At 59.7% G+C, this 53,467-nt stretch carries 67 protein-coding genes (2 of these 67 cut by a window edge); 43 read left to right on the plus strand and 24 right to left on the minus strand.

Annotated elements, in window-relative coordinates:
• The 6 genes from ACR0E2_RS18235 to ACR0E2_RS18260 all read left to right on the plus strand — a co-directional run.
• Positions 1-322, plus strand: the 3' portion of a protein-coding gene (locus ACR0E2_RS18235; protein ID WP_152457046.1) for an AtpZ/AtpI family protein. 11 nt of this gene lie to the left of the window's left edge; only the last 322 of its 333 coding nucleotides appear in the window; the start codon falls outside the window, past its left edge; the stop codon is at positions 320-322.
• 2 nt (positions 323-324) lie between these two features.
• Positions 325-1,083: a F0F1 ATP synthase subunit A gene (locus tag ACR0E2_RS18240; protein ID WP_152457047.1), complete on the plus strand. Its 759-nt coding sequence runs from the start codon at positions 325-327 to the stop codon at positions 1,081-1,083.
• Between the two features lie 48 nt (positions 1,084-1,131).
• The gene (locus ACR0E2_RS18245; protein ID WP_005981269.1) at positions 1,132-1,356 is read left to right on the plus strand and encodes a F0F1 ATP synthase subunit C; all 225 of its coding nucleotides are present in this window, start codon (positions 1,132-1,134) and stop codon (positions 1,354-1,356) included.
• Between the two features lie 86 nt (positions 1,357-1,442).
• Entirely contained in the window at positions 1,443-1,994 is a 552-nt protein-coding gene (locus ACR0E2_RS18250) for a F0F1 ATP synthase subunit B' (RefSeq protein ID WP_171169212.1), read from the plus strand.
• A 5-nt stretch (positions 1,995-1,999) separates the two neighbouring features.
• Positions 2,000-2,560 (plus strand): F0F1 ATP synthase subunit B, encoded by a 561-nt coding sequence (locus ACR0E2_RS18255; RefSeq protein WP_480447451.1) that lies wholly within the window; start codon positions 2,000-2,002, stop codon positions 2,558-2,560.
• A 201-nt stretch (positions 2,561-2,761) separates the two neighbouring features.
• Positions 2,762-3,595, plus strand: a complete 834-nt coding sequence (locus ACR0E2_RS18260) for a hypothetical protein (protein WP_480447452.1) — start codon at positions 2,762-2,764, stop codon at positions 3,593-3,595.
• A 42-nt stretch (positions 3,596-3,637) separates the two neighbouring features.
• On the opposite strand, the gene ACR0E2_RS18265 is transcribed toward ACR0E2_RS18260, so the two are convergent.
• Positions 3,638-4,408 (minus strand): FadR/GntR family transcriptional regulator, encoded by a 771-nt coding sequence (locus ACR0E2_RS18265; protein WP_152457051.1) that lies wholly within the window; start codon positions 4,406-4,408, stop codon positions 3,638-3,640.
• A 150-nt stretch (positions 4,409-4,558) separates the two neighbouring features.
• On the opposite strand from ACR0E2_RS18265, the gene ACR0E2_RS18270 reads away from it, so the two are divergent.
• The 5 genes from ACR0E2_RS18270 to ACR0E2_RS18290 all read left to right on the plus strand — a co-directional run bounded on the left by ACR0E2_RS18270 (position 4,559) and on the right by ACR0E2_RS18290 (position 11,137).
• Positions 4,559-5,752 (plus strand): aminotransferase-like domain-containing protein, encoded by a 1,194-nt coding sequence (locus ACR0E2_RS18270; RefSeq protein ID WP_480447453.1) that lies wholly within the window; start codon positions 4,559-4,561, stop codon positions 5,750-5,752.
• Between the two features lie 26 nt (positions 5,753-5,778).
• On the plus strand, positions 5,779-6,204 hold the full coding sequence (locus ACR0E2_RS18275; protein ID WP_480447455.1) for a hypothetical protein: 426 nt from the start codon (positions 5,779-5,781) through the stop codon (positions 6,202-6,204).
• Positions 6,205-6,344: 140 nt separating this feature from the next.
• On the plus strand, positions 6,345-9,800 hold the full coding sequence (locus ACR0E2_RS18280) for a chromosome segregation SMC family protein (RefSeq protein ID WP_480447456.1): 3,456 nt from the start codon (positions 6,345-6,347) through the stop codon (positions 9,798-9,800).
• A gap of 53 nt (positions 9,801-9,853) precedes the next feature.
• Positions 9,854-10,204 (plus strand): hypothetical protein, encoded by a 351-nt coding sequence (locus ACR0E2_RS18285; protein ID WP_152457055.1) that lies wholly within the window; start codon positions 9,854-9,856, stop codon positions 10,202-10,204.
• Positions 10,205-10,339: 135 nt separating this feature from the next.
• Positions 10,340-11,137 carry a class II glutamine amidotransferase gene (locus ACR0E2_RS18290; protein ID WP_152457056.1) on the plus strand — a complete coding sequence of 266 codons (798 nt, stop codon included), beginning with the start codon at positions 10,340-10,342 and terminating at the stop codon, positions 11,135-11,137.
• Positions 11,138-11,150: 13 nt separating this feature from the next.
• Here the strand turns inward: ACR0E2_RS18290 and ACR0E2_RS18295 are convergent, their stop codons facing one another.
• From ACR0E2_RS18295 to cobD, 3 genes are read right to left on the minus strand one after another with little or no spacing between them, the layout of a single operon-like run.
• Positions 11,151-12,314 carry a lytic murein transglycosylase gene (locus ACR0E2_RS18295; RefSeq protein ID WP_480447457.1) on the minus strand — a complete coding sequence of 388 codons (1,164 nt, stop codon included), beginning with the start codon at positions 12,312-12,314 and terminating at the stop codon, positions 11,151-11,153.
• Positions 12,315-12,326: 12 nt separating this feature from the next.
• Positions 12,327-13,247 carry an adenosylcobinamide-phosphate synthase CbiB gene (gene cbiB / locus ACR0E2_RS18300; RefSeq protein WP_480447458.1) on the minus strand — a complete coding sequence of 307 codons (921 nt, stop codon included), beginning with the start codon at positions 13,245-13,247 and terminating at the stop codon, positions 12,327-12,329.
• Positions 13,244-14,209 carry a threonine-phosphate decarboxylase CobD gene (cobD, locus tag ACR0E2_RS18305; RefSeq protein ID WP_152457059.1) on the minus strand — a complete coding sequence of 322 codons (966 nt, stop codon included), beginning with the start codon at positions 14,207-14,209 and terminating at the stop codon, positions 13,244-13,246. Before cobD ends, cbiB begins: the two co-directional genes overlap by 4 nt.
• A 185-nt stretch (positions 14,210-14,394) precedes the next feature.
• Between cobD and ACR0E2_RS18310 the strand changes: the two genes are divergently transcribed.
• On the plus strand, positions 14,395-14,757 hold the full coding sequence (locus ACR0E2_RS18310) for a response regulator transcription factor (protein ID WP_117869888.1): 363 nt from the start codon (positions 14,395-14,397) through the stop codon (positions 14,755-14,757).
• Here the strand turns inward: ACR0E2_RS18310 and ACR0E2_RS18315 are convergent.
• Positions 14,739-15,728, minus strand: a complete 990-nt coding sequence (locus ACR0E2_RS18315) for a glutathione S-transferase family protein (protein ID WP_480447459.1) — start codon at positions 15,726-15,728, stop codon at positions 14,739-14,741. The genes ACR0E2_RS18310 and ACR0E2_RS18315 overlap by 19 nt on opposite strands.
• Positions 15,729-15,941: 213 nt before the next feature.
• Between ACR0E2_RS18315 and ACR0E2_RS18320 the strand changes: the two genes are divergently transcribed.
• The gene (locus ACR0E2_RS18320; protein WP_170344817.1) at positions 15,942-16,295 is read left to right on the plus strand and encodes a hypothetical protein; all 354 of its coding nucleotides are present in this window, start codon (positions 15,942-15,944) and stop codon (positions 16,293-16,295) included.
• Between the two features lie 165 nt (positions 16,296-16,460).
• Here the strand turns inward: ACR0E2_RS18320 and ACR0E2_RS18325 are convergent, their stop codons facing one another.
• The gene (locus ACR0E2_RS18325; protein WP_171120287.1) at positions 16,461-17,633 is read right to left on the minus strand and encodes a MalY/PatB family protein; all 1,173 of its coding nucleotides are present in this window, start codon (positions 17,631-17,633) and stop codon (positions 16,461-16,463) included.
• Between the two features lie 94 nt (positions 17,634-17,727).
• Between ACR0E2_RS18325 and def (ACR0E2_RS18330) the strand changes: the two genes are divergently transcribed.
• The 6 genes from def (ACR0E2_RS18330) to speB are packed head-to-tail and all read left to right on the plus strand — an operon-like array spanning position 17,728 to position 21,017.
• Positions 17,728-18,246 (plus strand): peptide deformylase, encoded by a 519-nt coding sequence (gene def / locus ACR0E2_RS18330; RefSeq protein WP_480447460.1) that lies wholly within the window; start codon positions 17,728-17,730, stop codon positions 18,244-18,246.
• Positions 18,243-18,737, plus strand: a complete 495-nt coding sequence (gene def / locus ACR0E2_RS18335) for a peptide deformylase (protein WP_152457064.1) — start codon at positions 18,243-18,245, stop codon at positions 18,735-18,737. The genes def (ACR0E2_RS18330) and def (ACR0E2_RS18335) overlap by 4 nt, the downstream gene beginning before the upstream one ends.
• A gap of 2 nt (positions 18,738-18,739) precedes the next feature.
• Entirely contained in the window at positions 18,740-19,654 is a 915-nt protein-coding gene (fmt, locus tag ACR0E2_RS18340; RefSeq protein WP_480447462.1) for a methionyl-tRNA formyltransferase, read from the plus strand.
• Between the two features lie 6 nt (positions 19,655-19,660).
• Positions 19,661-19,897 (plus strand): hypothetical protein, encoded by a 237-nt coding sequence (locus tag ACR0E2_RS18345; RefSeq protein WP_170344822.1) that lies wholly within the window; start codon positions 19,661-19,663, stop codon positions 19,895-19,897.
• Position 19,898: 1 nt separating this feature from the next.
• Positions 19,899-20,135 carry a GlsB/YeaQ/YmgE family stress response membrane protein gene (locus tag ACR0E2_RS18350; protein ID WP_171120279.1) on the plus strand — a complete coding sequence of 79 codons (237 nt, stop codon included), beginning with the start codon at positions 19,899-19,901 and terminating at the stop codon, positions 20,133-20,135.
• A gap of 60 nt (positions 20,136-20,195) precedes the next feature.
• Entirely contained in the window at positions 20,196-21,017 is an 822-nt protein-coding gene (gene speB, locus ACR0E2_RS18355) for an agmatinase (RefSeq protein ID WP_480447463.1), read from the plus strand.
• 1 nt (position 21,018) lies between these two features.
• Here speB and ACR0E2_RS18360 read toward each other — a convergent pair whose 3' ends face one another.
• The 7 genes from ACR0E2_RS18360 to ACR0E2_RS18390 form a co-directional block, all read right to left on the minus strand.
• Positions 21,019-21,621: a COG3904 family protein gene (locus ACR0E2_RS18360; RefSeq protein WP_152457069.1), complete on the minus strand. Its 603-nt coding sequence runs from the start codon at positions 21,619-21,621 to the stop codon at positions 21,019-21,021.
• 65 nt (positions 21,622-21,686) lie between these two features.
• Entirely contained in the window at positions 21,687-22,310 is a 624-nt protein-coding gene (locus tag ACR0E2_RS18365; protein WP_152457070.1) for a trimeric intracellular cation channel family protein, read from the minus strand.
• Positions 22,307-22,774: a ribonuclease HI gene (gene rnhA / locus ACR0E2_RS18370; RefSeq protein ID WP_152457071.1), complete on the minus strand. Its 468-nt coding sequence runs from the start codon at positions 22,772-22,774 to the stop codon at positions 22,307-22,309. Before rnhA ends, ACR0E2_RS18365 begins: the two co-directional genes overlap by 4 nt.
• The gene (locus ACR0E2_RS18375) at positions 22,767-23,354 is read right to left on the minus strand and encodes a class I SAM-dependent methyltransferase (RefSeq protein ID WP_480447464.1); all 588 of its coding nucleotides are present in this window, start codon (positions 23,352-23,354) and stop codon (positions 22,767-22,769) included. Before ACR0E2_RS18375 ends, rnhA begins: the two co-directional genes overlap by 8 nt.
• Positions 23,351-23,803, minus strand: a complete 453-nt coding sequence (locus ACR0E2_RS18380; protein WP_152457073.1) for a DUF3429 domain-containing protein — start codon at positions 23,801-23,803, stop codon at positions 23,351-23,353. Before ACR0E2_RS18380 ends, ACR0E2_RS18375 begins: the two co-directional genes overlap by 4 nt.
• On the minus strand, positions 23,800-24,750 hold the full coding sequence (gene ispH, locus ACR0E2_RS18385) for a 4-hydroxy-3-methylbut-2-enyl diphosphate reductase (RefSeq protein WP_480447465.1): 951 nt from the start codon (positions 24,748-24,750) through the stop codon (positions 23,800-23,802). Before ispH ends, ACR0E2_RS18380 begins: the two co-directional genes overlap by 4 nt.
• Before the next feature lie 190 nt (positions 24,751-24,940).
• Positions 24,941-25,516: a LabA-like NYN domain-containing protein gene (locus ACR0E2_RS18390; protein ID WP_117869875.1), complete on the minus strand. Its 576-nt coding sequence runs from the start codon at positions 25,514-25,516 to the stop codon at positions 24,941-24,943.
• Positions 25,517-25,657: 141 nt separating this feature from the next.
• Between ACR0E2_RS18390 and folK the strand changes: the two genes are divergently transcribed.
• The 10 genes from folK to ACR0E2_RS18440 all read left to right on the plus strand — a co-directional run bounded on the left by folK (position 25,658) and on the right by ACR0E2_RS18440 (position 33,436).
• Complete coding sequence (gene folK / locus ACR0E2_RS18395) at positions 25,658-26,227, plus strand: 2-amino-4-hydroxy-6-hydroxymethyldihydropteridine diphosphokinase (protein ID WP_480447466.1); 570 nt, start codon at positions 25,658-25,660, stop codon at positions 26,225-26,227.
• 94 nt (positions 26,228-26,321) lie between these two features.
• Positions 26,322-26,675 (plus strand): DNA-directed RNA polymerase subunit omega, encoded by a 354-nt coding sequence (gene rpoZ, locus ACR0E2_RS18400; protein ID WP_117869873.1) that lies wholly within the window; start codon positions 26,322-26,324, stop codon positions 26,673-26,675.
• Between the two features lie 26 nt (positions 26,676-26,701).
• Positions 26,702-28,834, plus strand: a complete 2,133-nt coding sequence (locus ACR0E2_RS18405) for a RelA/SpoT family protein (protein WP_480447467.1) — start codon at positions 26,702-26,704, stop codon at positions 28,832-28,834.
• Positions 28,835-28,850: 16 nt separating this feature from the next.
• Complete coding sequence (locus ACR0E2_RS18410; protein WP_152457077.1) at positions 28,851-29,549, plus strand: DUF2062 domain-containing protein; 699 nt, start codon at positions 28,851-28,853, stop codon at positions 29,547-29,549.
• A complete protein-coding gene (locus ACR0E2_RS18415) occupies positions 29,542-30,288 on the plus strand; it encodes a pyridoxine 5'-phosphate synthase (protein WP_480447468.1) in 747 nt (248 codons plus the stop codon). Before ACR0E2_RS18410 ends, ACR0E2_RS18415 begins: the two co-directional genes overlap by 8 nt.
• Positions 30,285-30,908, plus strand: a complete 624-nt coding sequence (locus ACR0E2_RS18420) for a LysE family translocator (protein WP_480447469.1) — start codon at positions 30,285-30,287, stop codon at positions 30,906-30,908. The genes ACR0E2_RS18415 and ACR0E2_RS18420 overlap by 4 nt, the downstream gene beginning before the upstream one ends.
• Positions 30,905-31,324 carry a holo-ACP synthase gene (gene acpS, locus ACR0E2_RS18425; protein WP_171642249.1) on the plus strand — a complete coding sequence of 140 codons (420 nt, stop codon included), beginning with the start codon at positions 30,905-30,907 and terminating at the stop codon, positions 31,322-31,324. The genes ACR0E2_RS18420 and acpS overlap by 4 nt, the downstream gene beginning before the upstream one ends.
• 60 nt (positions 31,325-31,384) lie before the next feature.
• Complete coding sequence (lepB, locus tag ACR0E2_RS18430; RefSeq protein WP_171229134.1) at positions 31,385-32,224, plus strand: signal peptidase I; 840 nt, start codon at positions 31,385-31,387, stop codon at positions 32,222-32,224.
• A complete protein-coding gene (gene rnc, locus ACR0E2_RS18435; protein ID WP_152457083.1) occupies positions 32,221-32,913 on the plus strand; it encodes a ribonuclease III in 693 nt (230 codons plus the stop codon). Before lepB ends, rnc begins: the two co-directional genes overlap by 4 nt.
• Positions 32,914-32,917: 4 nt before the next feature.
• Entirely contained in the window at positions 32,918-33,436 is a 519-nt protein-coding gene (locus ACR0E2_RS18440) for a GNAT family N-acetyltransferase (protein WP_171229133.1), read from the plus strand.
• Positions 33,437-33,438: 2 nt separating this feature from the next.
• On the opposite strand, the gene ACR0E2_RS18445 is transcribed toward ACR0E2_RS18440, so the two are convergent.
• Complete coding sequence (locus tag ACR0E2_RS18445; RefSeq protein ID WP_480447470.1) at positions 33,439-34,821, minus strand: multicopper oxidase family protein; 1,383 nt, start codon at positions 34,819-34,821, stop codon at positions 33,439-33,441.
• Between the two features lie 159 nt (positions 34,822-34,980).
• On the opposite strand from ACR0E2_RS18445, the gene era reads away from it, so the two are divergent.
• The 3 genes from era (at position 34,981) to ACR0E2_RS18460 (ending at position 36,649) form a co-directional block, all read left to right on the plus strand.
• Entirely contained in the window at positions 34,981-35,889 is a 909-nt protein-coding gene (gene era, locus ACR0E2_RS18450; protein ID WP_171229131.1) for a GTPase Era, read from the plus strand.
• Positions 35,886-36,215, plus strand: a complete 330-nt coding sequence (locus tag ACR0E2_RS18455; protein WP_152457087.1) for a DUF1491 family protein — start codon at positions 35,886-35,888, stop codon at positions 36,213-36,215. Before era ends, ACR0E2_RS18455 begins: the two co-directional genes overlap by 4 nt.
• 110 nt (positions 36,216-36,325) lie before the next feature.
• Positions 36,326-36,649: a SemiSWEET transporter gene (locus ACR0E2_RS18460; protein WP_152457088.1), complete on the plus strand. Its 324-nt coding sequence runs from the start codon at positions 36,326-36,328 to the stop codon at positions 36,647-36,649.
• Between the two features lie 56 nt (positions 36,650-36,705).
• On the opposite strand, the gene ACR0E2_RS18465 is transcribed toward ACR0E2_RS18460, so the two are convergent.
• Positions 36,706-37,095, minus strand: a complete 390-nt coding sequence (locus tag ACR0E2_RS18465; RefSeq protein WP_152457089.1) for a VOC family protein — start codon at positions 37,093-37,095, stop codon at positions 36,706-36,708.
• A 290-nt stretch (positions 37,096-37,385) separates the two neighbouring features.
• A complete protein-coding gene (locus ACR0E2_RS18470) occupies positions 37,386-37,637 on the minus strand; it encodes a hypothetical protein (RefSeq protein WP_224858912.1) in 252 nt (83 codons plus the stop codon).
• Between the two features lie 194 nt (positions 37,638-37,831).
• On the opposite strand from ACR0E2_RS18470, the gene recO reads away from it, so the two are divergent.
• Positions 37,832-38,557, plus strand: coding sequence for a DNA repair protein RecO (recO, locus tag ACR0E2_RS18475; protein WP_480447486.1), 726 nt, complete (start codon positions 37,832-37,834; stop codon positions 38,555-38,557).
• Here the strand turns inward: recO and ACR0E2_RS18480 are convergent.
• The 3 genes from ACR0E2_RS18480 to ACR0E2_RS18490 form a co-directional block, all read right to left on the minus strand.
• Positions 38,541-38,933, minus strand: coding sequence for an META domain-containing protein (locus ACR0E2_RS18480; protein WP_480447471.1), 393 nt, complete (start codon positions 38,931-38,933; stop codon positions 38,541-38,543). The two genes, recO and ACR0E2_RS18480, sit on opposite strands and share 17 nt — an antisense overlap.
• 40 nt (positions 38,934-38,973) lie before the next feature.
• Complete coding sequence (locus tag ACR0E2_RS18485) at positions 38,974-39,528, minus strand: hypothetical protein (protein ID WP_480447472.1); 555 nt, start codon at positions 39,526-39,528, stop codon at positions 38,974-38,976.
• Between the two features lie 249 nt (positions 39,529-39,777).
• Entirely contained in the window at positions 39,778-41,469 is a 1,692-nt protein-coding gene (locus ACR0E2_RS18490) for an acyl-CoA dehydrogenase family protein (RefSeq protein WP_171232676.1), read from the minus strand.
• 144 nt (positions 41,470-41,613) lie between these two features.
• Here ACR0E2_RS18490 and ACR0E2_RS18495 point away from each other — a divergent pair, with 144 nt between their 5' ends.
• The gene (locus ACR0E2_RS18495) at positions 41,614-42,378 is read left to right on the plus strand and encodes a sulfite exporter TauE/SafE family protein (protein WP_480447473.1); all 765 of its coding nucleotides are present in this window, start codon (positions 41,614-41,616) and stop codon (positions 42,376-42,378) included.
• Between the two features lie 4 nt (positions 42,379-42,382).
• On the opposite strand, the gene ACR0E2_RS18500 is transcribed toward ACR0E2_RS18495, so the two are convergent.
• The 3 genes from ACR0E2_RS18500 to ACR0E2_RS18510 form a co-directional block, all read right to left on the minus strand.
• Positions 42,383-42,937, minus strand: coding sequence for a hypothetical protein (locus ACR0E2_RS18500; RefSeq protein WP_480447474.1), 555 nt, complete (start codon positions 42,935-42,937; stop codon positions 42,383-42,385).
• Positions 42,938-42,961: 24 nt separating this feature from the next.
• A complete protein-coding gene (locus ACR0E2_RS18505; RefSeq protein ID WP_152457096.1) occupies positions 42,962-43,252 on the minus strand; it encodes a hypothetical protein in 291 nt (96 codons plus the stop codon).
• Positions 43,253-43,610: 358 nt separating this feature from the next.
• Positions 43,611-45,209: a phosphoenolpyruvate carboxykinase gene (locus ACR0E2_RS18510; protein WP_171205751.1), complete on the minus strand. Its 1,599-nt coding sequence runs from the start codon at positions 45,207-45,209 to the stop codon at positions 43,611-43,613.
• Here ACR0E2_RS18510 and ACR0E2_RS18515 point away from each other — a divergent pair.
• The 8 genes from ACR0E2_RS18515 to ACR0E2_RS18550 are packed head-to-tail and all read left to right on the plus strand — an operon-like array spanning position 45,208 to position 50,975.
• Positions 45,208-45,531 (plus strand): hypothetical protein, encoded by a 324-nt coding sequence (locus tag ACR0E2_RS18515; RefSeq protein ID WP_171169149.1) that lies wholly within the window; start codon positions 45,208-45,210, stop codon positions 45,529-45,531. The two genes, ACR0E2_RS18510 and ACR0E2_RS18515, sit on opposite strands and share 2 nt — an antisense overlap.
• Before the next feature lie 21 nt (positions 45,532-45,552).
• Positions 45,553-46,257 carry a response regulator transcription factor gene (locus ACR0E2_RS18520; protein ID WP_480447475.1) on the plus strand — a complete coding sequence of 235 codons (705 nt, stop codon included), beginning with the start codon at positions 45,553-45,555 and terminating at the stop codon, positions 46,255-46,257.
• 32 nt (positions 46,258-46,289) lie between these two features.
• Complete coding sequence (locus tag ACR0E2_RS18525; protein ID WP_152457100.1) at positions 46,290-48,008, plus strand: sensor histidine kinase; 1,719 nt, start codon at positions 46,290-46,292, stop codon at positions 48,006-48,008.
• 4 nt (positions 48,009-48,012) lie between these two features.
• On the plus strand, positions 48,013-48,483 hold the full coding sequence (locus ACR0E2_RS18530) for an HPr kinase/phosphorylase (RefSeq protein ID WP_171364565.1): 471 nt from the start codon (positions 48,013-48,015) through the stop codon (positions 48,481-48,483).
• A complete protein-coding gene (rapZ, locus tag ACR0E2_RS18535) occupies positions 48,480-49,361 on the plus strand; it encodes an RNase adapter RapZ (protein ID WP_171120239.1) in 882 nt (293 codons plus the stop codon). The genes ACR0E2_RS18530 and rapZ overlap by 4 nt, the downstream gene beginning before the upstream one ends.
• Positions 49,358-49,750, plus strand: coding sequence for a PTS sugar transporter subunit IIA (locus ACR0E2_RS18540; RefSeq protein ID WP_480447476.1), 393 nt, complete (start codon positions 49,358-49,360; stop codon positions 49,748-49,750). The genes rapZ and ACR0E2_RS18540 overlap by 4 nt, the downstream gene beginning before the upstream one ends.
• Before the next feature lie 16 nt (positions 49,751-49,766).
• Complete coding sequence (locus ACR0E2_RS18545; protein ID WP_152457104.1) at positions 49,767-50,036, plus strand: HPr family phosphocarrier protein; 270 nt, start codon at positions 49,767-49,769, stop codon at positions 50,034-50,036.
• A gap of 39 nt (positions 50,037-50,075) precedes the next feature.
• Complete coding sequence (locus ACR0E2_RS18550; RefSeq protein ID WP_480447477.1) at positions 50,076-50,975, plus strand: lysophospholipid acyltransferase family protein; 900 nt, start codon at positions 50,076-50,078, stop codon at positions 50,973-50,975.
• Between the two features lie 74 nt (positions 50,976-51,049).
• On the opposite strand, the gene ACR0E2_RS18555 is transcribed toward ACR0E2_RS18550, so the two are convergent.
• Positions 51,050-51,925, minus strand: a complete 876-nt coding sequence (locus ACR0E2_RS18555; protein WP_152457106.1) for a 3-hydroxybutyryl-CoA dehydrogenase — start codon at positions 51,923-51,925, stop codon at positions 51,050-51,052.
• A gap of 162 nt (positions 51,926-52,087) precedes the next feature.
• On the opposite strand from ACR0E2_RS18555, the gene ACR0E2_RS18560 reads away from it, so the two are divergent.
• Positions 52,088-52,891 carry a DUF6473 family protein gene (locus ACR0E2_RS18560; protein ID WP_480447478.1) on the plus strand — a complete coding sequence of 268 codons (804 nt, stop codon included), beginning with the start codon at positions 52,088-52,090 and terminating at the stop codon, positions 52,889-52,891.
• A 50-nt stretch (positions 52,892-52,941) separates the two neighbouring features.
• On the opposite strand, the gene ACR0E2_RS18565 is transcribed toward ACR0E2_RS18560, so the two are convergent.
• Positions 52,942-53,467, minus strand: partial view of an electron transfer flavoprotein subunit alpha/FixB family protein gene (locus ACR0E2_RS18565; RefSeq protein WP_480447479.1) — the 3' portion only. 404 nt of this gene lie beyond the right edge of the window; the window shows 526 of its 930 coding nt (coding positions 405-930); its start codon lies beyond the right edge, outside the window — the gene reads right to left on this strand; it ends in the stop codon at positions 52,942-52,944.

Genomic DNA, 53,467 nt, shown 5'->3' on the forward strand with positions numbered 1-53,467 from the left:
TGACCAAAAGCAGCGTATGGCGCAGCTTGAGGCCAAGATCGAAGCGGCGAAAAAGGCCAAAGCGCCAAAGCCTCGTGCGGATGCTGACGTGTCCGGGGGTGAGCTTGCCTGGCGGATGGTCATCGAAATGGTATCCGGTCTGGGGATCGGATTTGGCATCGGATACGGGCTGGACAGCCTGCTCGGGACGATCCCGATCTTTCTGGTGCTGTTTACATTGCTGGGCCTTGTCGCGGGCGTGAAGGTTATGCTCCGCAGCGCGAAAGAGGTTCAAGAGAAACAAACGGCGGCAACGGCTGCCGAGAAGGACGAGAGGGACTGAACGTGGCAACCGAGACCACCGCAGCAGAAGGCAGCAGCCTGGTATTCCACCCGATGGATCAGTTCATCGTCAAGCCGCTGTTCGGCGACGGTGCAGTAGGCATGTTCACGGTCACCAACGTGACCCTGTGGTTGTTCTTTGCGGTGCTGGCCATAATCGCTCTGCTGGTACTGCCCACTTCGAAACGCGCCATCGTTCCGACCCGTATGCAGTCGGTGGCTGAGCTGGCCTATGGCTTCATCTACAAGATGCTGGAAGACATCTGCGGCAAGGAAGGCGTGAAATACTTCCCCTATGTCATGACCCTGTTCATGTTCATCGTCTGCGCAAACTTCCTGGGGCTGATCCCGACCTCGTTCACCACCACGTCGCATTTCGCCGTGACCATCCCGCTGGCGCTGGCCGTGTTCCTGACCGTGACCGTGCTGGGTTTCGTGAAAAACGGCGCCGCATTCCTGGGTCTGTTCTGGGTCTCCAGCGCGCCTCTGGCACTGCGCCCGATCCTGGCGATCATCGAGCTGATCTCGTACTTTGTACGCCCGGTCAGCCACTCCATTCGTCTTGCCGGCAACGTCATGGCTGGCCACGCGGTTATCAAGGTTTTCGCAGGCTTCGCCGCGATTGCCGTGATCTCGCCCGTGTCGGTTCTGGCGATCACCGCGATGTATGGTCTTGAGGTCCTTGTGGCCTTCATTCAGGCCTACGTATTCACCATTCTGACCTGTGTTTATCTGAAAGATGCGCTGCATCCGTCGCACTAAGGTCCGAACACCCAACATCGAAACTTCCAATTCGTAAGGAGATACATCATGGAAGGCGATCTCGCACACATCGGCGCAGGCCTGGCAGCAATCGGTTCCGGCGCAGCCGCAATCGGGGTGGGCAACGTAGCAGGCAACTTCCTGGCCGGCGCCCTTCGCAACCCTTCGGCGGCTGCTTCGCAGACCGCAACCCTTTTCATCGGTATCGCGTTCGCAGAAGCCCTGGGGATCTTCGCATTCCTGGTCTCGCTGCTGCTGATGTTCGCCGTATAATCTGCGGAACCTGATCCTTACGCGCAGGTGGGTCCAAGCCATAGCGGCCCACCTGTTGTAAAGACAAGTTTCCGACGGAGGATATCATGGCGACTGAACCCCTTACAAAAGAGGTAGCTGGCTCGTGCGTCGACTCCTATGGCTCTGCCATCGGGATGCCGCAGCTCTGCTTCGATTGGTTCCCCAACCAGATTTTCTGGCTGGTCATTACGCTGGTCGTCATCTTTCTGGTCCTGTCCCGCGTGGCCCTGCCGCGCATCGCGGCAATCCTGGCTGAACGTCAGGGGACCATTACAAATGACCTGGCTGCGGCCGAAGATCTGAAGGCCAAGGCGGTCGAGGCCGAAGAGGCCTATAACAAGGCGCTGGCCGATGCCCGTGCCGAAGCGCAGCGTATCGCTGCCGAAGCACGCGCTGAAATTCAGGCTGGGCTGGATGACGCGATTGCCAAGGCGGATGCGGAAATCGCTGCCAAGGCGGCTGAATCGGAAAAGGCAATCGCCGAAATCCGTGCCGGTGCGCTGGAAAGCATTCAAGTGGTTGCCAAGGATACGGCGGCTGAACTGGTCACCGCACTGGGCGGCGAGGCAGATGCCAAAGCCATCGACAGTGCAGTAGACGCACAGACGAAAGGATAAGTGACATGCGGAACACTCTTGCCCTTATCCTGACCGTTGGTGCCGCCAGCCCCGCGCTGGCTGCAAGCGGCCCGTTCTTTTCGCTTGGCAATACCGACTTTGTTGTCCTTCTGGGCTTCATCGTCTTCATCGCGGTCCTGTTCTACTTCAAGGTCCCCGGTATGATCGGTGGCGCGCTGGACAAACGTGCCGAAGGCATCAAATCTGAACTGGACGAAGCCCGTGCTCTGCATGAAGAAGCCCGCAGTTTGCTGGCCTCGTACGAGCGCAAGCAGCGTGAAGTTCAGGGGCAGGCCGATGCGATCGTCGCGGCAGCGAAGGAAGACGCGGCCTTGGCGGCAGAACAGGCGAAAGCTGACTTGGAAAAGTCGATCGAGCGTCGTCTGGCCGCAGCTCAGGACCAGATCGCTTCGGCCGAAGCGTCTGCACTGAAGGAAGTGCGTGATCAGGCCGTATCGGTTGCGGTTTCGGCGGCCGGCTCGGTTCTGGCAAAGCAAATGACCGCAGCGCAGGCCAACAAACTGATCGATGCATCGATTGCAGATGTGGATGCAAAGCTGCACTGACGGGTGACCCCGACAGACAAGTGATACAGACGACCCGAGAGCTTTTGGCTGTCGGGTCTTTTGTTTTTGCCATGCTTCTGTTTCTGTTGTTTCAAACACTCCGAATCCTACGACCTGCCGGGGATCAGGTTGATAGGAGCGCCCTGATGGGGGCGTGAAAACAACAGGGAAAGACAGGCGGTGTCAGGCAACGCAGTTTCGATGAATATTGTCGGCGTCGTCCGAAATGGCGGGTCTGCGCTGATCGACACGATCAACAGAATCGAAAACCTGTCTGCGCAGTTGCACCGGTTCACCGTCACCATTGCCACGAACGACAACACGGACGGTACGGATCAGGTGTTGTCCGACTTTGCGGGTCAAAAAAGGCATGTCGATATCCTGCGACTGGATGGTCTTGCGTCAGAATTGCCAAACCGGGTCGAGCGTATCACGGCGGCCAGAAATGCAGTTCTCAAAAAACTCGAGGATCAGGACACGGACCTGGAGTTGACGCTGGTGTTGGATCTGGATGGGCCGAATACCTGCCTGGATGCCCAGGCGGTTCTGACAGCAGCGCAGCGGGTCGCCCCGTTGTGGGAGGGTGTTTTCGCCAACCCAAAACCAGCATATGACGATATCTACGCTTTGCGTTGTTCGGGTTGGTGTGATGAAGACGTGTGGCAACGCATTCAAAGCACGCGCCGGCCGCTGTTCGGGCGTCGCAATTGGCGCCGGTCTGTCATGAAGTCCGCTGTTTTTGACCGCCAGTTTCACATTCCTGCCGATACGCCCCTGATCCCGGTCGACAGCGCATTCGGCGGTGCCGGGTTGTATAAATCCCGCGCGCTGCGAGGGTTGCGCTATACTTGCCGGGACGAAAAAGGCCAACAGGTGTGCGAACATGTAATGCTGCACAAACGTCTGAGAGATCGCGGCGCAAGGCTGTTCATCGACCCGGCGCTGACGACACTGGCCGCGGAGAACCGTCTGGGAGAAGGCAGCGGCGCGCCGTTCCCCCGACATCTGCTGCCAGCCGCGTCAGGCGCTGCCTAGTCCCGGCCTTGCCCTGCCAAGTCTGCAAAATCCGGACCGCGCTCAGCCCCGCCCGGTTTCGTGTTGCAGCCTTTGTTGCGCAATAGCTTCGTTCCGATCGGCCTTTTGCTGGTCCGCCATGCAGCGTTCCACAAAATCCAAATGGCGTTCGATTGCATTTCGGGCGGCCAAGGGATCACGCTCTTGCAGCGCCGCATTGATGGCGCGGTGCTGATCCAGGATGGCCTCGCGGGTGGCGCGCTGACGGAACATGGTCTGACGGTTGTAGAACACCCCCTGCACCAGAAGGTCATACATCGAGCGCATCATGTGCAGCATCACCACATTGTGGCTGGCTTCGATGATGGCCATGTGGAACTCGGCGTCCAGCTGCGCCTCGTCATTCGCAGCGTTTCGGTTATGGGCCGCCTGCATCTTGTCAAAGATCGCCTGAACGACCTTCAGGTCGCTGTCTGACCCCAGGCGCGCGGCCCGTTCCGCCGCCAACCCTTCCATGTCACGGCGAAAGGACAGGTAATCGAATACGGCTTCTTCATGGCTGCCGAACAGACGGATCAGTGCCGGGGAAAAGGCAGAGCCCAGAACCTCGGCCACATAGATCCCGGATCCGGCCTTCGCGGTCAAAAGCCCCTGTTCCTGAAGGTCGGAAATTGCATCTCGCAGGGACGGGCGCGAAACGCCCATGCGCTCTGCCAACTCCCGCTCGGATGGCAGGCGCTCGCCGGGGCGCAGGATGCCTCGCAGGATCAAAAGCTCGATCTGGCGAACGACTGCGAGCGACAGCTTTTCCGTCTGAACTTTGTGAAATGGCATCGCATCTTCCGAAATTGGTCAATTCATTTGACCATGGACGTCGGTGCTGTTCAAGAATCCCCGGTCGCATCCATTGAATAATTAGGTCAGTAATATTGACTTTAATAGTGGAGAGCTTAGGCTGCGCCGAATTGAGATCGGAGGAGCCTCATGTCCCAACACCCTTTGTTTGCCACCCGGGCCTCGCGAATGAAAGCGTCAGAGATTCGCGAATTGCTGAAGCTGCTTGACCAACCCGGCATCATTTCCTTTGCCGGTGGGATTCCTGATCCCGCACTGTTTCCCGCCGATGCGTTTGCACAGGCGTTTCAGCAGGCCCTGGGGCCGGAGTTGCAAGCGCAGGCGCTGCAATATTCGGTGAGCGAAGGCTATGTCCCATTGCGGCAGTGGCTGGCGCAGCACATGCGCGAAATCGGGGTGACCTGTGACATCGACAACATCCTGATTACCTCGGGGTCGCAGCAGGCGCTGGACTATCTGGGCAAGCTGTTCCTGTCCCCCGGCGACACGGCCCTGGTCGGGTGGCCCACTTACCTGGGCGCGCTGGCGGCATTCAACGCCTACGAGCCGCGCTTTGACCGGCTCAATGGCAATCAGGGGGCCACGGAGTACAAGGCCGCAGCGGGCGAAGGCGCAGTGAAATTTGCCTATCTGTCGGCGGATTTTGCGAACCCGACAGGAGAAACCGTGGATTTCCAGGGCAGAGAGGCTTTGCTGGATCTGGCGGAGGAACTGGATTGCGCGTTGATAGAGGACGGAGCCTATCAGGCTCTGCGCTATGACGGGGATCCGATCCCCCCCATACTGTCATTGGAGCAGGCCCGCAAAGGGTCAATCGAGGACTGTCGGACGATCTATTGCGGCAGTTTCTCGAAAACGCTGTCGCCGGGTTTGCGCATGGGATGGGTCGTTGCGTCCAAGCCAGTCATTTCCCAGATGGTGCTGCTGAAACAGGCAGCCGACCTTCATTCCGCGACCATCAACCAGATGGCCGTGCATCAGGTGGCGCAGGCCTGTTTCGACACCCATATTCCGAAAGTACGGAACGTCTATCGCGCCCGTCGTGATGTGATGCTGAACGCGATGGAACAGCATATGCCTGGCGGGGTGGAATGGACACGTCCCGAGGGGGGAATGTTCATCTGGGTCACGTTGCCCGAGGGGATGGTTGGCTCTGACCTGCTGGCGCGTGCGCTGGACACCGTCAAAGTGGCATTTGTTCCGGGGCAGGCGTTCTTCCCGGATGGCAGCGGGGCAAATACCATTCGTCTCAGTTTTTCAAATTCTGACGAGGCGACAATTCGCGAAGGCATTCGCCGACTGGGAGAGGTGCTGCGGGCCTGACGTCCGGAAAGGTTCTGTTAACCAAAATGCTGCAACTCTGCGGCATGATCCGGTTCCTCGCACCTCTCTTGCTGGCCGCCTGCGCCGCCGGCACTCCGCATTTCCGCGACGTTCCAGCCACGCGCGTGGCTGTGAATGGCAGTGTCTTTGATGTGCGTGTGCGCGGCGACCTGGCCGAGGCTGTGCGGATCAACGCGCAATACGCCCCTCGGCTGGGCCCGGTCCGGGATCGCGCCGCTTTGGCGATGGCACAGGTTTCGGGATGTCCCATTCTGGACGTGCTGGGGGATGCAGCCGTGACCGTTGGGGTTCTGGGGTGTGACCGCGATGCGGGTGAGCGGCTTTTGCTGAAGGCCGTCTCGACGCCCAATTACGAATGCATCGACTTTGGTCTTTATGAAAACGTCGGTGGGGAAAACGGGTATCAGGTCTTTGAATGCACGCCGTATTGAGATGCGCGCGGTCTTGCGTATTTCGGCAAGATGTTGTGGATAACTTGGGGTGATATCCCATATCCTGCGCAACTCCGTTGACTCAGACCCCATCCCTTGCGCAGACTTCCAATGCACAGGAATCATGGGGCACGCAGCCATTGCGTTTCAGCAAGCTCAAACTGACCGGCTTCAAAAGCTTTGTTGATCCGACCGATTTGATCATCGCGGACGGGTTGACCGGTGTGGTGGGCCCGAATGGTTGCGGCAAGTCCAACCTTCTGGAAGCTTTGCGTTGGGTAATGGGCGAAAACCGCCCCAAATCCATGCGCGGTGGCGCGATGGAAGACGTGATCTTTGCCGGGGCCGCCACGCGGCCCGCGCGCAACTTTGCCGAAGTTGTCCTGACCATGGACAACTCGGAACGTCTGGCGCCGTCGGGGTTCAACGACAGCGATCAACTGGAAATTGTTCGCCGCATCACCCGCGATGTGGGCAGCGCCTACAAGGCGAACGGCAAAGACGTTCGTGCGCGTGATGTGCAGATGTTGTTTGCCGATGCTTCGACCGGTGCGCATTCGCCCGCGTTGGTCGGGCAGAACCGCATTGCCGAACTGATCAACGCCAAGCCGCGTGCCCGTCGCCGCATTCTGGAAGAGGCCGCCGGGATCTCGGGCCTGTATCAGCGTCGCCATGAGGCCGAGCTCAAGCTGAAAGGCACCGAAGCCAACCTGACCCGTGTCGATGACGTGCTGGAGCAGTTGGGCGGACAACTGGCCCAGCTTGCGCGTCAGGCCCGTCAGGCGACCCGCTATCGTGAAATTGGCGAACAGCTGCGCCAGGCCGAGGGGATGCTGCTGTATCGACGTTGGAAAGAGGCCGACATGGCCCGCCAGCAGGCCGAAGAAAAACTGCGTGAGCGGATCACCGAAGCCTCCCGTGCCGAGGCTGAAGCCCGCGCCGCTGCCGCAAAACGTGCCGAGATCGAGGAAACCCTGCCGCCGCTGCGCGAGGAGGAGGCCATTGCCGCCGCCGTGCTGCAACGCCAGCAGGTGCAGCGCGATCAATTGTCCGATCAGGAAACCCGCGCCCGTCAAGCGATCGAGACGCTGACCAACCGAATCCAGCAGCTGGCCAACGATATCGAACGCGAAGCCGGTCTGAACCGCGATGCGGGACAAATGATTGAACGGCTGGAATGGGAAGCGCGCGAACTGGCCAAGGCGGCAGAAGGTCACGATGAGAAAGTGGCCGAAGCGGCGGAAATCGCCCGCGAGGCAGCCTCGATCCTACAGGAACGCGAAGACCACCTGTCGCAGCAAACCGAAGATATGGCCCGTCTTGTTGCCCGGCACCAGTCCGCCCAGCGTCTGGTCGAAGACAGTCGCAAGACACTGGCCCGATCCGAGGGTGAAGAGGAAGAAGCCCGCAAAGCCGTGGACGAGGCCAAGACGGCCCTGATCCGCGCCAGCGAGGCGTTTGAAGACGCCCAATCGGGCGAAGAAGAAGCCCGTGAAGCGGTGGAAGCCGCCGAAGAGGCGCTTGCCGCGGCGGACGAACTGCGCAACGAAACGCAAGCGCGCGAAGCCGAGGCCCGGGCAAAACGGTCCGAGGCAGAAGGCGAGCTGGGCGCGATCCGGGCCGAAACCACGGCGCTGGCCAAGCTGGTGGAACGCGACACGGCGGAAGGCGGTCAGGTGCTGGACCTGCTGCGCGTCGAACCCGGTTATGAAAAGGCTTTGGGTGCTGCTCTGGCCGACGATCTTCGCGCGCCGCTGGTCGAGGGTGACGGGCCATCCGGCTGGGTGCAGGTGGCTGGATATGACAGCGACCAGCCATTGCCTGAAGGGGCCGAGCCTCTGGCGCTTCATGTATCGGGCCCCGATCGTCTCAGCCGACGCATTGCGCAAATCGGGTTGGTGGATGCGGATCAGGGCGCACGGTTGCAGGCATCGCTGAAACCCGGCCAGCGTCTGGTGTCCCGCTCGGGCGACCTTTGGCGCTGGGACGGGTTCCGTGCCTGGGCCGAAGACGCGCCAAGTGCTGCTGCTCTGCGGTTGGAGCAGCTCAACAGGCTGGAAGCACTGAAACAGGACCTTGCCCGTGCCGAAGCACAGGCTGACGGCGCCCGTGCCGCGCATGAGGCGCTGTCTCAGCAATTGGCGGACGTGACCGAGGCCGACCGGCGCGCGCGTGAGGCCCGCCGTGCTGCTGATCAGCGCATGGCCGAAACCGCGCGCGCACTGTCGCGGGCCGAGGCCGACCGCAATCTGGCCCAGGGCAAGCTGGAAACTCTGACCCTCGCCGTTGACCGCCACAAGGACGACGCCATGGCCGCCCGCGCGCAACTGCGCGACGCCGAAGCGGCTTTGGCCGGTCTGGGTGATCTCGACAGTGCCCGCGCACAGGTCGAAGACATCAAGCAGACGGTCGAGGCGGCGCGGATCACCATGCTGACCCACCGTTCGACCCATGACGAGCTGCGCCGTGAGGGGGACGCTCGCACGCGTCGCAGCCAGGAGGTCGCGAAAGATCTCAGCGGGTGGCGCCACCGTTTGGAAACGGCTGAAAAGCGGATTTCCGAACTTGCCGAGCGCAAGGAAAGCTCGGAAGAAGAGCTGACGGAGGCCATGGCCGTGCCCGGCGAAATCGCCGAGGCGCGTGAGGAGCTGAACGAACAGATCGAAGCCGCCGAAGCACGGCGCGCCGAAGCCGCCGACAAATTGGCCGAAGCCGAGGCTATGCACCGTGAAATCGTTCTGGCCGAACGGGAGGCCGAGCGTCTGGCATCAGAAGCGCGCGAAAGCCGTGCCGCGGCCGAGGCGCGCTGTGACGCGGCCAAGGAAAGTGTTGTCGCGGCGGCCGAACGGATCGCCGAAGATCAGCAGCTGACCCCGAACCAATTGCTGAACCAGTTGGACGTGAACCCCGACCAGATGCCAGCTGCGGACGTTCTGGAATCCGAAGTGAACCGCCACAAACGCCAACGCGACGCAATGGGGGCGGTGAACCTGCGCGCCGAAGAGGACAGCAAGGAGGTTCAAGAAGAGTTCGACACGCTCAGCGGTGAAAAAGCCGATCTGGAAGAGGCAATCAAGGCGCTACGCAGCGGCATCGCCAGCCTCAACCGGGAAGGGCGCGAGCGTCTGCTGACCGCGTTCGAACAGGTCAACTCGAACTTCGCCATGCTGTTCAAGCACCTCTTTGGCGGTGGCGAGGCCAATCTGGTCATGGTCGAAAGTGACGATCCGCTGGATGCGGGGCTCGAGATCATGTGCCAGCCGCCGGGCAAGAAACTGTCGACCCTCAGCCTGTTGTCCGGAGGGGAACAGACCCTGACCGCAACGGCGCTGATCTTTGGCGTCTTCCTCGCCAACCCCGCGCCGATCTGTGTGCTGGACGAGGTCGACGCGCCGCTGGATGACGCCAACGTCACCCGTTTCTGCGACCTGCTGGACGAGATGTGCCGCCAGACTGACACCCGTTTCCTGATCATCACCCACCACGCGGTGACCATGGCGCGCATGGATCGCCTGTTCGGTGTCACGATGCAGGAACAGGGCGTCAGCCAGCTGGTTTCGGTCGATCTGAAGAAGGCCGAACAGATGGTCGCCTGACCGCTCACTGGAAGTTTATGACGGTTGCGGCTTTATCGCGCTAACGTGAGCGCATGACGCGCTTTTTGATCCCCGCCCTCATCGCCGCCGGCCCTGTTTTTGCAGCCGACTGGCCTGTCAAAACCGGGGACACGCCCCTTACAGCCGCAGAGCTTGATGCTTTGGCGGGGCAGACGCTGACCTTTTACGACGACGGACAGGCCAAATTCTCGGCCGGGGGCGCCTATTCCTATACATATGCAAGCGGAGATTCTGCCTTTGGAACTTACGCGATTTCCGATGATGGCAGCGTGTGCATCGCGTACCGCAATGGGTTCAGCCGATGCGATTTGTATGTGCGCAACGGGGGCAGGTTGATCCTGATTGACGAAAAAGGCGATCGGTATCCGGTGCGTAGTAAGTGAAATTGATCTGAAATTTTTGCAATTTCCGTGCATTTGATAGGGAAAACCCGACAAATCGGATGGTGTATGGGAGAAAAACTGACAACCAAGGTGGTATCGTCCCGAAAATTTTCACTGACGGACGGAGACAGGCACATGTGCCGATTCTTGGCTTGGGTTGGGCAGCAGCGATATCTGGACGAACTGGTCCTCGAGCAAGAACAATCGCTTGTCATTCAAAGCCGAAACGCATTGATCGGAAAAACTCCGATAAACGCGGATGGGTTCGGTCTGGCATGGTATTCTGATCGTGACACGCCATGCTTTTACAAGGACACCCATCCGGCGTGGTCCGATGCCAATCTGAAGCAATTGGCGCATCACACGAAATCCCGGCTGTTTCTGGCCCATGTACGGGCCTCGACGGGTACGGCGACCTCGCGCAACAACTGTCACCCCTTCGGCGTCGGCAGGTGGAGTTTCATGCATAACGGTCAGGCCGGGGGTCATGAACGAATCCGGCAAGAGCTTGATGCCATGATCCCGGCGCATCTGTACCTGCATCGTATGGGCGCAACCGAGAGCGAGGCGATCTTTCTCATCGCTCATGGCGAGGGGCTGGACACCGATCCTGTGGGTGCAATGGCGCGTGCGGTCGGTCGGGTCGAAGCCCTTTCCAGGCGCCGCGGAGCATCACCCTATCTTCGGTTTGCCGCCTGCTGGTCGGACGGCAAACGGGTTTTTGCGGCCCGATATGCCTCGGATCGGTTTGCGCCCAGCTTGCACTACAAGGCCTGCAAAGACGGTATAATCATTTCGTCCGAGCCATTGGATGCCATCAACGAGGGATGGCTCGAGATACAGCCCAACACGGCAATCGAAACCGAGGGTGCCACGGTGACGACGCGCGCCTTTGCGCCTTGTGTTCCGCAGCAACGGGAATGGGTCGCGTAAGCGTGATTGCTGCCTAAAGCCGGTTCAATAGATCCACTGTCGGCCACGCGTCGGCCAGCAGGCCAAGCCGCTTCTGTTCCGCCTGCACGGCCGCCCGCGTGCCAGCGCCCAGGATCCCGTCGACATTGCCAACGTCATACCCTTTGGCCTGAAGCTTACTTTGCAGCTGCTTCATCTGTGCACCGTTCAGACCCTGTGCGGGATTGCCGGCATCGTAGATCTGCGCCCCTTCCAGACGTGTTCCGAAATAGGCGGCGGTCAGGACATAGACAAAGCTCTGGTTCCATTCGAAATAGACGTCGAAGTTGGGATAGGCCAGAAAGGCCGGGCCTTTGTGCCCCTGGGGCAGGATCAGCGAGGCAGGCAGGTTTGCGAGCGACCCGCTGCGTGCCTGAACGCCCATGGCCTGCCAATCGGCCACAGACCGGGGCTTGCCGGGGCCGGACAAAGACCAGTCCATCTGCGCGGGCACCGTGACCTCTTGCAACCACGGTTCGCCTGCGCGCCAGCCCAGATGCGACAGCATCTTGGCGCCGGACATCAGCGCATCCGGGGCCGAGGTTTTCAGGCGGACACGCCCGTCGCCGTCACCATCGACACCGTTTTCCAGAATGTCACGCGGCAGCATCTGGACCATACCGATTTCGCCGGCCCATGCGCCCGTTGTGCGGGCCGGGTCGAAATCACCATTCTGATAAAGTTCGATGGCGGCGAAGATTTGAGGGCGGAACAGGTCGGGGCGACGGCAGTCATGGGCCAAAGTCACCAGTGCATTGCGGGTGTTGAAGTCGCCCTGAAATGATCCGTAATCGGTCTCGAACGCCCAGAAGGCCAGCAACACCCCGCGTGAGATGCCGTATTGCTTTTCGATCCGGTCAAACACCGCGTCATATTTGCGCGACATCGCCTGCCCGCGTTCGATCCGATTGGCCGAGATCAGCCGTCGGGAAAACTCGATAAAGGGTTTCTGAAACACCCCCTGCGCCCGATCGGCCTTCAGCACGGCGCTGTCCTGCTGCACGCCTTTGAAAAACGCGTTCACGGTGGATTTGTCAAAGCCTTGCTGCACGGCCTCGGTCTTTAGCCCTTTGACAAAGGAATTGAAGCCACCACCACATTGGGCCAGGGCAGGTTGGGCAAACAGGGTGGCGGCGATCAGGCCGGAAAGAAAACGCATGACAAATGTCCGTCAGTAAATCAGGTCGATCCCAACCGACACCGACACGAGCCCAAGCGCAAGCCCCCAAACACGCCACAACATGCGACATGCGCGGAAAATGTCCAAAGCTCCGATCTCGCGCTGAGCGTTGCCATTGACCCATGCCAGATCCCGCACCTTGCCGTCATAGCTGCGCGGCCCGGCCAGGGCGACGTTCAGCGCGCGGGCCATGGCGGCCTCGGGCCAGCCCGCATTGGGCGAGATGTGACGGTGCGCATCTGCCAAGACTTCGCGCCAGCGCGACCACTGGCCCGACAGCGCCACGATCATCACGCAGGTCAGGCGGGCCGGAATCAGGTTCAGCAGGTCGTCGAACCGTGCCGAAGCCCAGCCAAACGCGCGGTACGTTTCATTGCGATATCCGATCATGCTGTCGGCCGTGTTCACCGCCTTGTAGACCAGCAGCCCCGGCAACCCGGCAATCAGAAACCAGAAAGCAGGCGCGATGACGCCGTCGCTGACGTTCTCAGCGGCGCTTTCGATGGCCGAGCGTGCCACCTGTGCCTCGGTCATGTCCCGTGTATCGCGCGAGACGATCATGGCCACCCGTGCCCGCCCCTCTGACAGCGAGGCCATCAGCCCTTCGCCCACGGCGCGCACATGGGTGACCAACGATTTTTGCGCCAACAGGATCGCGCAGACCAGGATTTCAATCACCGGCCCCAACAGGGACAAACCCCAGCCAAGCGCCCCTGCGCCGCAAACCAGCAGGACAAGCACACCCACCCCTTTTGAACGGCGCTGGGCCCCGTGGTTCAGGCGTGTATCCAGCCAGCCTATCAGGTTGCCGATCATCACCGCCGGATGCCTGACGCGCGACCAGAGCCAGTCGGGTTCCCCCAGTGCTGCGTCCAGACACATGGCACAGACCAGCATCAGGCCAGGGCTCACAGGGCGGCCTCCAACCTGTTCCATCCATCCTCGGGCGGGAGCCCAAGGCGCAGATAGGTTTCAGAATAGGGGAAGATGCGGCTCCAGATGTGGGACTGTGCCAGACGGCCTTGCCAATGGGCGGCGTTGTCGACCTGATAAAGTCGGAACAAGCTGGTGCCGCCGATCACCTTGGCCCCCTTTCTCGTGACCAGCGCATCCAGCCTTGAGGCCTCGTCAGCCAGACGCGCACGCGTGGCGTCCGCCCAGCGGTTGTCCATCAAAGCCTGTGTGCCGACCCGCAAGGCCGGGCCTGATACCGACCAAGGGCCGGTCAGATCGTTCAACCGACTGATCATATCCGGCCGTCCGATGGCAAACCCCAGCCTTACCCCGGCCAGCCCCCAGAATTTGCCAAAACTCTTCAGCACGATCACGCCGGGGCGGTCGGCCAGATGGATCAAGGACTTGTCCGGCATGACGTCGCAAAAGCTTTCGTCAATCACGGTAAGTGGTGCCGATACGTCGCTTTCCTGCCAGATTCGCCCGTCCGGGTTGTTCGGATGTACGATCACGCGGGTGTCGCTGGGCGCGTCTTGCCGTACCTTCCACCCCTGCGCCGAAAAGGCGGCGGCGTGTTCGTTATAGGTGGGCGGCGTGATCTGTACCGTACCCGTCGCGGCCAGAGCCGGCAGACGCGCGATGATCGCCGACGCTCCGGGCGCGGGCAGGATCGCGGCACGCTGCGGCACGTTCCAGAACCGGCGCGCGGCATCGCTGAGCCGTTCAAACGCCCCGTGATCCGGCAATTCGGCCCAATCCCCGGCCGTCAGGCCGGACACGGGATAGGCATGAGGATTGATGCCGGTGGACAGATCGATCCAGTCGGTGCGTTGCCCGCCATATTTGACAATCGCCTTGTCCAACCCGCCGCCATGGTCACGAACCGCGCGTGGATCCAGATCTTCGTCCAAAGTGTTCATCTGCTCTCTCTGCGAGAAATTACCGCTTTTGGACCGCTTCAAGCGGATTTTCGCCTCTTACACAAGCAAATCCGCCTGTTCACGGGCCTGTGGGGCTGCTGTTAACACTTTGTTAAGGAAATAACGAGATCACGGACCACGGGGGTCGGCACCACTCACCATACCAAGTGCCGAGGTTGTTGCAAATGAAAGTTCTGATTGTTGAGAGTAATCCCGACCTTGGTCGGGTCTGGAAAAGGCATCTGGAACGGCAGGGCGCCGAGGTCACGCTGGTCGAGACGCAGGAAGCCGCCATTCTGGCGCTGTACGGCACGGATTTCGAAATCATCGTGCTGGATCTGGTTCTGGAAACCGGAAGTGCATTGGCCGTGGCCGATTTTGCAAGCTATCGCCGCCCCCAGGCGCGGGTGATCTTTGTGACCAACACCACCTTCTTCTCGGATGGATCGATATTTGCCCACAGCCCGAACGCCTGTGCTTATGTGCAAAGCGAAACACCGCCAGAGGATCTGGCGGCGATGGTCGAGCATTACGCCGCAGGGCGCTGATCGCGGCGGTGCGGTTCTGTGTAATCCAGCACCGGGTTCACCGGAATTATCCGGTGCGGATTGATGCCGTCATGGCTGTAGTGATAGTGGCGCACGATATGGGTCATGTTCACGGTGGGCGCCACGCCGGGCCATTGGTACAGTTCGCGCGTATAGGCCCATAGGTTCGGGTAATCGATCAGGCGCCGCTTGTTGCATTTGAAATGCAGATGGTAGACCGGATCAAAGCGGATCAGCGTCGTAAACAGCCGCCAGTCAGCCTCGGTGATCCGATCCCCCATCAGGTAACGGTTCCGGGCCAGACGATCTTCCAGCCAGTCCAGCGTGTCGAACAACGGGCCCACGGCGGCGTCATAGGCCGCTTGCGAGGTGGCAAAGCCGGACTTGTAGACGCCGTTGTTGACGTCTGAATAGATGCGCGCGTTGACCTCTTCGATTTCACTGCGCATCGCTTCGGGCCAGTAATCATCGGTATTGCCGGTGACCTCGTCGAAGGCCGAATTGAACATGCGGATGATTTCCGAGCTTTCGTTCGACACGATGGTTTCCTGCCGCTTGTCCCACAGGATCGGCACGGTCACGCGCCCCGAATAGGCTGGATCGGCTTTGGTATAGATCTGGTGCGCGAAGCCCAGCCCGTAAAGGTCATCTCCTGTCGCGCCGTGAGCGTCTGTTTCAAAGGTCCAACCCTGATCAAGCATGTCCGGATGCACGACCGACACCGAGATCAGATCGCTCAGCCCTTTCAACTCGCGAAAAATCAGCGTGCGATGGGCCCAGGGGCAGGCATAGCTGACGTAAAGGTGATAGCGCCCGGGTTCTGCTTTGAACCCGCCTTTGCCTGATGGTCCCGCCTCGCCGTCAGCTGTCAACCAATTGCGAAACTGCGCGGCGCTGCGCTTGAATGCACCGCCCGTGGATTCGGTATCATACCAGGTGTCTTGCCATTTTCCGTCGACCAGCAGGCCCATGTCTTTTCCTCCGCATGTGCGTTTTGAAAAACATAGGGCCAGGGCTTGCATCTTCCTATGCGAGCGCCCGCGCAAATGCTCTGCATCCGCGCACAGTCGAGTTCGGGATTTCTGTGCAACAAACCTCGGCCGGATCGTGCTTCTGTGACGTGGTTCACTGGATTTTTACAACTTATCCCGCACAATAGAAGTCATTCACGGGGGAACGGATTAATGAGTACCTATGTTTCAAAGGAAATACGCGCCGAGTTAGACGCGGCCCGAATCGCCACATTGAAAAAAGCCAGCCGATTACGGGTGGAGATGGGCGACAATACCTACAAAATACTCAAATTGTGGAAAGACGGTTTTACGGTTGAGGCGGAAACCACGCCGCGCTTGCGCGGGCTTGTTGATATCTTTGACGGGGCCAACCACCTCTATCAATGCCTCATCGTCGCGGATGAGGATGAAGGCGGTGAGATGCGGTATGAATTCAAACGCAGCACGGCCGCCCATGACAGCGCGCCGCTAGACTTTTACCGCGCGCCCGATGCGCCGATTGCCCTGCTGGGGCATGACGACTAGGGGCGAATTTCAACCGGTGTTCCGATTTGGCCCGGGGTTTGGTCGATGCCAGAGGCCATCGGTGCCAGCCTAAAGACAGGCACGCGCGGGCCAAAGCGGACTCAACCAAGGCAACCGGCACCTGTGAAAACAGGGCAGGTCTTTCAAGCTCTGGCCGGCACGTACTTATTGCAGATCACCGAAGGCTCGTTTCAGCCGCAGGCAAGCATCCTCGACCCGCGCCCGTTGCGTGGCGAGGTTGAATCGTTCAAACGTTTCCCCTCCAGTGCCGAAACCCGGGCCTGACGATGTCGCGATCCGCGCGTCCTCGCGCAACCGGCGGACAAATTCAGCGTGATCCATGCCGGTGCCCGAGAAATCGACCCAGGCCAGATAGGTCGCCTGCAAGGGCATCGACCAGAGCCCCGGAATCTCGGTGATGGTCTGATCGAACAGACGCCTGTTCCCCTCCAGATGCGCGATCTGGGCATCTACCCATTCGGCCCCTTCGGGGCTGTAGGCGGCGGTGATCATCGCCACGCCCAACGCGCCGGGATCGTAATCCAATGTTTGCAGCCGTTGCTTCATGGCCGCGCGCAGTTTGGGATCGGGAATGATCATGTTGCCGGTCCGCTGCCCGGCGATGTTGAAGGTCTTCGACGCCGCAGTCAGCGTCACGGTCCAAGGGCGTGCATCCGGGGCCGCCACGTCCATCGGCACAAATTTGGCGCCGGGATAGACCAGATCGTGGTGAATCTCGTCCGATACAAGGATCAAACCGTTCCGTTCCGCAAACGCGGCCACGGCCTGCAACTCGTCGGGCGTCCAGACACGACCCGACGGGTTTTGCGGCGAACACCACAGCAGCATTTTCTCGGACCCGTCCAGCCGGGACTGGGCGTCGTCCAGATCCAGGCCGTAACTTTCCCCGTCCCGCACCAAAGGGCATTCTACGACCCGGCGGCCCGATTTGTTCACCTTGTGGGCAAACTCATGGTAAACGGGGGTGAAGATCACGATGCCATCACCGGGATCGGTCCAGACATCCAGCGACAGGGCGATTGCATTGCCCAAGCCCTGGGTGGTCAGAATCCAATCCGTGTCGATTTCCCAATCATGGCGGGTTTTCATCCACCATTGAACCGAGGCCAGATAGTCCGGGTGCATCCATGAATAGCCGAACACGCCGTGATCTGCGGCCTTGCGCACGGCCTCGATCACGCAGGGTGCCGTCTGGTAATCGGAATCGGCCGTCCACATGGCCAGACCGTCCTCGGGCGAGACGCCATACAGCATTTCCATCTTGTCCCATTTTGAACTGTTGGTGCCCCGGCGGTCGATCAGGTCGTTGAAAGTCATGTCTGCTCCATTTTCTCGACCGAAAGCTAACCGCAAATCGGGCAGGTGCAAGGGGGGCGTTGCGGCGCGGGGCGGGATGGCCTAAATCAGCCTCATGAAACGCACTATCCTGATCCATCCCGATCCCCGCCTGAAAAAGGTCTGCGCGCCCGTATCCGACCTGACGGACGAGCTGCGCACGCTGGCTGACGACATGCTGGAAACCATGTATGACGCGCCCGGGATTGGCCTTGCCGCGCCGCAGATCGGTGTGCTGGAACGGTTGATCGTGCTGGATTGCATCAAGGAAGAAGGCGAGACCCCGCGCCCGCTGATCATGTTCAACCCCGAGGTCATCGCCTCTTCCGAGGAAAACAATGTTTACGAGGAAGGGTGCCTGTCGATCCCGGAGCAATATGCCGAAGTGACCCGCCCCAAGGTGGTCGATGTCACTTGGATGGACGAGAAGGGAAACCTGCGACAGGAGACTTTCGACGGGCTTTGGGCCACTTGCGTGCAGCATGAAATCGACCATCTGAACGGCAAGCTGTTCATCGATTACCTAAAACCGCTGAAACGGCAGATGATTACCCGCAAGATGCAAAAGCTCAAACGTGAACGGGCGCGCGCATGACCGTCCGCACCTGTCTGCCCTGGCCCGACAAACGCTTGCGCACAAAGGCGGATGAGGTGACTGAAATCACCGATGACATTCGCCGGATTTGGCAGGACATGATAGACACGATGGAGGCCATGCCCGGTGTCGGTCTGGCCGCGCCGCAGATCGGAGTGATGTTGCGTCTGGCCGTGGTCGATGGGTCGGCCGAGCGGGGCAAGGCCGTGCGTCTGGCGAACCCGGAAATCCTGCACAGCTCGATCGAACTGCGTGAACATGAAGAAGCCAGTCCGAACCTGCCGGGCGTGTCGGCCACGGTAAAACGCCCGCGTGCAGTGACTGTCAAATTCCTGAACGAGCAGGGCGTGGTGGACCGTCGCGATTTTGTCGGCATCGAGGCCACCAGTGTCCAGCACCAGATCGACCATCTGAATGGCCGGATGTATTTTGACCGGCTCAGCAAGGTCAAACGCGACATGCTGCTGCGCAAAGCCAAGAAACAGGGGTAAAGATGCGCGTTGTTTTCATGGGAACCCCGGACTTCTCGGTGCCGGTTCTGGATGCGCTGGTCGAGGCCGGGCATGAGATCGCCGCCGTCTATTGCCAGCCCCCGCGCCCGGCGGGGCGGGGCAAGAAGGATCGCCCGACACCGGTCCACGCGCGGGCCCAGGCGCTGGGTCTGGACGTGCGTCACCCAACCTCGCTGAAACCGGCCGAGGAACAGGACAGTTTTGCGGCACTGAACGCGGATGTGGCGGTGGTTGTGGCTTATGGGCTGATCCTGCCCCAGCCCATCCTCGATGCGCCGGCTCATGGCTGCCTGAACATTCATGCCAGCCTGTTGCCGCGCTGGCGCGGGGCGGCTCCGATCCACCGCGCGATCATGGCGGGCGATGCGCAAACCGGCGTCTGTATCATGCAAATGGAGGCGGGCCTTGATACCGGCCCCGTTCTGTTGCGACAGGCCACCGATATCGGGCCCGAGGAAACCACTGCGGAACTGCATGACCGGCTCTCGGCGATGGGCGCGGCTTTGATTGTCGAGGCGCTGGCAAAGCTGCCCGGCCTGACCCCTGATCCGCAGCCCGAGATTGGTGTCACCTATGCCGCCAAGATCGACAAGTCCGAGGCCCGCGTGGACTGGTCGGGCCCCGCGGTCGAGGTCGATCGGCAGATCCGCGGCCTGTCGCCCTTTCCCGGGGCCTGGACCGAGATCGACGGCAACCGGGTAAAACTCCTCGCTTCGCGTCTGGCCGAAGGGCAGGGCGCGCCGGGCGAAGTTCTGAATGACGATCTGTATGTGGCTTGCGGGCAGGGCGCCATAGAACTGCTGCGCTTGCAAAGGGCGGGCAAAGGCGCGCAGGATAAGGAAACGTTCCTGCGGGGCTGGCCAATCCCGATCGGCACCCGGATGTCTTCGGAGTAAAGCCATATGTTCATGGTGATGATGGGCACTGTCGTGATTGCCGGGATCGTCGGGTATCTGTCCGAACAGACCGGTTTCACCCATAACGGCTATTTGCAATCCATCATCATCTGTGTGGGCGGGGCGTTCCTGTTCTATTTCGTCCGCATCATGTTCGGCATCAGCTTTGGTCCTCCGGGGCTGGATGCGGTGATTTCCTCTGTTGGTGCCTTGATCATCGTGCCGACCCACTGGAGGAAGTGACATGCCAATCGTCGCCCTGATCATCATCGGTGCAGCGGCAGGGTTTCTGGCCACCCGCCTGATGCGGATCGAGGCGGATATCCCGACGACCATGCTGATCGGTATCGCAGGCGCCCTGATCGGAGGGATGCTGCTGCGGTTTCTTGTAACCGTTATGGGGTGGCTGTCTGGTTTTGTCGGGGCGGTTCTGGGTGCGTTGCTGGTGATTTGGATCTGGCAGACCTACCTGCGCCGCTAACCCCTTGACCCGGCGTCCTTCTTCCGTCCAGATCACATTCAACGAAAAAGGGGAATGATGATGCCGTATGATTTGAAGCCGGGTGATGTTGCCCTGATGGGCGTTCCTTTGGATCTGCATTCCTCGTTCCTGCAAGGGCCGGCCTTCGCCCCCGGACGCATCCGCGAGGCGCTGCATTCCGGTGCGGCCAACCTGACGGCCGAGGATGGCACCGATCTGGGTGCAAGCACCCAATTCCGGGATACCGGCGATCTGGATGTGTTCGAAATGCGCGGGCAGGAACCGATTGACCGGATCGAGGCCGAAGCGGCGAAACGGATCGCAACCGGCGCGCGCCTGTTGTCTCTGGGCGGCGACCATTCGGTGGCCTATCCGCTGATCAAGGCCCATGCGGATCGGTACGAAGGCCTGAACATCCTGCATATCGACAGCCACCCTGATCTGTACGACACGCAGGATATCGGACCGCTCGGCCATGGCTGCCCCTTTGCGCGGGTGATGGAGACCTGCCCGGTCAAGCGTCTCGTGCAGGTCGGCATCCGCACCATGAACGCCCATCAGCGCGAACAGGCCGATAAGTTCGGCGTCGAGGTGATCGACATGCGCAACTGGCGCCCAGACTTGCAGATTTCATTCGATGGCCCGGTCTACCTGTCACTTGATCTGGACGCGCTGGACCCGGCTTTTGCGCCGGGCGTCTCGCACCATGAACCCGGTGGGCTGAGCACGCGCGAGGTTATCGACCTGATCCACCGGTTCAAAGGTCAGCTGGTCGGGGCGGATATCGTCGAGCTCAACCCGCATCGCGACCCCTATGGCATGACGGCGATGGTGGCCGCGAAATTCGTCAAGGAAATCGGCGCGCGCTTGCTGAACGGCTGACTTACCGTTCGTCGCACACCGTCGCAGACCCAAGTGCCGGAGCACCCCTAGTGGACAAATCGAACCGGTTCGCCTCGGCAGTGGTCATCCAGTGCATACTGTCGGCCGGGGCTGCGAACAGGGTGTACCAGTAAAACTCCTCGTCCACGCCGATATCCTTGAAATAGTCCAGGTATCGGTCATGTTCTGGATCGTCCTCGGGCAAGTCGGTCGCCACCAGACCCGACCCGGCCCAGCTGTGGACACCGACACAGGCCCCCGGTTGCAGCACGCGGCGGTTTCCGGCCAGGAACAAGTCGGTGCCACCGCTGGCCACCAGCCCGTTCGATGGAACAACGGTATCGAACCCGGCCCTGTGCACTTCGCGGGCGAAGATGACATTGGCGTCATCATCAACCGATCCTTCAATGTATTGCAGAACCAGAGTGCGGGCTTCGGGGTTTTGGGCTGTCACTTCCTCAAAGGCAGACAGCGTTGTCTCGTCAATCGTGCCCGAGGCGATGATCTGGTCGCCCTGCGCAACAAAACTGACAGGGGTGTAATACGCGCCGCATGAGGCGAGCAGGGCCAGGCAGGCTGTGATGGATGCAAGTCTAAGTGTCACGTTGGCCTCCGGGCTGTGCTTTCAAAAGGGGTATCAGCATGCCGCTTTGGCGTCCACTGTCGGGCTCAGTTGCGCGGCGGACGGCTTTTGTAGACCGGCAATTGCCAGCCAAACATCAACGACCCGGCGCGCAACGCCCAGCACACCAAGGCGCAGAGAGCCAGAGAAAACGCAGGCTCTGCCCCCAATCTGGCAGCCAGAACCGCCGTCAGGGCACCTGTAAAGGCGCAGGACACATAGAGCTCACCTTGTTTCAGCACCAGCGGCACTTCGTTGCAGACCACATCGCGCATCAACCCGCCCAGGCATCCGGTCGTCACACCCATCAAAACGACAATGACCCCAGACTGATCCAGCGACAACGCCGCGCCGGTTCCGGCCGCGACAGCCACTGACAGTGCAAAACTGTCCAGCCAGACCAGCCAGTTATAGCGGCTTTCCACCAGATGTGCGGTAAAGAACACCAGGACCGACGCCGCGACTGCGATCAGGATGTAATCCGGCTGCCCGACCCAAAAGATCGGGTGACGGTCCAGCAAAAGGTCTCGTACAGTGCCGCCCCCGACGGCAGTCAGGCAGGCCATGAAGGCAAATCCCACCAGATCCAGCTGGGCACGGCTGGCCACCAGTGCCCCCGTCAACGCGAAGATCAGAACCGAGGCATAGTCCAGCAGCGTCAGCGCGGTCACGCCTGTGCCTTTTTCGGTTTGAACGGCGCCATTCCGGCCCGGGCCAGCTCATCAGCTTTTTCATTCTCGGGGTGGCCTGCGTGGCCCTTGACCCATTCCCATGTCACATCATGCCGTTCTTGCGCCTCATCCAGACGCTGCCAAAGATCGACATTCTTGACCGGTTTCTTGTTCGAGGTTTTCCAGCCGTTGCGTTTCCAACCGAAAATCCAGCCGGTGACGCCGTTCTTCACATAGGCGCTGTCGGTGACGACGGTTATCTTCGACGGTCGCTCCAGCGCTTCAAGGGCGCTGATGGCGGCCAGCAACTCCATCCGGTTGTTGGTCGTCTCGGCTTCGCCCCCGTTCAGCTCACGCTCTTTCAGAACGCTGTCCCCGTCCATCGCGCGCAACAGCACACCCCAGCCTCCGGGGCCGGGGTTTCCGGAACAGGCACCATCCGTATAGGCAAACAATTCAGGCATGGGCGAACACCAGAATATATCCGTCATACGATCCGGCCAGGCCTTTGCCCATGCCATGGACTGCGCGGTCAATCGTGAACCCGGCCTTGTTCAAGGCCTCCTCGATCTCGGCCTCCGTGTAATAGGAATAGTAACGATCCAGATCATCCCGATGTTCACCAGTGCCCAGCTTCATCCCCAGAAACAGCTGTCCACCGGGTTTCAGAGCCCTTTGGATCGCTGTCAGATGTCGCTGGAAATCAGCGCGCGGCGCGTGCAGCAGGGAAAAGCTGGCGTAAACGCCGTCATATTCGGCCGTCTCGGTGACATCATCGAACGTACCCAGATAAGCATCCACACCGTTTTCCCGCGCATGTTCGACAAAGGCTGGCGTGGCATCCAGCGCGCGAACCTTTAGCCCCTGACGCATCAGGAACCCGCTGTCCGACCCCGGCCCGGACCCCAAATCCAGTACATAGCCGCCTGTGCCGACCGCATCGGCAAAAGCCTGACGGGCCTCAAGCTGCTCGGGCGGCAGAGGGATCTTCAGATATTCGGCCACCTTGTTTGTATAGGCGTTGATCGTGCGTTCATCGGTCACAGGTACACTCCGACTGCAAGACTGGCCAATACGACCGCGGTCAGCAGGATGCGCAACCGCATCCACCAGACCGGTGTCAGGCGCCAGTAGGAAAACAGGGCATCCAGCAACAACAAACCAGCAAACCCATACATCAGATTGGTGCCCGCATTCACCGGCCCGCCGCCTGTCATGGCAAAGGCCCAAAGCGCGGGCAGAACCGACAACAGATAACACAGGGCCGCTTTGCTGCCCGATGTCTTGGTGGCAAAACCCCAGAGAACACCGGACATGAAGCTGAGGATGACCGATCCATAGAACAGTTGCACATAAGGCCCCACGAAACGTGGGCCAAAGGTTTGCGCGCCCCAGGCATTCAGGTCGCTGTTCAGATAGGTCAGGGCGCCCCAGACAAACGGGATCAGTCCCGCCAGCCCCAGATAGAGAGGCGCTTTCGGTACTCCGTTCACGCCGGTTGCCTCAACACGCGGGGGACTTTGAACTCGACGTTTTCAACGGCGGTTTCGACCGGCTCGACGGTGACATCATAATGCGCGCTGAACGCTTCGATCACCTCGTTTACCAGAACCTCCGGGGCCGACGCGCCTGCGGTGACAGCCACGGTCGAGATACCCTCGAGCGCGCGCCAGTCAATCTCGGTTGCGCGCTGGACCAGCTGCGCGTACTGGCACCCCTCGCGCGAGGCAACCTCGACAAGGCGGCGCGAGTTCGACGAGTTCGGCGCGCCCACAACCAGCAAGGCATCCGCCTTGGGGGCCACGGCTTTCACCGCTTCCTGCCGGTTGGTGGTGGCATAACAGATATCTTCCTTGTGCGGTCCGACAATGGCCGGGAATCGGGCCCGAAGGGCGGCGATGATATCCTTGGTGTCATCGACCGAAAGGGTGGTTTGGGTGACAAAGGCCAGCTTATCCGGGTCACGCACCTGCACCGTGGCCACGTCGTCCACGGTCTCGACCAGCAGCACATCGCCCTCGGGCAACTGCCCCATGGTGCCCACGGTTTCGGGATGGCCTTTGTGGCCGATCATGATCATCTGCAACCCCGCGTCCGCGTGGCGCTGCGCCTCGACATGCACCTTGGAAACCAGAGGACAGGTGGCGTCAACATAGATCATCTCGCGCTGGGCAGCCTCGGCGGGAACGGATTTTGGCACCCCGTGGGCGGAAAAGATCACCGGGCGGTCATCGGGGCATTCCTGCAATTCCTCGACGAAAACGGCCCCTTTGGCGCGAAGGCCGTCGACCACGAATTTGTTATGCACGATCTCGTGGCGCACATAGACCGGTGGGCCCCATTTCTGCAAAGCCATCTCAACGATTTTGATGGCACGGTCCACACCGGCGCAGAACCCGCGCGGGGCGGCAAGGTAAAGTGTCAGTGGCGGCTTTTTCATCAGGCTGTCTCCTTGAGGCACAGGTAAGTCTTTTCCCGGCCTTGGTCCAGACAGGACATTGTCATTCATCTGACACGAATCGTTGCTACTCGGGTGATGTTTAAGCACCTGTACCTTGTTAAAGAAGCGCGGCCAGGACCGATGTCCTGACCGCGCGATTTTTCCCCATCATGACAGGCCTGTCGCCTTGTCAGCTGTTGCTGGCAACAGCGACGCTGCGATGCTCCGTCGGCATTTCACGCGGCGGGCGACCGATGACATCGCGCAGATCCTCCAGCTCGATGAAATTGTCGGCCTGGCGGCGCAGTTCGTCCGAGATCATCGGCGGTTGGCTGCGGATAGTCGAAACCACCGATACGCGCACGCCCTGCCGTTGCAGGCTGGCGATCAACGGGCGGAAATCCCCATCACCCGAGAACAGCACGATATGATCGACGCGCGGCGCCAGTTCCATGGCATCGACGGTAAGTTCGATATCCATATTTCCTTTGACTTTCCGACGCCCCATGCTGTCGGTGTATTCCTTGGCCGGTTTGGTGACCATAGTGAAGCCGTTGTAATGCAGCCAGTCAACCAATGGACGGATCGGCGAATACTCGTCGTTTTCCAGCAGCGCTGTATAGTAGAAGGCCCGAAGAAGCTTGCCGCGGCGCATGAATTCCTGCCGCAGAAGTTTGTAGTCAATGTCGAAACCGAGTGCTTTTGCCGCGGCATAAAGATTCGAGCCGTCGATGAACAGCGCTAGCCGTTCGTCTTTATAAAACATAAATGTTCCCTTCCGGTATAATCCAGTGCGCGCCGCGTTACGTGAGTGAGTGAGTGATAAAATGACGCGCTCTGGTACGCCTATAATTAGAACTTCTGTCGATTATCGCAAGTATGCAATGGGTCGAATGTAGGGTATCACATGAGCAAATCCATGCCAAATGCCGTTGTTGCGCTGGGCGCAAATCTCGATTTGAGAGGAAACGGTCCCGCTGTAACACTTCAGAACGCGCTTGACGCGTTATCGCGTCACAATGTGGTGATTCGCTCCGTCAGTCGTTTTTTTTCCACCCCGTGCTTTCCCGCCGGGGCCGGCCCGGACTATGTGAATGCTGCGGCGCTGATTGCGACCGAGAAATCTCCTTCGCAGCTGTTGCAGGTGCTGCACGTGGTGGAACAGGAATTCGGGCGTGAACGGGTGCAGCGCTGGGGGATGCGGACGCTGGATCTGGATCTGGTCTGTTTCGAAGATCAGGTCCTGCCGGATCGCGCCACGTTTGATCGCTGGCGGACCCTGCCGACCGACGCGCAAAGGCAAGAGGCACCGGATCAGTTGATCTTGCCGCATCCGCGCCTTCAGGATCGCGCCTTTGTCCTCGTGCCGATGGCCGATATCGTGCCCGACTGGCGCCATCCGGTTCTGGGTCGCACGGTCTGCGAGATGATCCAGACCCTTCCCGCGGCAGAGGTTGCGGCGGTCACGGCGCTGTGATCCGTGCAAATGCAGCATTTCCTGCTTGTCAAGGCGCGGATTCGCGCTTAGATAGACCCCTTCCTGACATGGATTCAGAAACGGAGAGCGCCCAATGGCCCGCGTGACGGTTGAAGATTGCGTAGACAAGGTTCCAAACCGGTTCGAGCTGGTGATGCTCGCCGCCCATCGGGCGCGTGAGATTTCCGCCGGTGCAGCGATTACCGTTGACCGCGACAACGACAAGAACCCTGTCGTGTCTCTGCGTGAGATCGCCGACGAAACCCAAAGCGCGGACGAACTGCGCGAGCGCCTGATCGAGGCCAACCAGACCCAGATCGAGGTTGACGAGCCCGAAGAAGATCAGATGGCGCTGCTGATGGGTGCCGAAACGGACAAACCCGCCATGGATGACATGTCGGAAGAGAAGCTCCTGCGCGCTCTGATGGAGGCTCAAGGGCAGGGGTAAGCCCTGGAGACGAAGGTGCGGACCGGATGATTTCTGCTGACGATCTGATTGCGCTGGTCCGCAACTACAATCCCAAGACGAATGCTGACCGCATTGCGCTGGCCTATGAATTTGGCCAGCAGATGCACGAAGGGCAGTTCCGCCATTCCGGCGAGCCCTATTTCACCCATCCCGTTGCCGTTGCCGCCATCCTGACCGAACAGCGTCTGGATGATGCGACCATCATCACGGCGCTGCTTCACGACACGATCGAAGACACCAAGGCCAACTATGGCAAGGTGGCTGAACTTTTTGGGGATGAAGTCGCCAAACTGGTCGACGGCGTCACCAAGCTGACCAATCTGCAACTGTCCAGCCGCGAGACCAAGCAGGCCGAGAACTTCCGCAAGCTGTTCATGGCCATGTCCAAGGACTTGCGCGTGATTCTGGTCAAGCTCGCCGACCGTTTGCACAACATGCGGACGATCAAGGCGATGCGTCCCGAAAAACAGATCGTCAAGGCCCGCGAGACGATGGATATCTACGCACCGCTTGCGGGCCGGATGGGTATGCAGTGGATGCGCGAGGAACTCGAAGACCTGGCTTTCCGTGTCCTCAACCCTGAAGGCCGCCAGTCGATCATCCGCCGCTTTATCACCCTGCAACGCGAAACCGGCGACGTGATCCATCGCATCACCGGCGACATGCGGCACGAGTTGGAAAAGGCCGGGATCGAGGCCGAGGTGTTCGGCCGCGCCAAGAAACCCTATTCGATCTGGCGCAAGATGCAGGAAAAGGATCAGGGCTTCTCGCGCCTATCAGATATCTATGGGTTCCGCATCATCACCCAGACCGAGGAAGACTGCTATCGAACCCTGGGTGCCATCCACCAGCGCTGGCGCGCGGTGCCGGGGCGCTTCAAGGACTATATCAGCCAGCCCAAATCGAACGGTTACCGCTCGATCCACACCACGGTGTCGGGCCGGGACGGTAAACGGGTCGAGGTCCAGATCCGCACCCGCCAGATGCACGACGTGGCCGAAACCGGGGTTGCGGCGCATTGGTCCTATCGCGACGGTGTGCGCACCGAGAACCCGTTCGCCGTCGACCCGGCCAAATGGATTTCCAATCTGACCGAGCAGTTCGACAACGAGGAAGATCACGAAGACTTCCTCGAGGCCGTCAAGCTCGAGATGTATTCGGACCAGGTGTTCTGTTTCACCCCCAAGGGCGACGTGGTGAAGCTGCCGCGTGGCGCGACGCCGATCGATTTTGCCTATGCCATTCACACCCGGATCGGTCATGCCTGTGTTGGGGCCAAGGTTGATGGTATCCGCGTTCCGCTCTGGACGCGGCTCAAAAATGGCCAGTCCGTGGACATCATCACCGCCGATGGTCAGACGCCACAGGTCACGTGGCTGGAGATTGCAGTCACCGGCAAGGCCCGTACCGCCATTCGCCGCGCCCTGCGCGAAGTGGATCGGGAACGATTCATCAAGCTGGGCAAAGAACTGGCCCGTTCCGGGTTCGAGCATGTGGGCCGCAAGGCGACTGACAAAGCACTCGATACCGCGGCAAAACACCTGCGCCTGAAAGATCGGCACGAGTTACTGGCCCGCCTTGGCAGTGCCGAACTGACTGCGCACGAGGTGGTTCAGGCCGTCTATCCCGAACTTGCCAAGGACGAAGGCGACGCCATTCCGCTGCGCCGCGCGGTGATCGGCCTGGAGCCGGGGCAGAAGTTCGACCGGGCCCCCTGCTGTCAGCCGCTGCCGGGGGAACGCATCGTCGGCATCACCTATCGGGGCAAGGGCGTGGTCGTGCATGCCATCGATTGCGACCGGCTCAGCGAGTTCGAAGGCGAACCTGACCGGTGGGTCGATCTGCACTGGCACTCGGGCACGCACCCGGCCGTCTATGGCGCGACGCTGGATCTGACCATTGGCAACGATGCCGGGGTTCTGGGGCGTATTTGCACATTGATCGGCGAGAAAAAGGCCAATATCTCGAACCTCGAGTTTGTCGATCGCAAACCGGATTTTTACCGCCTTCTGATCAATGTCGAACTGCGCGACCTTGAACAGCTTCATTCACTCATGCTGATGCTGGAGGCGGAAAGCGATGTTGCTGCGGTCGAACGGTATCGGGATCAGGTCAAAACTTCGGTTGCGGCTGGCTGAGAAGGGGTGATCACGGGTGGTATTCAAGCGCCGAGACCGACGCTCTCCAGTCCAGATCGCATCGGATTTCGTCTATCCGCGTGGCGGATGGACCCGCGCCTTCCATTACGTGAAACACCGCGTCCGGCGCTTGCCGGATACCCCTGACCGGATCGCGCGCGGCATCGGGGCAGGGGTGTTTGCCGCCTTTACGCCGTTTTACGGGTTGCATTTTCTTGTCGCCGCCATCGGTGCCCGGCTGATCAAGGGAAACATTCTGGCCGCGCTCAGCGGCACGTTTTTCGGCAACCCGCTCACTTATGTTCCGATCGGGGTGATCTGTCTTCAGACCGGGCATTTCCTGCTGGGTACCGAATACGAAGAAGGCGACACACAAGGGCTGATGGGCAAATTCGCCAGCGCCATAGGGGATCTCAAGAACAATTTTCTGGCGTTGTTTACGGATCGCGTGGCCGACTGGCACGGGCTGTCGCAGTTCTACGATGACGTCTTCTATCCCTACATGATCGGTGGGATCATTCCGGGCGTCGTTGCGGGGGTGATCTGCTATTACCTCAGCCTGCCGCTGATCCTGACGTATCAGCAGCGCCGCCGCGCCAGGATCAAGGCGAAGTTCGAGGAAATCAAGCGTTTGGCCGAAGATTCGGCTGCCGTTTCCTCGGCAGAGCCTCTAGGCTCGGGCAAGAACATGCAAAAGGAATCGAGTGATGTCTGAGAACCATCTGCGTCTGGGTGTGAACATCGATCACGTGGCCACCGTGCGCAATGCGCGGGGTGGGGATTATCCAGATCCGCTGCGCGCCGCCAAACTGGCGGAAGAAGCGGGGGCGGATGGCATCACCGCGCACCTGCGCGAAGATCGGCGCCATATATCGGACGTCGATATCGACGGGCTGATGGAGGTTCTGTCGGTGCCGCTGAATTTTGAGATGGCCGCAACGCCCGAGATGCAGAAGATCGCCCTGCGCCACAAACCGCACGCGGTCTGCATCGTGCCCGAAAAGCGCGAAGAGCGCACCACCGAAGGCGGGCTTGAAGTCGCGCGCGAGGAAAACAAGCTGGCGCATTTCATCGCGCCTCTGCGTGATGCCGGCTGCCGCGTGTCGATCTTCATTGCCGCCGATCAGCGTCAGATCGAAGCTGCGCATCGCATCGGTGCCGAAGTGATCGAGCTGCACACCGGCGCCTATTGCGACGCCCATGCCGAAGGTCGCATGGAAGATGCCGAACGCGAGCTTGAGTCGCTGCGCCAGATGTCCACCTTCGCCCATGCGCTGGGGCTCGAGGTTCATGCGGGCCATGGCCTGACCTATGACACCGTAAAACCGGTTGCCGCCTTCCCAGAAGTCAAAGAGCTGAATATCGGTCATTTCCTGATTGGCGAGGCGATTTTTCTGGGCCTCACCCCGGCCGTTCAGGAAATGCGTCGCCTGATGGACGAGGCGCGCGCGTGATCACGCCCGGCTTTGTCGCCATCTGGCTGGCCTGGCTGATGGCGGGCGGCTCTCCGGGGCCTGCCACGATGGGCATTGCCGGAACCGCCATGAACGAAGGCCGCCGCGCCGGTCTGGTCTTTGCGCTGGGCATCTGTGCCGGGTCCGCCGCCTGGGGCATTGCCGCAGCGCTTGGCTTGTCGGCGATCATGCTGGCCAATGTCTGGGTTTTCGAGGTGATCCGCTATATCGGCGTGGCCTATCTGGGTTGGCTGGCCCTCAAGGCCCTGCGCCGCGCGATGACAGCGGATGAGGTCGCTTTGGGCAAACCGGTCACGGGCGCGCTGCCGACGATCTTCGCCAAAGGTGCCGCCATCCACCTGACGAACCCCAAGGCGATCCTCAGCTGGGGCTCGATCTATGCCATCGTCGCCCCCAGCGATGCCAGCCTGTCGATGCTGCTGGGCTATTTCGCCATGCTCTATGCCGGATCGCTGATGGTTTTCATCGGCTATGCCTTCCTGTTTTCCTCCGAGCGCATGGTCCGAACCTACCGCCGCGCCCGCCGCTGGTTCGATTTCGCCTTTGCCGGGTTCTTCGGGGTCGCGAGTTACAAGATTTTGACGGTGCGGTTGTCATGATCCTCGGCATCGGCACAGACCTCGCAAACATTGACCGCATCCAGGGCACGCTCGACCGGTTCGGCGACCGCTTCCGCAATCGTGTCTTCACCGACACCGAACAGCGCAAGGCCGAACGCCGTGTTGATACCGCCGGAACCTACGCCAAACGCTGGGCCGCGAAAGAGGCCTGTTCCAAGGCGCTGGGCACCGGTCTGCGCATGGGCATCGCGTGGAAGGACATGGCCGTCACCAATCTGCGCACCGGCCAACCGGTGATGCACGTGACCGGCTGGGCCGCCGAGCGCCTCAAGGAAATGACCCCCGACGGGCACGAGGCGATCATCCATGTCACCCTGACGGATGATCACCCCTGGGCGCAGGCTTTTGTGGTGATCGAGGCGCGTCCGGTTCAAGATCAGGCCGCGCAGCCTTGACTTGCCCCCATCCCCCCCGCATGTAGCAGCGAAGCCAAGCAAAGAACTGGAGCGAGCAGAATGGCCGAGGACGCCAAAACCGGAAATCCCGTCTGGGAGACGATCAAGACCATCGTCTACGCGCTGCTGATTGCCGGCGTGTTCCGCACCCTCTTCTTTCAACCGTTCTGGATCCCCTCGGGCTCGATGAAGCAGACGCTGCTGATCGGCGATTTCCTCTTCGTCAACAAGATGGCCTATGGCTATTCCTACGCATCCTGCCCCAGCCTGATCATCCCAAGCGTCGGCCTGAACGTGGATGCCGAAGATATCTGTGGCTGGATGCAGGGCGAAGACAATACCCGTATCTGGGGCGGTGATCCCGAACGTGGCGATGTCATCGTCTTTCGCCATCCGGTCACCGGACGTGACTATATCAAGCGCCTGATTGGGTTGCCGGGCGACCGGATCCAGGTCCGCAATGGCCAGATCATCCTCAATGGCACTCCGGTTCCTCAGCAGCCCGACGGCGTGTTTACCGAAATTGCCGAACCGCAAGGCCCGCAGCGCCTGCGCCCCCGCTGTGAAAACGGCCCTGTTGGAATAGGCGGCACCTGTGAAAAGTCGCGCCTGATCGAAACCCTGCCCAACGGTGTGTCTTATGACGTGTTGAACATCGGCAACCAGGCATCGGACAATACCGGCATCTATACCGTGCCCGAGGGCCATTATTTCTTCATGGGTGACAACCGTGACAATTCCAGCGACAGCCGTCTGCCGCAATCTGCCGGTGGTGTCGGATACGTGCCTTACGAAAACCTGATCGGTCGTGCCGACCGGATCATGTTCTCGTCCGCGGGCCGTTCGATGCTGTTCTTCTGGACATGGCGCGGTGATCGGTTCTTCAAGGCGGTCAATTGAAGCTCTCGGCTGAAATAAAGGCGTTCCAGCGGCGATTGGGGTATGAGTTCAAGAACCCCGAACTGCTGGTGCGCGCGCTGACCCATGGCTCGGTGTCTTCGTCCACCCGACCTGACAATCAGCGGCTGGAGTTTTTGGGAGACCGCGTTCTGGGCCTGGTCATGGCCACTGCGCTGCTTGAGGCCGACAAAAAGGCGTCCGAAGGTCAGTTGGCCCCACGGTTCAATGCACTGGTCCGCAAAGAGGCCTGCGCCGATGTAGCCCGCCAGATTGATCTGGGCGCGGTGCTGAAGCTCGGCCGGTCCGAAATGCTGTCCGGTGGCCGTCGCAAGCAAGCGCTGCTGGGCGACGCGATGGAGGCCGTGATCGCCGCCATCTATCGCGATGCCGGGTTCGAGGCTGCCCGCGATGTCATCCTGGCGCTTTGGGGGGACCGCATCCACAAGGTCGAGGCAGATGCGCGTGACGCCAAGACCTCTTTGCAGGAATGGGCGCAGGCGCGTGGGCAAAAGCCTCCCTCATACGTCGAGGTTAAACGCAGTGGCCCGGACCACGCCCCGATCTTCACCATTGCGGCCCGTCTTCAGGACGGCACCGAGGCGCAGGCCACCGCGGGATCCAAACGTCAGGCCGAACAGGCGGCGGCGAAAGCTCTGCTGGAACAGCTCAGCCCGGCCGGGTCTTCCTAGGTACATGCGGCTCAGACCAGCCCGGAAATCGGACGCCGCCAGCCTGGCGGCGCTGTCGATCGAAGTCTGGATCAGCACCTATCTGCGCCATGGCGTGAGCGCCTTCTTCGCCGAGTTCGCACTGTCCGAGTTCACCGCTGCACGGTTCGAAGCGCTGCTGGAAGAAGGCAAGGACCTTCTGATTGTTTCGGAAAACCGCGATGGCATAGATGGGTACATTCGGTTGGCAGAGGGCCGTCCCGCCCCGATCGACGGGCTGTCCGATCTTGAGATCGTGACCTTTTACGTGCAGCCGCGTCACCACGGAAAGGGCATCGGGTCAGCTTTGTTGCAGGTGGCCATCGACCATTGCCGCAACAAAGGCCGCACCGAAATTTGGCTGACGACCAATTCCGAAAACGCTCCGGCCATCGATTTCTACCTGTCCAAAGGTTTCCGTCAGGTCGGCGTCACGGATTTCCGTATCGCGAACCAAGTCTATCCGAACCACGTTCTAGCGTTGAACCTGCCACCACTGGGCTAGCGTCAAATCACCCGGATGAACCCGGTCAGCCCGGTTTTCTGGTGTTCGATCACGTGGCAATGAAACGCCCAGTCGCCGGGATTGTCCGCGACCAGCGCGATGTCGACGGTCTCGTCTTTCAGCAAAAGCATGGTATCAGACAGCAACGGTGGCAGTTTGCGCAGGTTCGACGTTAGCGGAACGAAGGCCAGCCCGTGCAGGTGGATCGGGTGCAGATTGGGCGATTCATTGCGCAGTCGCAGAACATAGCTCTTGCCCCGTTGCAGCACGGCCAGCGGCCCGGTTCCCTGCGCCGCATCGCCCGGCCAGGGCGTGCGGTTGATCGACCAGAAACTATAGCCCAAAGACCCGCAGAACCCGTCATTCGGGGCGCCGCCTTCCGGGGTCCAGCCGAACACGAACTCATGCAACTCGGCCTGATCAAGATCGGGGCGCGGGACAGGGTTTGCCCGCAATGGGCGCAGCTCTCGCAGGTCTCGCGCGATGGAGTGTCCCGTGGCTCGCAACCGGACCATGGCGCGGTGTTTCTGCCCGGGAAACTTTGCCATCAGCAGGGCTGATTGCCCCTCGCCGTCCGGCATCCGAACGGCCAAATCCACCCGTTGACCCGGGGCCAGCAAGAGCGGCTGGGCTGCTGTGGGCCGTGTCACGTCTGTTTCTACCGGATGTCCGTCCCATGCGATGATACGGGTCTCGGCCCCTTCGGGATGCAAGTTGTAGATACGGGTCGTGTCCGTGTTGACCACCCGTACGCGCACCAGGCTGCCCGCGGCGTGGTCATATACTGCCTCGCTCTGCCAATTGGCGGTCTGCACGTTGCCGAACGTGCCGGCCCGCGCCGCGCCGCGGGCGGTATAGGCCGGCAGAAACGCGTCATCTTCGTCCAGCCGGAAATCCCGCAGATTGATCACCTGTTCGCTGTCGAATCCCGGGTCTTCCAGTTCGACAATCACCATCACTCCGGTCAGCCCACGGGCCATCTGGTCCATCGTCATGCAATGGGGATGATACCAATACGTGCCCGCATCCGGCGGCGTGAGTTCATAAGTAAAGCTTTCGTTCTCGCCGATGGGCATCTGGGTCAGATAGGGCACACCGTCCATTTCGTTGCGGATGCGCAGCCCGTGCCAATGCATGGCAGTATAATCGGACAGTGTATTGCGCACCGTCAGACGCAATGTTTTGCCCTGGCGCCCGTAAAGAACCGGCGGCGGCGCATCCGGTGACAAGCTGACCATCCCCGTGGTCCGCTGACCGCGCAACCGATAGCTGGCAGGTTGTACCACCAGTTCGGACACGGGATCGCTGGCCGCCAGAGACAACCCTCCCAAACCCAAAGCACCGGCGGCGGCGCTGCTTCCAAGAAGAAACTCGCGACGTTTCATGAGAACCTCACTGAACGGATCTGATGCCGGGCTGGGATTGGCTGGGCGTCCGCGTCCATCTGACACCTCAAACGCAAGGCCGCAATGCGACAAATCCCTCTGGTCCGCCGGACCTTTCTGCTATAGGGGTGCGCACCTGCAAACAGGATCGCCAGACTCATGACCACACGCGCCGGATTTATCGCCCTGATCGGAGAGCCCAATGCGGGCAAGTCCACCCTGCTGAACCGCATGGTCGGGGCCAAGGTGTCGATCGTGACGCATAAGGTGCAGACCACCCGCGCGCGTATCCGCGGCGTGGCGATGGAGGGCGACGCGCAGCTGGTTTTCGTCGACACGCCCGGCCTGTTCAAACCCCGCCGCCGCCTGGATCGCGCCATGGTCGCCGCCGCATGGGGCGGGGCTGCGGATGCCGACATCGTTGTGCTTATGGTCGAGGCGCATCGTGGCATTACTGAAGGTGTCGAGCGCATCCTCGAAGGTCTGGAAGAGATCGGGCAAGGCCGCACGATCGCGTTGGCGATCAACAAGATCGACAAGGTGCCGTCCGAGAAGCTGCTGGCGCTGACCAGTGACCTGAACGCGCGTTACCCGTTTGCCGAAACCTTCATGATCTCTGCTGAAAAGGGACACGGCGTCGAGGACCTGCGCAAATGGCTGGCCTCGGAACTGCCCGAAGGCCCGTGGTTGTATCCCGAAGACCAGATCGCCGATCTGCCCCTGCGCATGATCGCCGCGGAAATGACGCGCGAGAAGCTGACCCTGCGCCTGCATCAGGAATTGCCCTATCAACTGACCGTCGAGACCGAAAACTGGGAAGAGCGCACAGACGGCTCTGCCAAGATCGATCAGGTCATCTATGTCATGCGCGACGGCCACAAAGGCATCGTGCTCGGCAAAAAGGGTGAGACGATCAAAGCCGTCAGCCAGGCCGCGCGCGCCGAGCTGGAAGAGTTCCTCGACCGCAGGATCCACCTGTTCCTGCAAGTGAAGGTCCGGCCCAATTGGCTGGAAGAATCCGAGCGGTATTCGGAAATGGGGCTGGATTTCAAAGACGGAAACGCATGACGCGGCTGACGGCGGAATTCTGGGTTCACGCCTATCTGGCGCGGCTGCGATTTCAGGATATCCCGGCCTATGTGGTGGCCCATGGCGATGACACCGCAGGCGCAGTTCTGGTCAAGCTGAACACACTGGACGGGCAGGCCGTTGCCTTCCAACGCAGCTTTGATCTGATGAGTGGCGAACGGAAATGGGTCGAACTCTCGTCCGGTCTTGAAGGTGACGTGGACCAAGCCATCCAGCGCCAACGCAGCTTTGACCCCGACCTCTGGGTGATCGAGGTCGAAGACCGGCAGGGGCGGCACCTGCTGGGCGAAGAAGGGCTGGAGTGACCAGTACTGAAGGGTCTTTGACGCAGAGACCAAAATGACTATTTTACCCCGGCAATTACACTGGCAGGGCTGGCTTGCCCTGTGGACAGGCGCAACCAAGAGGTGCTTTCGTGGCTGAAACGCTTGCTGAGAAACTGGAAAAATCGGAACTCGGCCACTGGATGCAGCGGTTCGAAAGCTTCATGGTCTTTGTCGGGGTTGTTGGTCCTTTTGCCACGCTTCCGCAACTGGTCAAGCTCTACTTTACCCATTCAGAACACGCTACTGGTCAGTCGCTTCTGTCCTGGTCGCTTTATGCCGGGCTGTCCTTCCTGTGGTTTGCGTATGGTCTGGTGGTGGGCAAGTTGCCCATCTATGTGGGCAACGGTATCTCGATGGTGCTGAACCTGCTGATGGTCATAGGAATTCTGGTTCATGCGGGTGTGACGTTCTGAACTTCACGCTGGCTTGGGACTTTCTTGTTTGCGGTCGCAGACGATGCGCGGGTTCATCAATCCGCGTCGCCAAAATAGACAAAGCTCATCTTGTTCCCGTCAGGGTCGCGTGCGTAGGCACCAAAAAAGTTCGGGCCATATTGGGGGCGGTCCCCCGGATCACCTTCGTTTGTTCCGCCATTTGCAAGCGCGGCCGCGTGCGCATCACGCACTTCTTCTGTGCTTTGGCACAACAGGCCAACCATGTTTCCGTTGCCGATCGTCGCGTCTTTTTTGTCGAACGGTGTCGCGACCCATATGCATCCGCCGCCGCGCAGCTCATAGCATACAGCATGCGGCATATACTCGGCGACGACCTTTCCGCCGATCCGGGGCATAACCGCGTCGTAATAGCTGCGTGCCTTGGCAACGTCGTTGGAACCGATCATGACGTAATTAAGAGACATTTTGGGAATCCCGCTTTAGAACATAAGAAGAACATTATGGCCTGAACGGGATTAAAGCAACGCATTCTTTTGCCCGCAGTTGGCGACACCCCGGACGACAGACGGGGTTTCCATCGGCCAAGGGGCAGCAGGCGCGTTCTGGCGGGGCACATTGGTGATCTGAATAATGGCGGCGGGTTCATGTTGAGGCACAACGGAATCCACCGTGGTCAGGTCTGGTCGCTATATCGTGCCGGACCGTTGCAATGAAAAGCCGATGCTCTGCCCTTCAGTCTATGCATGTCTTGGGATCACGCGCCATGTCCGCCGTTCCACCCGTCTTCGTACTCGCCCAACACCCTGGACAGGTGCAGCAGAGACGCAGAAAAGCGTGCGTAGACATCCCTCGACAACATCGGCTTGTTGTCATCCAGCACCTGCACGAGTTCGACAACGGTCGACGCAAATGTCTCATAGACCTGCATGTCGGCCGCTGTTGGGTCCGGTGTCCAGATTTCGTGTTCGTCGTAATATGTGGCGGGTTTCGGTTCGTCATCGATCATGGTGCGGCCCCTTCTGTTGAAGCGCAGTTGGGGGTCGCAAAAACGCGCACAAGCCGGGTGGCGCGAAGTCACAAAACTATGGCGGCTTCGGAAAAGAAAGCGCGCTGAAAAGGGGTTGAAGCACTTCCGCTCTTGCGTGCCAACGGCGCTTGGGATTTTCTGCGAACCAACCAAACCAGCAACAGGGTCAGGTTTTGGACTGGCGCGATCATGGAATACTCCTGACATTACGCCGCCATGGTGAAACAGCGGCGATCATCGAGGTCTTTACCGAAGGCCACGGGCGTCACGCCGGCGTGGTGCGTGGCGGGACCAGCCGCAAGATCGCGCCGATCCTGCAACCTGGGGCGCAACTGGAAGTGCTGTGGCGCGCGCGGCTGGAAGAACATATCGGCACCTTTCAGGTCGAACCCCTGCGGTCCCGCGCGGCAGCCGCGTTTTCAGGGCGGCTGGCACTGTCCGGGCTGAACGCGGTCGTTTCGCTGTTGTCCTTTTGTCTGCCCGAACGGGAACCACACCCCGCGCTTTATTCCCGGACGGAACAGTTGATGGATCTGTTGGGGCAGGATGAAGTCTGGCCTCTGGCCTATCTGCGGTGGGAGCTCGCGTTGCTTGACGAACTTGGCTTTGGCCTTGATCTGACAGCCTGCGCCGTGACCGGTGTGACCGAAGGGTTGATCTATGTATCCCCCAAAACAGGCCGGTCCGTCAGCGCCAATGGCGCCGGGGAATGGGCGGACAAGCTGTTGCCCCTGCCGCCCTGTCTGCGAGGTGAAGGCACTGCGCCCGATGTCGAGGTCGCAGAGGCCCTGCGCACGACCGGATATTTTCTGGAGCACCGCGTTGCTCCGTCTTTGGGGCATAATCCGCTGCCCGAAGCGCGGGCCCGGTTCGTGGATCAGGTCACTCGGCGGCTGTGAACACCATCTCGTGCCCGTCCTCGTTGCGCAGGATCAGCACATTGCCTGACACCTCGGATTGGGTCATGGCCATGAGGGCGGCAAAGTAGTACCCTTCCGCTTCGAGCCCCGCGCAGGCGGCGCGCGTCGCGTTGAGGTTCTGAACCTCAAACCACGGGTAGGGCGCGTTGAGTGTTCCGTCATAGCTGTTGCACGGAGCGTTCCCGGCAATCCTGCCTTCTTCCGGAAACCGCAGCAGAGCGCTCGCCTCATAGGGCTGACCATCGATCTCCCTCAGAACCCAGGTCTGGTCCGCCGCACCATAGGCGGCGACGGTTTCGTCTTTGTCGCATTGGAACAGTGCCAACAAGGGCAGGGTCAGGATCAGGCGAGTCATGGCTGGGTCTTAGTGCATAGGGGATGCCGTTGGAACCGGATCAGTAGGGAAGAGACCCGTTCAGCAGTTGCGCACGCACTTCCTGCCGGGGTTTCCAGTTATAGCGCGTATCTTCACGCACCGGCGCCCAGAACAACGCGCCACTGTTGCGCCAGGGATCAAGGATGATGCCGTCATACATCGAATCCCCCTTGGCGCTGATCAATGCCGAATGGTGGATGATGCGAAAAGACGTCGGCGGCGACGTGGCCCAGTGCAGATCCAGTGTTCGGAAGTTTTCTTGCCGCAGCCGCTTGGTCATCGCTTCTGCCCAATCGTTGCACAGCCCCTTTTCGCGGAACCCGTTGATGACTTTGGCGTTGTGGATGATGGCCGGATCGGTGACATTCCAGTCCCGCGCCAACTGCTGCGAGTAGGAATAGGCGATGGTGGCCGCCCTCTGAGCCTCGGTCGGATCGACATCCGGACCGAGCATTCGGATCGACCGGGCAAGCGCTTCGACATCGCTCTGATCGGCCGTTGGCGCAGGGGTGGTGCAGCCCGCAAGAACGAGCACCGCCAGAGTGGCGCAAAGTGCAAAGAAGGATCGGGTCATGCGGTGTACCAGGTGCTGATCGGGTTTTGGTCGGGTCAATCTGACGCTCTAACGGCGAATGGGCCGGGATCAAAGGGGAAGTTTGGATTGCTGCGGACACAGCTCGTCGTTGTCCTGCCGGTCAGAGATGCAGAAATGGTCCGTACAAAACGGAAGGTCCGCGGGTAGGAGGCGTACAAAACCTCAAAAATCAAGAAAAAGACCCGGCGCAACGGCCGGGTCAGTTGGGGAAACGGGCGCCGGTTCCGGTCACCCGAGCAGACGTCGTGCGATGACCTGTGCCTGAATCTCGGCCGCCCCTTCGAAAATGTTTAGAATGCGCGCGTCGCACAGAACGCGGCTGATCTTGTATTCCAGTGCAAAGCCGTTTCCGCCGTGGATTTGCAACCCGTTGTCGGCGGCTGCCCAGGCCACGCGGGCGCCCAGCAGCTTGGCCATGCCCGCCTCAAGGTCACAGCGTTGGCCGTGGTCTTTTTCCCACGCGCTGAAATAGGTCAGCTGGCGCGCGATCATGATCTCGACCGCCATCATTGCCAGCTTGCCCGAGACACGCGGGAAGTTGATCAGCGATTTGCCGAATTGCTTGCGGTCGATGGCATATTGCATGGCGATATCCAGCGCGCTTTGCGCCACGCCGATGGCGCGCGCGGCAGTCTGGATGCGGGCACTTTCAAAGGTTTCCATCAGCTGTTTGAAACCCTTGCCTTCTTCACCGCCCAGCAGGTTTTCACCCTTGACGTGGAAGCCATCAAAGCCCAGCTCGTATTCCTTCATGCCGCGGTATCCCAGAACCTCGATCTCCCCACCGGTCATGCCGGGGGTGGGGAAGGGATTGTCGTCGGTGCCCGGTGTCTTTTCCGCCAGGAACATGGACAGGCCGCGGTGATCTGTGCTGTCGGGATCGGTCCGCGCCAGCAAAGTCATGACATGGGTCCGCGCGGCGTGGGTGATCCAGGTCTTGTTGCCGGTGATCTGGTAATCACCGTTCTCGTCCTTCACGGCACGGGTGCGCAGGCTGCCAAGATCCGAGCCGGTGTTGGGTTCAGTAAATACAGCCGTCGGCAAAATCTCGGCGCTGGCCAGTTTTGGCAGCCAGTTGGCCTTTTGCTCGTCCGTGCCGCCGGCGATGATCAACTCGGCCGCGATTTCCGAACGGGTGCCCAGCGAGCCCACGCCGATATAGCCACGCGACAGTTCTTCGGAAACGACGCACATGGATGCTTTGGACAGTCCGAAACCGCCAAACTCTTCCGGGATGGTCAGCCCGAAAACGCCCATTTCCGCCAGTTCTTCGATGATTTCCAGCGGGATCAGCTCATCCTTGAGGTGCCATTCATGGGCGTAAGGTTCGACCTTTTCCTGCGCATAGCGGCGGAACTGGTCGCGGATCATTTCAAGTTCTTCGTCCAGACCCGACGCGCCGAACATGGTGGCGCCGGCCTGATCCTGCATCAGCTCGACCAAACGGCTACGTGCGGCTTGTGAATTCGCCTGCGCCATCAAGGTCTGTACTTCGGACGACTGAAAGCCCGACAGCGCATCCCAGCCGAGGCCCATATCCTGAAGGCGCACGACTTCGCCCTGGTTCATCGGGATGCCACCTGCGACCTGATGCAGGTACTCGCCAAAGGCTATCTGGTGAAGCAACTGCTCGAGTTCGCCGAACTTGCCTTCGGCCTGAAGTGCTTCGGCCCAGCGCTGCATCTGTTGCAGCGACTGGTTGTACGTGGCCAGCCATGCCAGTCCATGCGCGGCGGTCTGGTTTGCCTCGATCAAAGCGCCAGAGATACGGCCATCCGCCGAGACCATGCCGCGCACGGATTCGCGGGCTTTTTCAAAAACGGCTGCTACCGCGGGTACGGCAGCCCGGGTCAAGTTCAGAAGATCGGGCAAAACTGCAGCAGTTGTCATCTCGGTCATATCCTGTCCGTCGTGGGCCATGAATCGCGTCCTTTCCTCGGTCGTCTGGTCATATCATGCTGCACGTGCAGCGCAACAAAAATACTTATTTCGCTACGAAAAAGTTCAAATATTACCTCAACACTTTTGCAATGCAGAAGAAAATCCAGATGATATCTAGGGGACATGACCCTGTTTTCCATTCTTTCCCCGCAGGAACTGCTGATGGCCATGGCAATCGCGTTTGCCTCTGGATGGGTCAAAGGCATGGTTGGTTTCGCGATGCCCATGATTTTGGTGTCGGGGTTGAATTCATTTCTGCCGCCGGATCTGACCCTGGCGGGACTTATTCTGCCGACGCTGGTGACCAATGGGCTGCAGGCCCTACGCGGTGGCCGTGTCGCCGCGGTCGCCTCGATTCGGCGCTTTCGGGTTTTCCTTGTTGTTGGCGGTCTTCTTCTGCTGCTCAGCGCACAGTTGGTCGCATTGATCCCGGGGTCTGTCTTTCTGGTTCTGATGGGCAGCTTTGTGTCAGTTTTTGCGCTGTTACAGGTTCTGGGGTTCAGAATGGCGTTGAACCAACCCTCGACCGCAGTCGAGGCTGTGGTAGGTGGCGTAGCGGGGTTTGTTGGCGGCATGTCAGGAGTTTGGGGGCCTCCGACAGTTGCCTATCTGACGGCGCTGAACACCCCCAAGACCGAACAGATTCGAATTCAGGGCGTAATCTACGGTTTGGGGGCGGTTTTGTTGCTGGTCGCACATCTTGGATCAGGCATTCTGTATGCAGAAACACTTGAGTTTTCGGGAGCCCTGATCGTTCCGGCCCTGGCCGGGATGTGGATAGGCATGAAGCTGCAGGACCGTATTGATCAGGCAAGTTTTCGCAAAGCGACCTTGTTCGTTTTGCTGATTGCGGGCCTGAACCTGCTTCGACGCGGTTTGGTGGGGTAACGCGTCAACTCGGCCGCTTGTCGGCGAGCCAAAAAGCAAAATACAGGCCCAGCATCAGGAAGAACAAACCCGAGATATCGCCGATCAGGAATGCGATATATTCCACCGTCGCGCTGCCAAAAGCCAGGTTGGTCAACCCGGAGACAAGGAAGGACGTTACGATTCCGACGCCCATCACACATATCCAACAGGGTTTGCGATCCGGACGGGGAAACAGATCCCACCCGATTGCCTTCAGAAGATAAAACACGGTCGGGACCGTCAGAACCGCAATCGCCATGGCCATCAGGCGGCTGGGCAGGAAGACATCCGTTCCACCCAAATAGGCAAAAACGATGAACACGCCGGGCAATAATGCGAAAACGGCGCGCCACCCCAACAGCCAGGCTGTCAGAACCCGCACGCCATGCGGCAGAAACAACAGGCTCGCGCGGCTTGGGTATTCCGGGAAAAACACGTTCTGCAACGGCATCAGGACGGCGAATGTAAGGAACGACGCCAGCACATAGGCCAAAGAGGCCAAAAGCGTTTCAGTAGCCCACCCGCGCAAAGTAATCACGGCCTCTTGCGCGGGTGGATCGCATCATTTGGGTGCATGAACGATGTACCGTCCCCGGTTGGCGCTGCCGCTTTGAGAAAGATAGCCTTTTTCGACCAGCGATTTCAGCGCGCGAAAGAATGTTGGGCGCGAAACACTTTGAACCAACGTGTGCTCGATCAAACCGAATGTGCGCACCTCCTGATCGGACTTGGAAAGCTCTTCGGCGGCATAGTAGATGTCGCGTTCAACCGGAGATAGTTTCTCCAAGCCTAATGTACGCTCCATGCTTTGCATCAGCTTGCGCAGTTCGGTGAGTTTCGAGATCTCAGTCATAATGTTACCTATCGTTTGCCGTGTCATTTGCCGCCTAATTGCGACTGGTTGAGCCATGCTGAATGACGCGCAAGTCAGCAAGTCTCGTATTGACACTCATCCCCTCTCGCTTAGACTAGGTGACTGATTAGGTTGCTCAATCCAGCGTTGTGAGTGTGCGCACATGAGCGACCCCCAATCTAATTTCAGTCAGTGCCCGGCGCGAAAGTGCCGGGTTTTTTCGTCTTAGCGACTATCAGGGCTAGCGCAAATTGCATTTTGAAACAACGCAATTGTATGTGCTTTTTGCGACAAACAACCTTAGCAAGAAGTACAGTGGGCGAAATAAAATAGGGGCGCTGTGGCCCCTTTCTCCAATTTACCCAATTGCAACAGCTTTGATGTCGTCGTCAATGAAGGGCAGATATTGTTCAAAGTTCTCGGCAAACATCTGCACCAGTTTTTCGGCCTGTTTGTCGAAGGCTGCCTGATCGTCCCAGGTACGGCGCGGGTCCAGCAGAACTTCGGCAACCCCCGGGACAGAGACCGGAACGTCAAAGCCGAAATTGGCATCCTTGCGGAATTCGGCGTCGCGCAGAGACCCTTCCAGAGCGGCGGTCAGCAAGGCGCGTGTCGCGCGGATCGGCATCCGGCTGCCCACGCCATAGGCGCCGCCGGTCCAGCCGGTATTCACAAGCCAGCAGGTCGCGCCGTGCTGGGCGATCTTGTCGCGCAGCAGGTTGCCGTATTCCTCAGGACGACGCGGCATGAACGGCGCGCCGAAACAGGTCGAGAATGTTGGCTGCGGCTCGGTGATGCCACGTTCGGTCCCGGCCACTTTTGACGTGAACCCTGACAGGAAGTGATACATGGCCTGGGCCGGCGTCAGCCGCGCGATCGGAGGCAGCACGCCGAAGGCGTCGCAGGTCAGCATGATGATGTTCTTCGGGTGACCACCCAGTGCGCTTTTGGATGCGTTCGAGATATACTCGAGCGGATAGGCGCAGCGCATGTTGGCGGTCAGCGAGTCATCGTCGAAATCCAGTTCCTTGGTTTCGGGGTCGAAGACCATGTTTTCGATCACGGTTCCGAACTTCGAAGTGGTGGCGTAGATTTCCGGCTCTGCCTCGGCATTCAGGTTGATGGTCTTGGCATAGCAACCGCCTTCGAAGTTGAAGGTACCGCGATCGGACCAGCCGTGCTCGTCATCCCCGATCAGAATGCGCGAAGGATCGGCGGACAAGGTGGTCTTTCCGGTGCCGGACAGGCCAAAGAACACGGCCGTATCGACCGGGTTGCCAACAGCATGGTTGGCCGAACAATGCATCGGCATCACGCCCTTTTCGGGAAGCATGTAGTTCAGCAGGGTGAAAACGGACTTCTTGTTTTCACCGGCATATTCAGTGCCGCCGATCAGGATCAGTTTGCGGTCGAAGTTCATTGCAATCACGGTCTCGCTGCGGCAACCGTGCTTTGCCGGGTCGGCCTGAAAGCTGGGGCAGTTGATGACGGTGAAATCGGCCGTGAACTCATCCAGGTCTTCGCGGTCCGGGCGACGCAGCAGGTGGCGGATGAACAGGTTGTGCCATGCCAGTTCGGTAATCATTCGTACATTGATCGCATAAGCCGGGTCCGCGCCACCGACGAGGTCCTGTACGAAATAGTCGCGGCCCTTCATGTGGGCCAGCATGTCTTCGTACAGTGCGTCAAAGCCCTCGGGGCTCATTTCGGCATTGTTTTCCCACCAAATGGTGTCGGCAACGCTGTCGGTCTTGACGACGTGTTTGTCCTTGGGTGACCGGCCGGTGAACTTGCCGGTGGTAACCAGGAACGCTCCACCATTGCCAAGTGTGCCTTCGCCGCGCTTCAGCGCCTCTTCGATCAGCGCCGGTTCCATGAAGTTGTAATAGACATTGCCCAGACCCTCGATGCCCTGATCTTCGAGGCGGAATTGCGGGTTAACCCGTCCAGATGTCATGTGTGTCTTCTCCTGTGGCGGCGCGAAGGTCGTTGGCCGTTGCGCCTTTGGGGCAGTGAGCCGGGAAAACCGGCGGCTGAGCGCGTCTTATCACGGTCGTTCATGGCATGAACAGGCGGGTTTGACGCAGTTAGCGCAACCAAGTTCGGGTTTAGCGCCATCAGAAATTCAATGTCGGAAAAGCGGGCAGATTTTTGCGGGCATCAAGGCAAATTTGCCGCAGACCTGCCGCAACAAAGGCATGATTCGCAGTTACGGATTGATTCGGCGTCTTAAAACCGCCAACAATGCCTTACAAATAAGCGAATTATTGCGCGAGTGAGCAGGAATAGGGGTGAGCCCGATGTCAAAGATTGCACTTGTGGATGACGATAGAAACATTCTTACGTCTGTATCCATGACCCTCGAAGCCGAAGGTTTCGAGGTTGAAACATATAATGATGGCCAGGCCGCGTTGGATGCGTTCAACAAGAAACTGCCGGACATGGCTGTTCTGGATATTAAGATGCCGCGGATGGACGGCATGGATCTGTTGCAACGGCTGCGTCAGAAGACGCAGATGCCGGTGATCTTCCTGACCTCGAAAGACGATGAGATCGACGAGGTGCTGGGCCTGCGCATGGGCGCGGATGACTATGTAAAGAAGCCTTTTTCGCAGCGTCTGCTGGTCGAACGCATTCGGGCCTTGCTGCGCCGCCAAGAGGCCACAAGCGGCGATGCGGTCGCATCCAACAGCAGTGACACCAAAGTCATGGAACGCGGCGACCTGAGAATGGATCCGCTGCGCCATGCGGTCAGCTGGAAGGGCAATGATGTGTCCCTGACCGTGACCGAGTTCCTGCTGCTTCAGGCCCTGGCCCAACGTCCGGGATTCGTCAAAAGCCGCGACCAATTGATGGATGTCGCCTATGATGATCAGGTCTATGTGGATGATCGGACGATCGACAGCCACATAAAGCGTCTGCGGAAAAAGATGCGTGCGGCTGATCCCGAGTTCTCGGCGATTGAGACCTTGTATGGTATCGGTTACCGGTACAACGAAGAATAGGCGCGGCCGCCTGCAAGAGGTAATGGGGTCTCGTGCGCGACACCGAACAAGCCAGCGAATTGCGCGACGGTGACGTCGTTCTTGGGGATGACTGGGTCATTCCCCAGGACCCCGAGTCAGCGGAGCTGAGGGAAAAGCGATCGCGGAGAAACCTGTTTTCGCTGCGTGGTTCGCCCCTGGCGCGCAAAATCATCACGTTCAACCTGATCGCTCTGGTGATCCTGGTCACCGGGTTGTTGTATCTGGACGACTCGCGAAAAGAGAAGGTTCAGCAGACCGCCCGCAATCTGCTGGGCGATGCGCAACTTGTCAGCAACGTTTTTGAAACCCAGTTGCGTCAGGGCGCACAGCAATCCGGGCAGAATGCCGGGAACCTGGACGTCAAGGATACCCTGTCTGGCCTCACCTTGCCCGAAGGGGGCGAGGTTTTTGTTTATGACGCCAGTGGCACGCTGATCGGCTGGACACGTGGTGCCCCGCAAGCCTCTGACATGCCGGTTCTTCTGCAATCCGAGGCCGAGATGCAGACCGGCAGTACGGTGATCAGCGACACGCTGAATGCCGTTTGGACGGGTTTGTCAAACCTGCTCAACTGGTCGACTGAAACCGAGGCACCGACGTTGGCGCAGCGTGTTCAGACCATTATTCCACAAGCGATTGCCGGTCAAAGTCAGGTGCAGGCGGTACAGGATGGCGCGGGTGAGACGGTCATCGTGGCTGCGGCACCAATTCTTTATCAGGATGTACCCGCCGGCGCGGTGGCGATTACCGGCCCGGCTGGTGAAATCGACGCGCTTGCCCGCCGCGAGCAGGAGCGCATTCTTCAGATGTTTGTCGTGGCCCTGCTGGTTTCCGTGGGCCTCAGCCTTGTCCTGGCCTCGACCATTGCCAACCCGCTGGCCGATCTGGCATCCGCGGCAGAGATGGGCAAGGACCGGGGCACGGGTGTCAATCCCGGGCGCATTCGCATTCCCGACCTCAGCGCCCGTCCTGATGAAATCGGACGCCTCAGCCGCGCTTTGCGGGGTATGGTGACCGCGCTCTACAACCGGATCGACGCAAACGAACAGTTTGCCGCCGATGTCGCCCATGAAATCAAAAACCCGCTGGCCAGCCTGCAATCCGCCGTGGGAACGTTGCGGATGGTCAAGCGCGAGGATCAGCGCGACAAGCTGCTGGACGTGATCGAGCATGACGTACGGCGTCTGGACCGGTTGGTCAGCGACATATCAAATGCGTCGCGTCTGGATGCGGAACTGGTCAAGGAAGAAGAGCAGCCCTTTGACCTGCTCAAGCTGCTGGGCAATCTCGGCCAGTATCTGGGTGAAGATGCACGCTCCAAGGGCATCGATTACATTACGGATCTTCCCTCTGAGCCAATTGTGATCAACGGGCTGGAAGCGCGTCTTGCGCAGGTCTTTGTCAATCTGATCACCAACGCCATTTCGTTCTGCGAGGAAAATGACGCAATTCGCGTCTGGGTCCGGCAGCGGGACAACCGCGTGCTGGTGGTTGTCGAAGACACCGGCCCGGGGATTCCCGAACAGGCGCTTACCAAAGTGTTCAAGCGTTTCTACTCGCAGCGTCCGGCGGAACATTTCGGCAATAATTCTGGCCTCGGCTTGGCGATTTCCAAGCAGATTGTCGAAGCCCATGGCGGGGTGATCTGGGCTGAGAACATCCGCCCGACAGAGGCCGATATTACATCGGATCCGCTGGGTGCCCGCTTTGTCGTGGGGTTGCCCGTCTAAATCCATGCATATTGATTCGTTGTCACTCGCGAAAGATCAGGGCAGCGCCTGTGTTCATGCCTCCTGCGTTTCGGTTGCCGGACGCGGGCTTTTGATCATCGGTGCTTCCGGCACAGGGAAGTCCGGGCTGGCGTTGCAAATGATGGCGTTCGGCGCGAAACTGGTCGCCGATGACCGAGTCAATTTGGAGATGCGGCAGAATCGGGTGATCGCTTCGGCCGTATCGCAGATCCGCGGTTTGATCGAGGCGCGCCAAATTGGCCTGATCAAAGCCGAACCCAGTGGTCCGGTTCCGCTGGATTACGTTGTGGATCTGGATCAGCCAGAGCCCGAGCGTCTGCCCGACCCTTTGACGGTTTCCGTGCTGAGGCAAACTGTTCCCTTGCTTCGGGGCGCGGGCGTGCCCAACTTGGCTGTAGCGATGATGCAGCTTCTAGGAAATGGGCGCGTAAACCCGGAATGGCCGAATTCATGACATCGCAAAGGCGGATCGTACTTGTCACGGGGCCCTCCGGGGCAGGAAGATCCACGGCCATTCATGTGCTGGAAGATCTGGGTTTTGAAGCCATCGACAATCTGCCGATGGGTCTTTTGTCGCGCTTGCTCGACAGTGCTGACAGCGACCGTCCGATGGCATTGGGTATAGATGCCCGTAACCGTGATTTTTCGACGATCGGTTTCATAGAATTGGCTGAAAAGCTGGGCCGCTTGGCGCAGGTCGATCTGACGGTTCTGTATCTGGATTGCAGTGATGATGTTCTGGTGCGCAGGTTTTCAGAAACCCGAAGGCGGCACCCCGTCGCCAAGAATGCCAGCCCGGAAACCGGCGTTCAGCGCGAAAAAGAGTTGCTGGCGCCGATACGAGAGATTGCGGATACGCTGATCGACACCAGCCTTCTGAACGTGCATCAGCTGCGGGAAGAGGTCGAGCACTGGTTCGCCCCGCAAGGCGGGCGGCATCTGGCGGTTTCCATCGAATCCTTTTCTTACAAACGTGGCCTTCCGCGTGGATTGGACATGGTGTTCGATTGCAGGTTTCTGGCGAATCCGTACTGGCGCCCGGAATTTCGCGCAGCGGATGGTCGAAACCCTGACGTTGCGCACTATGTGCAATCAGACGCTAACTACTTACCGTTTTTTGAACGTGTGCTGGACTTGCTGACCCTGTTGCTGCCGGCCTTTCGGGCCGAGGGCAAAGCGCATCTTTCCGTGGCGTTTGGGTGCACAGGGGGCCAGCACAGATCAGTTGCCCTGGCAGAGGCCGTTGCAAAGGCCCTTGCGGAAGATGGGCAGCAGGTGGCAATTAGGCATCGCGAGATGGAACGTCGGTCGTTGAATGTGAGGTCGGATTGATCGGAATTGTGATCGTTGCACATGGTGGGTTGGCTCAGGAATACCTGGCCGCCACACAACACGTGGTCGGACCACAGGCCAGCCTCGTGGCGGTCGCGATCGAGGCTGACCATGACCGGGAAGAAAAACAGGCCGAAATCTGCCGTGCCGCTGACGAAGTGGACACCGGCGATGGTGTCGTTGTTGTCACCGACCTCTTTGGCGGAAGCCCCTCGAATCTCAGCCTGCGTGCCTGCGCGCCTCAGGACCGGCGTATTCTGTATGGGGCAAACCTGCCGATGCTGATCAAATTGGCTAAAAGTCGCCACTTGCCCATTGGTGATGCCGTCCGTCAGGCAATGGAGGCTGGACGGAAGTACATCAATGCGCAGAATGTGACATTGGATTAAAAACGGATTATTGAATATGACGAGCCGAAGCCTGAAAATTATCAATGAAAAGGGCCTGCATGCACGCGCCTCGGCAAAGCTGGTTGAGGTTGTCGAGGGGTTCGATGCACATGCTGAGGTGTCAAAAGACGGACTTTCTGCATCAGGCGACAGCATCATGGGCCTTTTGATGTTGGCAGCATCGCGCGGAACAACTATTGACGTCGAGACGTCCGGGCCGGATGCTGAGGCATTGGCAGAAGCTCTGGAAACGCTTGTGAACGACAAGTTCGGAGAGGGGTTCTAAGCCACCCCGCCGGGACAGGAAGAACGGGAAGACCAGGAATTGGCGGAAACGACGCACGAGACCAAGACAAGCCCGGTGGTGGATGGGACCACAGATCAGGGTGAGATCTACGACCGTAGAACGCTGACCTATGCGAATTCATTCGACGATGCCTGGACAGCGACCGCCATTCGGGCCATCGAATGGTGCACAGGCAAGCTGACCATTTTGCGCATGGTCAACAAGTTCGAAAAAAAGAACGAATACTATCGCGGCCAGCGGTTCTGGGGCGGTGCCCTCAAGACTATGGGAATCGACCTGACCACACCGCAGGAACAGATTGATCGCATTCCCAAGACCGGCCCGGTTGTCGTCGTCGCCAACCACCCGCACGGAATGGTTGATGGCATGATTCTGGCAGAACTGATCGGCCGGGTACGCAGCGATTATCGCATCCTGACCCGTTCGGTTCTGACGGGTCTGGACGAAGCGGCCACGTCATTCATGATCCCGGTTCCGTTTCCACATGACCCCGAGGCGCAGGCCAAGATGCTGGAAATGCGCGGCAAAGCCATGGAACATCTCAAAAACGGTGGCGTTGTGGCGCTGTTCCCATCCGGTGTTGTGATGTCCTCGGATGATTGGTTCGGACCTGCGATCGAGCGGGAATGGAACGTGTTCACTGCCAAGATGATCCGCCGTTCTGGCGCGCGTGTGGTGCCGATTTTCTTTCCGGGCTGCAATTCACGCTGGTATCAGATCGCCAACCGTGTCTCTGCCATTCTTCGGCAGGGACTGTTGCTGCATGAGATCGTCCGATCCTGCAACAAACCCCAGTCGCCGGTGATCGGCGAACCGATTTCGGACCACGATATGGAGCTGCTGGAGCGCGACCCGCGCGGTTTCATGGCCTGGCTTAGAAATCATACCATGTCCCTGGGCAAGTCGGAACAGACCTGATCCGCGTCTTCATCTGGCCAAAAATATCCCGGGGGTGAGCCCGGACAAAGTCCGGGCGAGGGGGCTGGCCCCCTTCAGCGTGTCGGTACCGGAACTTCGCCTCGGTAATCATAAAAACCGCGCTCGGTCTTGCGCCCCAGCCACCCGGCCTCGACATATTTCGTCAGGAGAGGACAGGGACGATATTTGGTATCGGCCAACCCGTCATGCAGCACGTTCATGATCGCCAGACAGGTATCCAACCCGATGAAGTCCGCCAATTCCAGCGGGCCCATGGGATGATTCGCCCCAAGTTTCATGGACTGGTCGATGGATTGAACATTCCCCACACCTTCATAGAGTGTGTAGACAGCCTCGTTGATCATGGGCATCAGGATCCGGTTCACGATAAAGGCCGGGAAGTCTTCGGCGCTGGCTGCCGTTTTCCCCAACCGATCCACCACCGCTTTGCAGGCGTTGAAAGTTTCTTCATCCGTGGCGATGCCGCGGATCAATTCCACCAGCTGCATAACAGGGACAGGGTTCATGAAATGAAAACCCATGAATCGTTCGGGCCGATCCGTGCGGCTTGCCAGGCGGGTGATGGAAATCGAGGATGTATTTGACGTCAGAATCGTATGCGGCAGCAGGTGCGGTTGGAGGTCCTCGAAAATCGCCTGCTTGATCGTTTCCCGCTCGGTTGCTGCCTCAATAACCAGATCGGTTTGACCCAGTTTCGGCAGATCAAGCGTGGTCGTAATCCGTTTCAGCGCAGCCTTCATCGCCTCGTCGGTGATTTTGCCACGCGACGCCTGCCGCGCCAGGTTACCTTCGATCGTGGCAATGGCGTTTTCCAGAGCATCCTGGCTGACATCGTTCAGCAAGACGTCGTATCCCGCCAACGCCATAACATGGGCAATGCCGTTGCCCATTTGCCCCGCACCAATCACCCCGACCGATTTAACTTCCATGTTCAGCTGCCTTTGCCCTGTAGGATACCGCGACAGTATCGGCAGACCGGGGCAGGCGGCAAGAGGATCAAGGCGGTCAATTTCGCTTCAAATGCGCGCATTAGGAAAATCTCAATATCTATGACCACAAGATGGCACCGGGTGAGAAAACGGGGGCTTGATATGAGCTTTCATCAGACAAACAGCGGTAGGGAGTCCGCCTGCCAATATGCCAATTCGAAACTTTGGTTCCGGGGTCCACCCGGCACGTTGGATCAGCCCTATGTGGCCTGTCTGGGAGGAGAGGAAACTTTCGGCAGATTCGTCGATAACCCGTTTCCTGCCGTGCTTGAGAAGCGATTGGGAAAGCCATGCGCCAACTTCGGCAGCCTGTTTTGCGGAATCGAAGCGTTGTCCACTGATCCCGGGGTGCTGACTCTGGCCAATCAGTCAGACCTATGCGTGTTGCAAGTGCCCGATCTTCTGCGCCAATCGAACCGGTTTTACCGCGTACACCGGCGTCGCAACGATCGGTTCCTTGAACCCACCGCGGACTTGCTGGGGCTGTACCCGGATGTTGACTTCACGGAAATCCATTTTGTGCGCCATTTGTTGGAGCGGCTGAGCGCAACAGAAGACGCTCGAATCGAAGTCGTAGCGCAGGAACTGCGAGAGGTCTGGATACGCGCCACCGGGGACTTGATAGAACGGATCGAACCCGGCGTTGTCCTGCTTTGGCTGCATGTGCAGCGGCAAACCGGATCGCATGTCGACCATATCGTGCCCGATGCCGACATGATCGAACAGCTACGCCCGCTATGCGCTGATGTCGTCGAGGTTTCGGTCGCTGTATCCGCGCGATCGGATGCTCTCGAAGATGTTATGTTCGGAACGCTTCAGCAGCCGATTGCGGAACATATGATCGGCCCGTCCGCGCACCGAGAAATTGCTGAACACCTGATGATCGCCTTGCGGAACCTGAACTGAAAAAGGCCCGCCTGTTGGCGAGCCTTTGCAGATCAATCCGGATATCCGGTTCAGCCGAGCTTTTCGGTCAGTTCCGGTACCGCCTGGAAAAGGTCTGCGACCAGGCCGAAATCGGCGACCTGGAAGATCGGCGCCTCTTCGTCCTTGTTGATCGCCACGATGACCTTCGAGTCCTTCATGCCGGCCAGGTGCTGAATTGCGCCCGAAATACCGACGGCGACATACAGATCCGGGGCAACAACCTTGCCGGTCTGACCCACCTGCCAGTCGTTCGGCGCATAGCCCGAGTCAACGGCCGCACGCGACGCACCAACCGCCGCACCCAGCTTGTCGGCCAGCGTTTCGATCAGTTTGAAGTCCTCTTCCGAGCCGACACCACGGCCGCCCGAAACAACAACGCCCGCCGAGGTCAGTTCCGGACGGTCGCTTTCGGCAACCTTGTCCTCGACCCACGACGACAGACCTTCGGAGCCCGGAACCGAAACGGTTTCAACTGGGGCCGAGCCGCCTTCGCCGGCCGCGTCAAAGCTGGCGGTCCGCAGGGTGACAACCTTCTTGGCGTCGTTCGACTTGACG

The organism is Ruegeria sp. A4 (genome assembly GCF_056543025.1).

Excerpts from the sequence above, each read along its gene's own strand:
- ACR0E2_RS18245 (WP_005981269.1), top strand. The coding sequence starts at position 1,132 with ATGGAAGGCGATCTCGCACACATCGGCGCAGGCCTGGCAGCAATCGGT.
- ACR0E2_RS18250 (WP_171169212.1), top strand. The coding sequence starts at position 1,443 with ATGGCGACTGAACCCCTTACAAAAGAGGTAGCTGGCTCGTGCGTCGAC.
- ACR0E2_RS18255 (WP_480447451.1), top strand. The coding sequence starts at position 2,000 with ATGCGGAACACTCTTGCCCTTATCCTGACCGTTGGTGCCGCCAGCCCC.
- ACR0E2_RS18260 (WP_480447452.1), top strand. The coding sequence starts at position 2,762 with ATGAATATTGTCGGCGTCGTCCGAAATGGCGGGTCTGCGCTGATCGAC.
- ACR0E2_RS18265 (WP_152457051.1), bottom strand. The coding sequence starts at position 4,408 with ATGCCATTTCACAAAGTTCAGACGGAAAAGCTGTCGCTCGCAGTCGTT.
- ACR0E2_RS18270 (WP_480447453.1), top strand. The coding sequence starts at position 4,559 with ATGTCCCAACACCCTTTGTTTGCCACCCGGGCCTCGCGAATGAAAGCG.
- ACR0E2_RS18275 (WP_480447455.1), top strand. The coding sequence starts at position 5,779 with ATGCTGCAACTCTGCGGCATGATCCGGTTCCTCGCACCTCTCTTGCTG.
- ACR0E2_RS18285 (WP_152457055.1), top strand. The coding sequence starts at position 9,854 with ATGACGCGCTTTTTGATCCCCGCCCTCATCGCCGCCGGCCCTGTTTTT.
- ACR0E2_RS18290 (WP_152457056.1), top strand. The coding sequence starts at position 10,340 with ATGTGCCGATTCTTGGCTTGGGTTGGGCAGCAGCGATATCTGGACGAA.
- ACR0E2_RS18295 (WP_480447457.1), bottom strand. The coding sequence starts at position 12,314 with ATGCGTTTTCTTTCCGGCCTGATCGCCGCCACCCTGTTTGCCCAACCT.
- cobD (WP_152457059.1), bottom strand. The coding sequence starts at position 14,209 with ATGAACACTTTGGACGAAGATCTGGATCCACGCGCGGTTCGTGACCAT.
- ACR0E2_RS18310 (WP_117869888.1), top strand. The coding sequence starts at position 14,395 with ATGAAAGTTCTGATTGTTGAGAGTAATCCCGACCTTGGTCGGGTCTGG.
- ACR0E2_RS18315 (WP_480447459.1), bottom strand. The coding sequence starts at position 15,728 with ATGGGCCTGCTGGTCGACGGAAAATGGCAAGACACCTGGTATGATACC.
- ACR0E2_RS18320 (WP_170344817.1), top strand. The coding sequence starts at position 15,942 with ATGAGTACCTATGTTTCAAAGGAAATACGCGCCGAGTTAGACGCGGCC.
- ACR0E2_RS18325 (WP_171120287.1), bottom strand. The coding sequence starts at position 17,633 with ATGACTTTCAACGACCTGATCGACCGCCGGGGCACCAACAGTTCAAAA.
- def (WP_480447460.1), top strand. The coding sequence starts at position 17,728 with ATGAAACGCACTATCCTGATCCATCCCGATCCCCGCCTGAAAAAGGTC.
- def (WP_152457064.1), top strand. The coding sequence starts at position 18,243 with ATGACCGTCCGCACCTGTCTGCCCTGGCCCGACAAACGCTTGCGCACA.
- fmt (WP_480447462.1), top strand. The coding sequence starts at position 18,740 with ATGCGCGTTGTTTTCATGGGAACCCCGGACTTCTCGGTGCCGGTTCTG.
- ACR0E2_RS18345 (WP_170344822.1), top strand. The coding sequence starts at position 19,661 with ATGTTCATGGTGATGATGGGCACTGTCGTGATTGCCGGGATCGTCGGG.
- ACR0E2_RS18350 (WP_171120279.1), top strand. The coding sequence starts at position 19,899 with ATGCCAATCGTCGCCCTGATCATCATCGGTGCAGCGGCAGGGTTTCTG.
- speB (WP_480447463.1), top strand. The coding sequence starts at position 20,196 with ATGCCGTATGATTTGAAGCCGGGTGATGTTGCCCTGATGGGCGTTCCT.
- rnhA (WP_152457071.1), bottom strand. The coding sequence starts at position 22,774 with ATGCCTGAATTGTTTGCCTATACGGATGGTGCCTGTTCCGGAAACCCC.
- ispH (WP_480447465.1), bottom strand. The coding sequence starts at position 24,750 with ATGAAAAAGCCGCCACTGACACTTTACCTTGCCGCCCCGCGCGGGTTC.
- ACR0E2_RS18390 (WP_117869875.1), bottom strand. The coding sequence starts at position 25,516 with ATGTTTTATAAAGACGAACGGCTAGCGCTGTTCATCGACGGCTCGAAT.
- folK (WP_480447466.1), top strand. The coding sequence starts at position 25,658 with ATGAGCAAATCCATGCCAAATGCCGTTGTTGCGCTGGGCGCAAATCTC.
- rpoZ (WP_117869873.1), top strand. The coding sequence starts at position 26,322 with ATGGCCCGCGTGACGGTTGAAGATTGCGTAGACAAGGTTCCAAACCGG.
- ACR0E2_RS18405 (WP_480447467.1), top strand. The coding sequence starts at position 26,702 with ATGATTTCTGCTGACGATCTGATTGCGCTGGTCCGCAACTACAATCCC.
- ACR0E2_RS18415 (WP_480447468.1), top strand. The coding sequence starts at position 29,542 with ATGTCTGAGAACCATCTGCGTCTGGGTGTGAACATCGATCACGTGGCC.
- acpS (WP_171642249.1), top strand. The coding sequence starts at position 30,905 with ATGATCCTCGGCATCGGCACAGACCTCGCAAACATTGACCGCATCCAG.
- lepB (WP_171229134.1), top strand. The coding sequence starts at position 31,385 with ATGGCCGAGGACGCCAAAACCGGAAATCCCGTCTGGGAGACGATCAAG.
- ACR0E2_RS18440 (WP_171229133.1), top strand. The coding sequence starts at position 32,918 with ATGCGGCTCAGACCAGCCCGGAAATCGGACGCCGCCAGCCTGGCGGCG.
- ACR0E2_RS18445 (WP_480447470.1), bottom strand. The coding sequence starts at position 34,821 with ATGAAACGTCGCGAGTTTCTTCTTGGAAGCAGCGCCGCCGCCGGTGCT.
- era (WP_171229131.1), top strand. The coding sequence starts at position 34,981 with ATGACCACACGCGCCGGATTTATCGCCCTGATCGGAGAGCCCAATGCG.
- ACR0E2_RS18455 (WP_152457087.1), top strand. The coding sequence starts at position 35,886 with ATGACGCGGCTGACGGCGGAATTCTGGGTTCACGCCTATCTGGCGCGG.
- ACR0E2_RS18465 (WP_152457089.1), bottom strand. The coding sequence starts at position 37,095 with ATGTCTCTTAATTACGTCATGATCGGTTCCAACGACGTTGCCAAGGCA.
- ACR0E2_RS18470 (WP_224858912.1), bottom strand. The coding sequence starts at position 37,637 with ATGATCGATGACGAACCGAAACCCGCCACATATTACGACGAACACGAA.
- ACR0E2_RS18480 (WP_480447471.1), bottom strand. The coding sequence starts at position 38,933 with ATGACTCGCCTGATCCTGACCCTGCCCTTGTTGGCACTGTTCCAATGC.
- ACR0E2_RS18485 (WP_480447472.1), bottom strand. The coding sequence starts at position 39,528 with ATGACCCGATCCTTCTTTGCACTTTGCGCCACTCTGGCGGTGCTCGTT.
- ACR0E2_RS18490 (WP_171232676.1), bottom strand. The coding sequence starts at position 41,469 with ATGGCCCACGACGGACAGGATATGACCGAGATGACAACTGCTGCAGTT.
- ACR0E2_RS18495 (WP_480447473.1), top strand. The coding sequence starts at position 41,614 with ATGACCCTGTTTTCCATTCTTTCCCCGCAGGAACTGCTGATGGCCATG.
- ACR0E2_RS18505 (WP_152457096.1), bottom strand. The coding sequence starts at position 43,252 with ATGACTGAGATCTCGAAACTCACCGAACTGCGCAAGCTGATGCAAAGC.
- ACR0E2_RS18515 (WP_171169149.1), top strand. The coding sequence starts at position 45,208 with ATGTGTGTCTTCTCCTGTGGCGGCGCGAAGGTCGTTGGCCGTTGCGCC.
- ACR0E2_RS18510 (WP_171205751.1), bottom strand. The coding sequence starts at position 45,209 with ATGACATCTGGACGGGTTAACCCGCAATTCCGCCTCGAAGATCAGGGC.
- ACR0E2_RS18520 (WP_480447475.1), top strand. The coding sequence starts at position 45,553 with ATGTCAAAGATTGCACTTGTGGATGACGATAGAAACATTCTTACGTCT.
- ACR0E2_RS18530 (WP_171364565.1), top strand. The coding sequence starts at position 48,013 with ATGCATATTGATTCGTTGTCACTCGCGAAAGATCAGGGCAGCGCCTGT.
- rapZ (WP_171120239.1), top strand. The coding sequence starts at position 48,480 with ATGACATCGCAAAGGCGGATCGTACTTGTCACGGGGCCCTCCGGGGCA.
- ACR0E2_RS18545 (WP_152457104.1), top strand. The coding sequence starts at position 49,767 with ATGACGAGCCGAAGCCTGAAAATTATCAATGAAAAGGGCCTGCATGCA.
- ACR0E2_RS18555 (WP_152457106.1), bottom strand. The coding sequence starts at position 51,925 with ATGGAAGTTAAATCGGTCGGGGTGATTGGTGCGGGGCAAATGGGCAAC.
- ACR0E2_RS18560 (WP_480447478.1), top strand. The coding sequence starts at position 52,088 with ATGAGCTTTCATCAGACAAACAGCGGTAGGGAGTCCGCCTGCCAATAT.